Consider the following 42,406-nt stretch of genomic DNA (forward strand, 5'->3'; position numbering starts at 1 on the left):
CGTCGACCCCGACGACGGGACCGGCGAATCCCGGGAGGGCGGCGGGCTCTCGGAGCAACAGATCCGCGACCATCTCTTCACTTTCCTGTTCGCCGGCCACGAGACCACCGCGCTCACGCTCTCATACGCCGTGATGCTGCTCGCGAACGACGCCGAGCGACAGGCTCGACTCCACGCGGAACTCGACGAAGTCCTGGGCGACGGGACCGAGGGCAGCGCGGCCGACGCCGAGCGGCCGGGCGCGACCGACCTGTTCGAACTCGACTACCTGGACAGGGTCGTCGACGAGGCGTTGCGCCTCTACCCGCCGGCGTACACGGTGTTCCGCGAGCCCACCCGCGACGTGGAACTCGGCGGCTACCGGATCCCCGAGGGGTCGACCGTCTCGATGCCCCAGTGGGTCGTCCAGCGCGACGAGCGGTGGTACGACGACCCCGACGCGTTCCGCCCGGAGCGGTGGACTGACTCCTTCCGCGAGGAGTTGCCCGACTACGCCTACTTCCCGTTCGGCGGCGGCCCGCGCCACTGCATCGGCATGCGCTTCGCGCTCATGGAGGCGAAACTCGTGTTGGCGACGCTGGCCGCGCGGTTCGCCTTCGACCCGGTCAGCGAACCGCCGCTGGACCTGTCGATGCAGATCACGCTCCAGCCACAGCAGCCGATCGAAGTCGGTCTGCGAACGCGGTAGCTCGGGGCCGAGAGAGCGTGCGGTCGCCGCCAGGCTCGGGACGCAGTGCTCACAGACCGAGGATCAACGGGACGAGCAACACGCCCATCAGCGACGCCCGTCGAGCGCCGAATCTGACGGGCACCAGCCCGACGACGGTCGACGCCCCGAAGACCGCGACGCCGAGCGGTCCGGTCAGTACGGCGATCACGACCGCGACGAGACACAGCACGCTCACGGACAGCCGCGCGTAGTCGGCCCGCCCGACCAGTCGCAGATAGCCGTCGCCGAGGGTCACCACGAGCGCGAAGCCACAGGCCGCGGCGACGAGGACGCTCCCGAGCAACAGCGGCAGATCGAGCGGCACGCCCGCGTCGCTCATCGCGACCATGACGCCGGTCCGGGGCGTCCCGAGCGCGATCAGCGCCAGCAGAGCGAACACCGTGTTCGCGGTGTTCACGCCGCTGGTCGTCACGATAAATCCGCGGGCGCCGTCCGCGCTGCGCTCCGGGCGCCCCCCGCCACCGCCCGGGACGGCGAGCAACGCCACCGTCGCCGCGATGGCGCTCGACACGCCCGGGACGTACCCGACCACCGCGCCCGACAGCGTCCCCGCGAGCGCGAACCCGGCCACCGACCGTCGGGATGCGGCCACGCTCGCGTCGTCCTGGGGCGGCACGCCCTCGCCGGTCAGCGCGTCCAGCAGGACCGGCGCGCCGAACAGCCCGGTGAAGATGGGCGCGAGCATGCCGCCCGAATCCACGACTCCGCCCGGTGGCAGATCCAGCGCGACCGCGCCCAGCGCGCCGCTCGCCGCGACCGACAGCGCGGCGCCCACTCGTCCGACGGTCGTCGACTCCGTGGCGACGAGGAGGACGACGACGCCGCCCAAAAGGATCGACAGGTTCGCCCGCAGCGTCGGGTAGACCGTGGTCATCGCACGGGTCATCGGGACCGCAAGCGGCACCGCGAACGCGACGGCCCCGGCGCTCCCGAGCGCGGACAGCCGGAGCGCCTCGCGACCCCGACCGGCGAGGACCAGTCGATGCCCGGGCAGCGCCGAGCTGGCCATCGCCGGGTCCGGGACCCCGAGCGCGAGCGCCGGCACCACGTCGAGGAAGGTGTGGACGACCCCGGCGGCCAGCATCGCCGCGCCGACGTACCTGACGGGACCCGGGATCGAGGGCGCGACGCCGGCGAGCAACAGCGCGAACGTGTTGGCGTGGATCCCCGGGGTCAGCCCGCTGACGGTCCCGAGCGCGACGCCGCCGCCCACGAACCCGCAGAACAACAGCGTCGCGTCCGTATCGACGGCGAGTCCGAGCCCCAGTGGGTCCATCGCGCCGAAGTGGTCCCGCGATGGCGGATAAACTCTGGGAGACCGCGTCCCTCGGGCGCCGCCTGTCGCGGTGAACCGCGCGCGACCACCGCTCGCGCTGTTCCGAGCGTCGACGACGTTCGGGACCGGACGGCTTCGTGGCCGTCGCCGGCACCACGCTTACGGCCGCACGAGCCCACCCGAAGCCATGGTCGACGACCACCGCGGGAACGCAGTCAGGGACCGCATCGAGAACGACGAGGTCGCGCTGGGCGTCCTCGACAACACGTACAGCCCGACGCTCGTCGAGTTCTACGGCGAGCTCGGCGTCGACTTCGTCTGGCTCGACTTCGAACACGGCGGGCCGAGCCCGTGGGACGCGACCGCGATGGAGGACCTGTTGCGGGCCGCCGAGGGCACGGGGACGGAAGTCCTCGCGCGCGTGCCGACCACCGAGCCCGCGCTCGTCCGGAAGGCCCTGGACGCGGGCGTCCGGAACCTCTTCCTCTCGCGGGTCGGCGGCGTCGAGGAAGTCGAGCGGACGGCCCGGGCGGCCCGCTTCGAGTACGACGGCGAACCGGGCGACCGCGGGCTGGCGAACCCGCGCGCACGTCGGTGGGGCCAGGCCGACGACTACGTCGCGACCGAGGACGAGGAGGTCTTGTTCGGTGTGACGATCGAGAACCGCGAGGCCGTCGAGGCGGTCGACGATATCGTCGCTGTCCCCGAGTTGGACTTCGTCTTCGCCGGGCCGCTCGACCTGTCCGTGTCGCTGGGCCACCCCGGCGAACTCGACCACCCCGAGGTCCGAGAGGGGATCGAGCGGATCCGCTCGACCGCGGTCGAGTCGGACGTGGCGCTGGGCGGGCTCGGCTTCGGGACGGACGACGTGAACGAGAAGGCCGCGAACGGCTACCAGCTGCTCCACGTGGGGAGCACGACCGGTGCGGTGAAGGCGGCGGTCGACGGGTGGCTCGGCGGGTTCGAGGGACGGGAGGCGTGAGCGAAGCGAACGCCTCCGGACGAGCGAGCGGGCGACATCGTCGCCCGCGAGCAGCGAGGACCGGACGGAGTGAGCGTCTCCGGACGAACACGGCGACTGAGGGCGGTCGTCGGGGCCGTCCGGTCAGTCCGCCCGGTAGGCGTCGTCGAACGCGCGGGCGGCGTCGAGCAGGTCGCTGTCGCCGGCGACCCGGTACTGCGGCTCGCTCTCGTCGTCGCTCTCGTCGTCGGCGCGGACGAGGGCGCCCAGGTCGACGAACTCGTCGAGCAGGCCGTCGAGGTACAGCGTCTTCAGCGGGACGCCCGACCGCTCGGACAGGTCCGAGCGCGTGTACGCTCGCTCGGCGTTGAGTTCGGTGAGCGTCCCGAGGAGGTCCGCGGCGCCGTCGCTCGCAGCGACGAACGCCCAGCCGCCGTCGGGGGGCCCGTCCGACGGGTCCGTGTCGAGCATGGCGGCGTCTATGAGAGAGATGCGGATAAAACCGCCCGTCTCGGGTGCGATTGCGGCGGAGAGGTGTCGTCTCCGAGGCCAGTGGGCGGTGGTGTGCGAGCGCCTGCCGCGATTGAGAAACCCTTTTGGTCGCAGTGGGCCGGAAGGTAGGTATGAGCGACCGCGAGGAGATACTGGCGTTGCTCCGCGAGAACGCGCGGTACTCGACCGAAGACCTGGCTCGACAGACCGGCCTCGACGCCGGGGAAGTCGAGGCCGTCGTCGAGGACCTCGAGAGCGAGGGCGTGATCAAGGGCTACCAGGCCGTCGTCGACTGGGACAAAGTCGAGCCCGAGCGCGTGCGCGCCGCGGTCGAGCTGAACGTCACGCTCGACCGCGAGACGGGCTACGACGACATCGCCGAGCGCCTCGCGAAGTTCCCCGAGGTACAGGGGCTGCGGCTCGTGAGCGGCGACTACGACTTCGCCATGGAGGTCGAGGGCGACTCGATGAGCCAGGTGTCGCGGTTCATCAGCGAGAAGGTCGCGCCCGTCCCGGAGATCACCCAGACGGTGACCCACTACATCATGGAGAGCTACAAGGAGCGGGGCGTCGAGTTCGGGGACGGCCACGACGACGACCGGCTGTCGATCTCGCCATGACGTTCGAGCCGACCGACACCGTCGCGTCGGTCCCGCCGTCGGGCATCCGCAAGTTCTTCGAACTCGCCGAGGAGTACGACGACATCATCTCGCTGGGGGTCGGCGAGCCCGACTTCGCGCCGCCGTGGGCCGCCCGCGACGCCGCCATCGCCTCCCTGGAGCGCGGCCAGACCTCCTACACCGCCAACCGCGGGATGCGCGAGCTGCGCGACCGGATCGCCGCCGACACCGAGCGCCGGTACGGCCTCGACTACGACCCCGACGAGGAGATCCTCGTCACCTCCGGGGCCAGCGAGGCCGTCGACCTGGCCTTCCGGGCGTTCCTCGACGAGGACGACTCCGTCGCGATCGCCCAGCCCTGTTACGTCTCCTACGTCCCGAGCGCCCGCTTCGCCGGGGCGGATGTGGTCGACGTGCCCACGCGCGCGGCCGACGAGTTCAAACTCACACGGGAGGTCCTGGAGTCGTCGGGCGCCGCCGACGCCGAGGCGCTGGTCATGTGCTACCCGAACAATCCGACGGGCGCGACGATGACCCGCGAGGAACTGCGGCCGGTCGCCGAGTTCGCCCGCGAGCACGATCTGTTGGTGTTCTCGGACGAGATCTACGCCGAGCTGTCCTACGAACACGACCACGCCTCGATCGCGACGCTCCCGGGCATGCGCGAGCGGACGATCGTCTTCAACGGCTTCTCGAAGGCCTACGCGATGACCGGCCTGCGGCTGGGCTACGCGCTGGCGCCGCCGGAAGCGACGGCGGCGATGAACCGCATCCACCAGTACACGATGCTGTCGGCGCCGACGACGGCGCAGTACGCGGCCGTCGAGGCGCTTGACTCCTGCGGCGACGAAGTCCGAGAGATGCGCGCCCAGTACGACCGGCGACGGAACTTCGTCCTCTCCCGATTCGAGGAGATGGGCGTCGACTGCTTCCCGGCGGCGGGCGCGTTCTACGCCTTCCCCGAGTGCCCCTGGGACGACAGCGACGCCTTCGCCGAAGCGCTGCTGGAGGAACAGCGCGTGGCGGTCGTCCCCGGCGACGTCTTCGGCGCCGGCGGCGAGGGCCACCTCCGCGTCTCCTACGCGACGAGCCTCGGTGACCTCAAGGAAGCGATGGCCAGAATAGAATCATTTATACAATAACATATTTTCGGAACAGGTAACCCGATCCGGGCGGTAGACGGTCCTTACCGACTCCGAACGGGGGTATGGGTGGATTATCGTTCGCAGTAGGCCAGGCGTAAAGTTTTTTCCGTCTTACTAGCAGTTAGCCTGTAATGGCAATTGATGGCACGGGGGGCAACGAGTCTGACCAGGTCGCGACGGGGGGCGAGCGGCTCTCGGGGGACGGCGCGACCGTGGGCGAATACACGTGGAACGACCTGCGCCGGGACGTACACACGGGCGGGCGCTTCGACCGCAGCGAGTACCTCGGATTCGACCCGCTCGACGTCGAGGACCGCCTGCAGTCGGGTGCGAGCGCCGCCAAGACACTCGAACAGGCCTGGGGGGAGCGCATCGAGGCCGAGCGGTCGTTCGTCGTCAAGGACCGCTACACCTGGGAGCATTTCAAACAGGAGTACTACTACGACGAGGACGGCGAGATCCCTCGGGACAGCAACGGCGAGAAGGTACCGTTCGAACCCGAGGACCACCTCGGGTTCGACCCCGAGGAGACCGAGGACCGACTGAGTCAGGGCGGGGGGGCTGCCGAACGGCTCGCGTCGGTCGTCGACGAGCGCACTATCGACGTCAACCCCGACCTCGACGAGGACGCGTTCTTCTCGACAGTCGACGACCACTCGACGGTCGTCAACCGCTACGACCTGGAGAAGGCGGTGCCGCTGGAGAAGAAGGCCCACTTCGTCGAGGTCGAGCGCTACTGGGTGAACAAACCGTACGCCTGCGTGATCATCTTCCACTCGCGCAAGGAGAACGAGAAGAAGTACTACGCCATCGAGCCCTACCAGAACGACATCGAGTCCCAGCTGGTCAGCTTCCTCTCGGGCAAGCTCAAGTCGGCGATCAAATACTCCGAGGACGAGGTCGTCGTCGAGGGGTCCGACGCCGACCGCGCCGGCGTTATCCAGCGCGAGACCGAGCGCCTGCTCGAACGGTACGACCTGTACACGCCCGGCCAACAGGGCGACCTGGGGATGATGGACCAGCTCAAGGGGGCGCTGGGCATGGAGATCGAAGTCGAGACTCAGGGGGGCGAACTCGACGGCATCGAGGCCCGACCCGAGCCGGCGGTCGTCGGCGACGACCCGAAGGCGCTCAACGAGTACCAGGTCGAGAAGCTCCTCTACCGATTGAAACGGGACTTCATCGGCTACGCGCGCATCGACCCGATCAAACACGACATCAACGTCGAGGACATCTCCTGCGACGGCTACAACTCCCGGGTGTTCGTCTACCACACCGAGTACGAGAACATCATCACGAACGTCGAACACGGGAAACAGGAGCTCGACGACTTCGTCGTCAAACTCGCACAGCGCTCCGGGAAGGGGATCAGCAAGCGCCAGCCCCAGGTCGACGCCACCCTCCCCGACGGCTCGCGCTCGCAGCTGACGCTGGGCGAAGAAGTGTCGGACCACGGGACCAACTACACTATCCGTCAGTTCAAGGACGTACCGTTCACGCCGGTGGACCTCATCAACTGGAACACGTTCTCGCTCGACGAGATGGCCTTCCTCTGGCTCTGTATCGAGAACAACAAGTCGATGATCTTCGCCGGCGGGACGGCGTCGGGGAAGACCACCTCGCTGAACGCCATCTCGCTTTTCATCCCGAGCAACGCCAAGATCGTCTCCATCGAGGACACGCGCGAGGTCGAACTCCCCCAGCGTAACTGGGTCGCCAGCGTCACCCGTCCCTCCTTCGGCGAGGACGACAAAGGTGACGTCGACGAGTTCGACCTCCTCGAAGCGGCACTCCGACAGCGTCCCGATTACATCGTGATGGGCGAGGTCCGTGGTGAGGAAGGTCGGGACCTCTTCCAGGTCATGTCGACCGGCCACACCGCCTACTCGACGTTCCACGCCGACACGGTCGGCGAGGTCATCAAGCGCTTCACGACCGACCCGATCAACGTCTCGAAGACGCTGTTCACGGCGCTAGACCTGGTCTCCATCCAGACCCAGACGCGGGTCGACGGCAACAAGGTCCGCCGGAACAAGAACCTCACCGAGATCAACGAGTACTCGGCGGAACACGACGAGATCAACGTCCGCGACGTGTACGAGTGGCAGGCCGAAACCGACGAGTTCCTCCAGATGGGCAACTCCAACACGCTGGAGGAGCTGAAGTTCGACCGCGGCTGGACCCAGGAACGGCTCGACGAGGAGCTGTTCATGCGAAAGGTCGTCCTGGCTTACCTCATCGAGCAGAACCTCAACACTTACACGGAGGTCGCGGCGGCCGTCCAGGCCTTCATCAACGACCCGGACACGATCATGGCGCTCGTCGCCGAGGACAAACTCGAGCGGTCGCTGGAGGACCTGCGGGACATGGAGTCGGTCAAGATCAACATCGACCCCGAGAAAGAGGAGATGGTCCCGCGGCCGGACCCGCCGGCGGAGATGCTGGACGAGGCCGAGGACATCCTCGAGAACGCGCAACCGCTGTTCCAGCGCTTCCGCGACAAGGAGACCTCGGACATCGTCAACGCCCTGACGGGCTCGGGCGTCGACGAGGAGGAGACCGACATCACGCCGATCGAGAGCGAGGCGGAGGCCAACATCACGCCGATCGAGAGCGAGGATGACGACGACGACGATATCGACTTCAGCGAGTTCGTCCCCGCGGCCGGTGCGGAGGCTGACGAGGCATGAGCCTCGGGCGCTCGTCCCAGCAACTCGGCGGGTCGAACACGGTCGGCGACACGTTCTATCCCCTCTATCAGGCGCTGTTCGACGAGGAGGGCGACTTCGTCTCGGGCATCGAGGCCAAGCTCGCCGAGGCTCGGATGGGCGACAACGTCGAGATGTACATCTCGCGGGCGCTCGCGGTCGGAACCCTCGCCGCGCTGACCCTCTGGCTGCTCGGCATGCTACTGGGGTTCCTCCTCGTCCAGCTGCTCGGCCTCGGCGAGGGGCCGCTCCTCGGCCTGCGAATCCCCGACGCCATCGAACCGGTCTTGCTGGCGCTGAAGGTACCGGCGATCGTGTTCGTCTCCGGGATCGTCTTCGGCGCCGTCGGCTTCGGCATCGGCTTCGGCTCGCTGCTGTCGATCCCCTACTTCCGGTCGAACTCGCGCAAACGCGAGATCAACGTCCTCCTCTCCGACTCGGTCGCGTTCATGTACGCCCTCTCGGTGGGTGGGCTGAACCAGCTGGAGATCCTGCAGGCGATGGCCCAGGCCGACGACACCTACGGCGAGGTGGCCAAGGAGTTCCAGTCGATCGTCCTCGAGACGGAGTACTTCGACACCGACTACCGGACGGCGATCCGCAACCAGTCGATCGAGACGCCCAGCGAGGAGCTGAGCCAGTTCCTCACGGACATGCTGTCGATCGTCGACTCCGGCGGTGACATGACCTCGTTCCTCGAGGACCAGAAGGACAAGCACATGCGGACGGCCAAACAGGAGCAGAAGAAGATGTTGGACACGCTGGAGCTGTTCGGCGAGATGTACATGACCCTCTCGCTGTTCCCGCTCCTGCTCATCATCATCACCGTCATCATGAGCATGATGTCCTCGGGGTCGAAGATGGACCTGATGGTGGGGACGGTCTACGGGCTCATCCCGCTGACGGGGGTCGGTTTCCTCGTGCTCACCTCCACCGTGACCCAGGACTCCATCGGCGACGGCTACCTCCACGCCGACCGCGGCGGCAAGACCTACTCGGAGGCCGACGACGGGCTGTTGAGCCTCGGCCTCGTCGAGGGCTACACCGGGAGCTACGGCGTCTTCGACCGTATCAAGAGCCGCGAGGGGACCTATCGCGCCACCCAGATCCTCAGCCAGCCCCACATCTTCTTCCGAAACAATCCGCTGTACGTGCTCGGGCTCACGATCCCGATCACGATCGCCTTCTTCGCCGTCGTGGTCATCTTCCACATGGCACCGATGACGATCTCCGAACTCGTGGTCCCCCAGGGCGGGGACGTGCCCGACGGGCTCAACGACCCGACGAAGCGCTGGGTGTACCCCGTCATCACGGGGACGTTCATGTGGGTGTACGTCCCGATCTACCTCAACCTCCTCCCGCTGGGGATCTTCTACGAGTGGAACCTCCGGACCCGCCGCAGCGTCGTCGGCAACCTCTCGGAGAACCTCCGCAAGCTCGCCAGCGCGAACGACACCGGGATGACGTTGCTGGAGTCGATCCGGGTCGTCGCCGACACCTCCTCGGGGCGGATGGCCGACGAGCTGGAGACGATGCACGCCAAGGTCAACTACGGCACCAGCCTCAAGGACGCGCTCCGGGAGTTCAACAACCGCTATCACATCCCCCGGCTCGCCCGGACGGTCAAGCTCATCAGCGAGGCTCAAGAGGCCTCCAGCCAGATCCAGGACGTGCTCTCGACGGCCGCACAGGCCTCCGAGAACCAGGACGACATCGACCTCGAACGCAAGTCCCGCGCCCGGATGCAGATGGTCATCATCATCATGACCTACCTCACGCTGCTGGGCGTGATGGCGCTGCTGAAGGTGCGGTTCCTGACCGTCATGGCCGATCTCGCGACCCAGACGACCTCCAGCGGGTCTTCGGGTGCCGCGCCCGGCGGCAGCTTCAGCGGCGTCAACACGCAGATCCTCTCGGTGCTGTTCTTCCACGCCGTCGTCCTCCAGGCGCTGCTGTCGTCGTTCATCGCCGGCTACATCCGCGACGTGAGCCTGCTGTCGGGCGTCAAGTTCGCCGTCGTCCTCCCGACGATCGCGCTGATCGTCTGGTACGTCGTGACGCTGATGTCCTGATTCGGATCTCCTGATTCGAACCGTTTTTCGATTCGGCCGCTCGTAGCGACCGACTCGTTCGGCAACGACGGAGCGGCGACACTCCGGTCCCGTGAAGATCGGTCGGGCTTCCCCACCCGGTCCCGCGTCCGTCGGACACCGTCCACGTCGACGGTCAGTCGCTCGTGGTCGGCGTCGAGCCGTCGAGTTCGTCGGTGGCCGTGGCGGTGCCGTCCGGCGTCGCAGGTCCGGCGGCGGTCGCGGTCGGCTCGGGCGTCGCGTCGGGGTCGACGGGAGTCGGCGTCGACCGCCGGGTGACGTTGCCGACCCAGTCGGGCGGGGTCACCGTCGACTCGCCGAGGCGACTGTAGTCGTAGCGTACCGAGACGTGCGAGCTGTCGCCGTCGACGACGCGGTCGTACTCGGCCGCCAGCGACCGGACGAACCCCTCTGTGGTCACGTAGGCGGTGGCGCTGAAGTCGCTGATCGTCGCCTCGGCGGGCCCGACTCCCCGCGGAGAGGGGCCGCCGGCCGCGTGGAGTCGGTAGTAGGTCCGGCCGCGTCGGTCGACCGTCGACACCGCGACCGTCCGTCGGTCGAGGAACTGCCGGATCGACACGGTCGCGAAGACGTAGTCCGAGGACCGCCCGGGTAGTCTGAGCAGGTCGTACCGGGTCCGGCCGCCCTCGGCCACCCGCAGGAACCCGCCGGTCGCGTTGACGTACAGCGAGACGTTCCGTCTGGGGTCCCCCTGGGACTGCCAGAGAGAGAACGTCTCGGGCCCGACGACGACTCGCCGGAGGAACCCCTCGCCGGGTTCGTCGGAGTCCTCTCTGACCGACCAAGTGTAGGTCCGATTCGCCAGGTAATCGGTGTGAGCGCGCGTAAGCGTCTCGACGTCGACCGTTCCGTTGGCGTTCACACCCGGCGGCCACTCGCCGGCGACCGTCGGCGCGGGCGTCGAGCGGTCGGTGACGGGCACGGGCGTCACAGTGTCCGTCGACGGGGCTCCGGGCCCGTCACCGCCGAACGACACCGCGCTACACCCGGCTACCAGGACGACGACCGCGACGGCCGCGAAACCCCAGCGCATCATTCGTCCTACGGGCCTGTGACACAATACGCCTTCGACGGGAGATACGAGGGCTAAAGCCGGTCCGACCCGTATCGCCGTCGAACCATGGCCGACGACCTCAACCTGCGGGTGTACAGGCGCGCGCCCGACCGCTACATGCTGTGGTCGACGCGGGTCTCGGACGCGCTGCTGGACGACCTGACCCGCGAGGAACTCGTCGAGTGGTACCTTCACAAGCGACCGGACGGCACGCGCGCCGAGATCGAGGCGCTCGTCGACGCCGCCGACGAACGCACCGCCGCCGACGGCACCGAAACCTACGAGGAATCGCCCGATTGGCTGGCCGGGAACTGAGCCGACGCCTCCGAACGCGAGTCGGCGGATAGCGGCGCCGTGCTGGGCGGTCCGAGCGTCCGCGCGTCTCCGGCGCGCGAGAGACTCTCCGCCGGAGACAGTGATATGGACTCGCCGGAAGTGAGCAGACGCTTCGATTCTGCGACGTTCGGCGCTGACTGAGTGCGAGCGTAGCGAAGAACGAAGGAAGTGGACTCGCCGGGAACGGTGTATACGTGACCACAGATCGCGGAAGGTCCTACTTGGATTGTTCTCTCGACACGCGCGAGAAAGCGCCGGAAGACGATCTGACCCGCGGCGACTCCCCCGCCGACATCTCCACAACGGAGAACGGGGTGTAGCCCGGGGTGCGTCGGTCAGCGCGATGGATGACGAGAGAAGACGAGGGGGTCTTGGAAATCCTGCGAAACGACGGATGGGCCACGCCGTCGATCGCGAGAAGCGTTCAAATCAATATCGGAGGGACACGTGCAGGACCGCCTCGAATTTTTGCGCTACGCCGGCCTCGTCTACTGCGTCCACGGAGACATGTTCAAGCTCTCCAGCGAGGGGCTGATGTACCTACGCGGAGATCTCGACACGAGTCGCCTTCGGACGCTGTCGGTCGACCGGTGTCTCAGACAGTAGTTTTTTGTTTCGGTAGAAGAAGGAGTTAGCCATTCAAAATGGACCGTAGGCACTTCTTAACGGCGGGCGTACTTCTCGTAGCCGGATGTTCGAGCGACGATGGCAACAGTGGCGACGGCGGAGACAGTGACATTCAGGACTCCGATGGGGACGGTGTCATCGACTCGGAGGACTACGCGCCGAACGACCCCGACGTGCAAGAGAAGTCTGATATCCAGGACGGCGGCTCAACGCCGACGGCGACGCCAACGGAGGAACCGGACGCCCTCGACTCGGTCGACGATATCGAGTTCCCGAGCGACACGCCCACGCCTGAACCCGACAACGACGATCTGGATATAGATCTAGACGACCTGACCGACATGCCGGAGCACGTCGAACACAGTGACACGCACACCGTTCAGGGCCCCGGATACTACCAGATCCCGGTAGAGTTCGACCGGGAGTTCTCGATGGAGTGGACGGTTACGAACCAGAAGTCCGGGGACTACGACTTCGACGTGTTCCTCATGGCCGAGGACGAATACCAGGACTATCTCGACTATATCAACGACGAGGATTCCCGCCGGCCGGAGTACTACGTGGACGGGACCGCTCAGGGAATCGAGGCATCCGCGAGCCGCTCACTGACGCTCTCAGGCGGGACGTACCGACTCATCATCGACAATACAGACTACGGCGACGCGGGAGACTTTGGAGCAGAAGCCGAGCGGCGAGTGAGAGTCGAGATCTCGGCCGGGACCACGTAACCGCTCACTCCTCGCTGACGGAAAACTCGTGACTGTACTCGACGGGCAGCTCGGGCTGGCCGAGGATCTCCGCGATCTCTTCCGGCGTCACGCTCCCCTTCTCCGTAGCACGCTGCACGAGCGTCTCGACGGCGCCGGTCGGGACCCCGGCCAGTAGCCCCGACAGTCGCAGTCGGCGACGAGCGTGCGGCCGGTGAGCGCCCACGTGACTCGATGCGCTTCGTCGCCGTCGGAGAGCCACACCATGCGCTCGCCGACGTTCACGGGGCCGCCTCGGTCGGTCTCTCGCTGCGCTCGCTGCCAGCTCGTCGACAGCGTCCACTTCGGCGGGAAGGTGACCCCGGTTCCGGGTTCGAGGCGCTCCGGAAAGTCGACCGAGCCGCCGGTCTCCGCTCGGCTCACGGCCGACACCTCCCGTCTTCGAGCGCGCTACACTGCTGGTGGTCGTGGTCGATGGGAAGCCCGCAGTACTCGCAGATCGGCCGCCAGTCCCTCGCGCGATCGCCGGACGGCGGCGGGCCGCGTTCGGGATCCGATTGAATCCTATCTCGCGGGGGCACTTCCTCGAAGACGGAAACGTCGATACTCGACGCTTCCGGGCTTGAGTCGACAGTTTCCGAAAAACGGTCACGGCGGCGGTCTGTGGATGGACTCGCCGGGATTTGAACCCGGGGCCTTCCCCGTGCCAGGGGGATGATCTACCACTGATCTACGAGCCCGCACGCAAATACCGGTAGCCGGGTCTGTTTCATAAACCCATCGAAGCGTCGAAGCTCCGTCAGCGACTACCACGCGAATGGTGTCAACCCGCCAACCGCGAGAGTATCAAATCGTGTAACGACGGGCCAACGGCTATAATGGGGAGTCTCGTTGTCGCCGATAGACACGGACGAGTCCGGGCGTCGTAGGGGGGCGGCGGCGACGCCCGTGGCCGTCGTCGGAGACACACGATGTCAGCATCCGGAGACAGCGACCGCTCTGCGGCAACAGGCGGGCGCGCAGAGCGAGTCAGACGTGGCGAGCGAGCACAGCGACGGCGCGGACAGACGACGCTCGACTTCGCCATCGGGATGAGTCTGTTCCTGTTGACGCTGACGGTCGTCTTCCTGTTCGTCCCGGGGATGATCGACCCGTTCACGGGCGGCGCGCAGGGTGAGACGCCGGCGGCCGACCGGATCGCGGACGACCTGGTCGAAAGCCGGCTGGGCGACCCGAGCGAGCCGTACGCGTTGGACTCCGAATGCACGCGGCGGTTCTTCGAGAGCGGAGCGGCGCCGGCCTGCGGGTTCGCGGGCGGCCCGCTTCAGGAGCGGGTCGGGCTGCTCGACCGAACGCCGATCAACGTGACGATCCGCGGGAACGTGAGCGGGTCGAGCGAGCCGGCGGTGCTCTGCTGGGACAGTAGTGCGGAGTCGGTGGTCGAGGCGAGCGCCTGTAATCCGGGGGGTTCGGACACGCGTCTCAGCCGCGGGTCAAACCCCGCGGGCAGCGGCGGGAAGACGGTCAGTGCGCGGCGAGTCGCGCTGCTGGACGGCCGCGACGTGACTGTCGAGGTGGTGCTGTGGTGAGTCGCGGGCCGCCGGCTGCGGGTCGGTCCCGCGGCGGAGGCGGCGCTCGGGGCGGTCGCGGACAGGCGCACGCGCTTGAGGGGGTCGTCGCGAGTCTCGTCCTGCTCTCGGCGGTCGTCTTCGCGCTCCAGATGACCGCGGTAACGCCGCTATCGGCGAGCACGTCCAGCCAGCACCTGGAGAACCAGCAGCGGGAATCCGCCCGGGGAATCCTGGGCGCTGCCGCCGCCAACGGCTCGCTCGAACCGGCCGTGCTGTACTGGAGCGGGACGGCCGAACGCTTCCACGGCGCGAGCGACCAGGGGTACTACACGAGCGGCGCGCCGGAGACCGCCTTCGGTCGGATGCTCGGGCGGTCGTTCGACCGGGGCGGGGTCGCGTACAACGTCCGGCTATCGTTCGCCGACGGCTCCGGGGGACAGGAGGAGATTGCGATGGTGTATCAGGGAGAACCGAGCGACAACGCCGTCAGCGCGACCCGGACGGTCGTCCTGCTCGACGACGCGCAGCTGCTGGACGCCGGTGGCGAGCCACGGGGCGAGACGGTCCGCGAGTCGAGCCGGTTCTACGCGCCGGACGCCGACAGCGGGAGCGTCTACAACGTGATCAGGGTGGAGGTGGTCGTGTGGCGGATCTGAGGCGGACCGGTCATCGCGCGACCGACCGCGGCCAGATGATACTGCTGGCGGGGTTCGCGATGGCGGTCACGCTGCTGGTGCTGGCGGTCGTGATCAACTCCGCGATCGCAACGGAAAACCTCGGCACCCGGAGCGACATCGGGAGCACCTCGGGCGCGGTGACCTACCAGGGGGCCGTCGAGCGCGGGGCGCTGGAGGCGTTCCGGTACGCGAACGAGGTCAACGGGAGCGACGACCACGACGAATTGGCGGCGAACGTCACGACGGCGGTCGAGGCCGTCAGCGCGCTCTCGGCCCGTCAGCAGGTCACTCGCGGCTACGTGCCGAACGCGAGCGTCGTCGACACCGTCGAGGGGACGGCGATCCGCGACGACACCGGCGAGTTCACGGGGCCGAACGACGACTCGAACTGGACCGTCGCGAACTCGGTCTCGGGCGTCCGCGAGTTCTCGCTCTACGTCGACCGGTGGAACAGCACCAGCCCCCACGAGTTCCGGGTCGTCGCCTCGGACCCGTCGACGTGGTATCTGAACGTCTCCTACGACGGCAGCGAGTACGAGGTCGGGGTCACCGACTCGGGCGCCTACCAGTCGTGCTACAGCGGCCCGAGCGGGAACTTCTGGGTGAACGTCTCGGCCGGGACGGTCGCGGGCAGTCCGTGCCCGGCGCTCGATATGGGCTCGCTCGGGAGCTACGACCTGGCGTTCGAGAACGGCTCGGCCGTCGAGGAGGGCCGCTACTCGCTGGTGGTCAACCGGTCGGCGGCGTCGCGCTACGACACGGACCCCGGCGAGCCGCGGGGCGAGACGGTGCTGTACTCGGCGACGGTCGACCTCCGGTACCGCGGGCCCGACCTCTCCTACCGGACGTCGCTCCGGATCGCTCCGGGTGAGTCGGATGCGTAGCGCCGCGGGGCCGCGGGGACGCGGTCGCGGGCAGTCGACGACGCTACAGTACACGCTGACGCTAGCGGTCGCGACGCTGGTCGTGACGGGGCTGTTCGTCGCGGCGGGCGACCTCGTGACGAGCGAGCGCGAACAGGTCATCAGGACCGAGCTGGAGGTCGTCGGTCAGCAGCTCGCCGGGGAGCTGACCGCCGCGGACCGACTCGTCCGGTCGAGCGAGGGGACGGAGGCGCTGGCGATCAACGCCTCGCTCCCGCCGGAGGTCACCGGCGCCGGGTACACCGTCGCGATCAGCGACGACGGGACCGACCAGTGGGTGAACTTGACGACGGCGTCGCCCGATGTCTCGGTGTCCGTCCGGGTCGATACGGGGACGGACCTCGCCGACGCGTCGGTCCAGGGGGGCGACCTGTCGATCGTGTACGACGGCAGCGCCCTGGAGGTGCGGTCGTGATCCCGCCCGCAGCCAGTCGGCGGGCTTCGAACTCGACCGGCGACGGCGGAGCGAGGGACGGCGACCGGGCCATCAGCGACGTGGTCGGGTTCGTGCTGGTGTTCGCGCTGATCGTCTCGGTCGTGGCCGTCGTCTCACTGGCGGGGCTGGGGTCGCTACAGTCGGCGCGCGACGCGGGCCAGACCGACAACGCAGAGCGAGCGATGGGGATCCTCGCGGACAACGCGGCGGACGTGTACCAGCGCGGGGCGCCGAGCCGGGCGACGGAGATCAGTCTCGACGACGCGGGGATGCACCTCGGCGAGCCGGTGACGGTTCGGGTCGCCGACGCCGAGGGGTCGGTCTCGTTCGACGAGTCGTTCTCGATACGGCCGCTCGTCTACCGGGGGCCCGACGGCACCGAGCTGGTGTACTCGATGGGGGCGCTGTTCCGGGTGCAGGACCGCGGCGGGGTGGTCGTCCGCGAATGGCCGGGACGCGTGACCGGCGACCGCGTCGCGATGCCGGTCGTGAACACGAGTTCCGCGACCGGCGGCGCGCAGTCGCTCGCGAGTTCGACCGTCCTGGTCAGGACGGTGGCGACGAACCGATCGGTCGTGGCGGAAGTGACCGGCTTCGAAGAGAAGTGGACGGTACGGATCGACTCGCCACGCCGGGAGCTGTGGTTCCGGACGCTGGACCGCCGAACGGGTGTCGACTGCGACCTGCCCACCGGCGACGACCACGTCGTCTGCACGATGACCGGCGAGCCCTCGGCACTGTACCTCACGGAGACGCGGATCGAAGTCTCGATCGACCGATGATGGGGCGGACGGTCTCGACCGGCAGGTGGCGCTGTGAGAGCGTCCCGTCGAACCCGCGCTATCGAAGGTAGTGCCGGAACCCACCTCCCGGGAGAGGACCAGAGCGTCGCTCAGCGACTCGTGACGTTGACGCGGTTGACCGAGACGTGCAGGTAGGAGATGGTCGGAACGGAGCTTTTCGAGAACACGTTCGATTTCAGGAGTCGCTCGTCGAAGTAGATGTCCTGGCCCCCAGTGGTCGTGCCGTCGCCGGTGACGACGGCGCCGTAGACGTTGGTCCCGCCCCCGAGGTCGACCGTCGATTCGGAGTAGACGACGCCGTAGAATCCGTTGGACGCCTGGACATCCGTGTCGTGGACCGTGCTGCCGGCGTACAGCCAGAACTGGTCGCCGCGGCCCTCGTTCTCCCCGTCGACGGTCTCGACCGAGGAACCACCGCTGATATCCACGTCTTCGGTCACGTACACGTGGACGCGGTTCGACCCTTCGATGTCGACGTCGATACTGTTCCAGTCGAGGTCGCCGTCGACGACGAGGTGGATGTCGCCGCCGGTCGTGTCGAACGTAAGCGACGGGCCGCCGCCGTAGTACAGGTCGCCGTCGTAGTAGTACGCGCCGGCGGTCAGTTCGTCGTCGACGCCGTTGCCGCCGTCGAAGTCGTCGAACGCGGCGGTGTCGTTGTCGTTCTCGTCGGCGTACTTGCTGACGGCCTGGTCGACGTGGCCCTTCGGGTCGGGCAGCGTCGTGTCGCGTTCGACGGTCACCGAGGGGACTATCACCGCCGAGGGCGCGGCTGCGCCCTCGATGATCGTCCCGCCGTTGTCGTTGGCGACGTCGACCGTCCCGCCGGCGGTCATGCTCCCGGAGGAACCGAGCACGGTGCCGCTGCCCATCGCGTCGATATCCCCGCCGACGTGGATATCGCCATCGTAGCTGTTCCCGCTCCCGGAGTCGACGAGGTCGCCCTCGGCCCTGATCTCGCAGGCGTCACAGATCGTGATGCCGCCGTTGTTGACGTACACGCTCCCGCCGGAGACGATGTCGCCGTCGAACCCGTTCTCGATGGACACGTCTCCGGCAGCGATGACGGTGCTGTCGACGTTGTCCTCCAAGACGACGCTCCCGTTCACGACGATGTCGCCGCCGACGCTCAGGCTGCCGGTCGATTCGAAGTCACCGCCGACTCTGAGGTCGCCACCGATGTCGAGGTCGCCGCTCGATTCGAAGTCGTCTTGTACGGTGAGGTCGCCACCGATGGTCGGGCCGCCGCTGGACTCGAAGTCGCCGGCGATCTCGACGTTCCCGTTCGCGTCCACGCCGCCGTGGGCGTCCAGGCTCTCCCCGACGTAGAGGTCGCCGTTCACCTCGGCGCCGCCGCGGAGATCGCTGCCGTCGGTCGTGTACACGTCACCGTTCGCGCGCTCCCGGTAGCTGCCGATGCCCACTCCCCCCTCGTTCTTGTCGGTTCGCGAGTCGTAGCTGTAGACGCCCACGCCGCCGCCGATGCCGCCGTTGCCCGTGGTGGTGAAGGCGTTGTCGACGGTCACGTCGCTGGGGACGAGCAGCGTCGCTGTCGCGGTCCCGGCGTCGTGGTCGTAGTCGACGCTTCCGGTGGTGCGCTGGCTGAAGTACCGGCCCCACGCCTCGTAGTACTCGCTGCTGACGGTGACTTTCACCTTGCCGTTACGGAGCGGGTTCGTCAGCGCCGGGTCGCCCGCGTCGGGGTCCGGGAAGCGCGTGGCGGTCGACCCGTTTTTCGCGATGCGGGCGGTCCCGGACAGTCCCGGGTCGCCAGTCACGGACACCAGCGGGTGCGTGAGCGTCGCGTTGCGGTAGTGGAACTCCGGCGGCGAGACCATCACCGCGCCCGACTCCGTCCGCTTCCAGACGCCGCCGCCCTGGTAGGCCAGCGTGGTGTCACCGGTCTCGTAGACGACGGCGCCCAGCGTGACGTTCATGATCTTCGACGTCCCGCCGCCGGCGGCGTTCTCGACGGTGAGGTTCATCCAGCCGGCGTCCTCCGCGACGGCGTACTCGCCGCCGCCGGCGGGCAAGTCGACGCCCTGATAGCTCGTTCCCCCGAGCGCGACCATTGCCGTCTTCGAATCGAACTGCGTGAGTACTTTCTCCGCCCGGCTCGTGTCCAGTTGCTGGTTCGTATCGTCCAGCGCCGTCGCGCCGACCGTCAGCACCACGGCGGTTCCCCCGACGACGATAGCGAACAGCAACACGATCCCCAGCACGGTACTCACCGCGCGCGCGTCCTGACTCATCGATCTCTGCACGGCCTACCGCGTCCCGGTCAATAAACGCGCGCCTTCGTTTATCACGATTGAAACCGAATCGGCCACCGACCGTCAGAAGGGCGTATTTGGGCGCTCTCGTGGCCCGAAAAGTAAGATTCAATTTTTGATAGCGTTGGGTTCTCGGCAAGATTCGTCGAACGACCGCTGGGTCGGCCGGGTCCGATGGAAACTGTTTAGTGTCGCAAAGGGGACTCTCCGGTGGGAACGCACGACCGCAAATCTGACTCGCTGTGCGCTTGCACAGCTCGGGATTGCGGCCGTGTCCGCGTCGATCGGGCTTCGCATCGCGAAGCGCGCGGCGCACACACGCACGAGGCGATCGAGAGACCGCCCGACAGCGGCTCGTCGCGTTCCAATCTAACAATGGCACGAATGCACACCCGCCGTCGCGGCTCGTCCAGTTCGGACAAGCCGGCGGCAGACGAACCCCCGGAGTGGAGCGACGTAGACGAAGACGCCATCGAAGAGCGCGTCGTCGAGCTGGCCGAGCAGGGCCACAGCCCCAGCCAGATCGGCCTGAAGCTGCGCGACGAGGGCGTCAACGGGACCCCGGTCCCGGACGTCTCCCTCGCCACCGACAAGAAGATCACCGAGATCCTCGAAGAGAACGACGCCGACCCCGAGCTGCCCGAGGACCTGCGCAACCTCTTCGAGCGGGCCGTCCGCCTGCACGAGCACATGGACGAGAACCCGACCGACCACCAGAACAAGCGCGCGCTCCAGAACACCGAGTCGAAGATCCGCCGCCTGGTCGACTACTACCGCGGCGACGAACTCGACGAGGAGTTCGCCTACAGCTACGACGAAGTCGCCGAGCTCCTCGAATAGATGTCGGCCACCGCCCGCTCCGAGGACGCCCCCGCCGCCGGCGAGATCGCCGCACGGCTCCGCGAGGCCGGCTTCGTCCGGCTCGTCGGCGCCGCGACCGGCGACGCGCTGGCCGCCAGCGGCGTCCTCGCGCGGGCGCTCGCCGACCGCGACCGACCGTTCCAGGTCTCGGTCGCCGACCTCCCCGCCGACACCGAGCGGTCGACCGACGCCGACCTGACCGTCGCCGTCGGGCGGAGCGACCCCGTCGCCGACTGCTCGGTCCCCGGCACCGCCGAGCCGGCCAGCGAGACGGCCTTCGCCGTCGCGCGCGAACTCGGCGCCGACCCCGACGCCGCGCTCGCGCTCGCCGGCTGCGTCGCCGACGGCCGTGAGCCCGCAGGAGCGGTCGCCGAGGCCGCCGAGGCCGCGGGGATCGAACGCCGCCCCGGCGTGGCGATACCGACGACCGATCTGGTCGACGGGCTCGCCCACTCGACGCTCGTTCACGGGCCGTTCTCGGGTGACTCCGAGGCGGTCGCCGCGGCGCTCGCCGCCGCGGGCTTCGTCGTCGGTGACCCCGAGGCGAGCGACCCCCGCCTCGACGCGACGGGCCTCGACGAACAGGCCCACCGCCGCGCGGCCTCGCTGGTCGCGCTGCGGAGCGTCGGCGAGGACTCGGTCCCGCCGCGAGGCGGGCACGCCGTCGAGCGGGCGCTGCGCCCGTTCGTCGGTGGTCCCTTCGAGACGGTCGGCGGCTACGCCGACGTGCTCGACGCCGTCGCCCGGGAGCGCCCGGGGACCGGCGTCGCGCTCGCGCTCGGACACGACGTGGGCGAGGCCGCGCTCGACGCGTGGCGTGCCCACGCGCGACGCGCTCACGACGCGGTCGCCGACGCGACGACCGGCCGGTACGACGGGCTGTTCGTCGCACGCGCCGAGACGGACGCCGCGCCGGTCGCCACGCTGGCGTGGCTCGTCCACGCCTTCCGCTCGCCCGAGCCGGTGACCCTCGCGGTCACCGACGGGGCGGCGGCGGCCGTCGCCGACGACCGGACCCTCGAATCGGTGCTCTCGACGGCCGCCGCGGGCGTCGACGGCCACGCGGCGGCGACCGGGACGACCGGTCGCGCCCGCTTCGACGTGGAGACGGGCGCGTTCATCACCGCGTTCAGGGAGGCGCTATGAGGCGCGCGACGATCACGACGACCCACGGCGACGACGCCGCGGAACGCGTCGCGGCCGCGCTCGCTCCCGACAACACCGCCGAGATGGCGACGCGGGTCGAGGGCGATGCGGTCGTGACGACGGTCGAACGCGAGGAGACGAGCGGCCTGCGGTCGACGGTCGACGACTACGTCGTCAACTGCCGGGTCGCGGACCGGCTCGGCGGGGACGGGAGTACAGATTCGACGAACGACACACAAGACACAGACACCAACACATGAGCGAACGATCAGTTTCACGACGCAAGCAAGAGAAGCGGTGGTACACCCTGATAGCGCCCGAGCAGTTCGACCGGGAGGAGCTGGGTGAGACCGTCGCGGACGAACCGGACAAGGTGCTCGGCCGCACCATCGAGACCACGCTGGGCGACCTCCGCAACGAGGCCAGCGAGAACAACACCAAGCTGACCTTCAAGGTCAACGAGGTCGCGTCGGACTCGGCGTACACCGAGTTCATCAAACACGAGCTGACGCGGGACTACCTGCGCTCGCTCGTCCGCCGCGGCTCCTCGAAGATCGAGGCCTACATCACGGTGCTGACCGAGGACGACTACCGCGTCCAGATCCAGCCCGTCGCGCTCACCACCAAGAGCGCCGACGAGAGCCAGGAGAAGGCCATCCGCCGCCAGATGATCGACATCGTCGAGGAGAACGCCCGCGAGCGCACCTACGCCGAAATCGTCGACAGCATCGTCGAGGGGCGCCTCTCCTCGGCGATCTACAACGAGGCCAAGACGATCTACCCGCTGCGCCGCGTGGAGATCCAGAAGCTGACCCTCGAGGCCCGCCCCGAGGAAGTCGCCGCCGAGGAGGAGACCTCCGTCGACGTCGAGGAAGACGAGGTCGCCGTCGACGAATCCGCCGACTGACAGCGCGCACGATTTTCGATTTCTTTCGCCGACCGACCGCCGCCAGCTACGCGTCGGTCGCGTCCTCGGTGACGACCACGTTCCCGACCATCCCGCTGGCTTCGTGGGGGACGCAGAAGTACGCGTGCGTGCCGACGGTCTCGAAGGTGCGTTCGTAGGTCTCGTCCTCGTAGATCGCGCCCTCGTTGCCGCCCAGCCAGCCGTCCTCGGCGGCGGCCTGGGAGTCGGAGTCGCCGGACGACCAGAACGCGGCCTCGTCGGGGAGCTCGTCCTCGTAGGCGGTGACGGTGTGGGCGTGGGTGCTGGTGTTCTTCCAGCGGACGGTGGTCCCGGGCGCCACCTCGACCCGCACCGGGTCGAACTTCCGGGTGGTCATCCCCACGTCGTAGTTCCCGGTGTCGCCGCTTGTCTGCCCGCAGCCGGCCAGCCCGACCGCGACGGCGACGCCGCCCAGACTCCCGAGGAACGCCCGTCTGTCCATATCTCGGTCTCGGAACTCCGGGCAAATAGAGGGCTCGGTCTCGACCCGTCGCGGGGCGTCGCGATCGACGCGCGGCCTCACCCGACGGTGCTCGGTCGGTGTCGCCCGGTCACTCGATCTCTAACTGACCGCTCCCACTGTCGCCCCCGCTGCTGTTCTCGTCCCATTCGAGTTCGAACTCGATACTCAGCTCATCGGGTCCGCCGGGGGGCCCCTCGCGTTCGGCTTTGACCTCGAACGTCGGTCGGGCCGGCGGATCCATCGTCACGGAGTCGGAACCGGCTCTGAGCGTGATCGCGTCGCCCTGTTCGAGCTTCGCAGCGACGCTGCGAAGGTACGATGCGATGTCTTTCCGGGTCTGGTCGCTCTCCGACTCGAACAGCACTTCTTCGGGCATACAGGAACGATACGCCGTCTGCACCGATAAGTGATCCTCCGCACCGAGCATCCGCGCACCGCGCCGCGGAGACCACCGGGTGAAGGGACGGCGACCCAATGTCTTTGGTCGCGCAGTGGGTAGGATCGGGTATGCAGCCCAAGCCCGACTGGTCGCTCCGGGTTCGCATGCTCGCAGCGATGGCCGGGATGGCCGTCCTCTACGCCGCGTTCGTCGGCGTCGCCGCGTGGTGGGCGACCGACGCCCTCGGGAGTTCCGGCCTGTTCCTCGTCGTCGGCGTCGCGGGCGTGCTCGTCGCCCTCCAGTACAAGTACGCGCCCGACGCCGCGCTCAGGGCGCTCGGCGCGGACCGAGTCTCGCGAGCCGAATACCCGGACCTCCACGCACGCGTGAGTCGCCTCGCCAGCCAGGCCGGCGTGCCCGAGCCCGACGTGGCCGTCTCGCCCCAGGCCCAGCCCAACGCCTTCGCGACCGCGAAGGGGCGTGACGACGCCGTCGTCGCGGTCACCGAGGGGCTGCTCGATACGCTCCAGGGCGACGAACTCGACGCCGTGCTAGCCCACGAGATCGCCCACGTCAAACACCGCGACGCGCTGGTCATGTCGGTCGTGACGTTCCTGGTGACGGTGGCCGCGATGGTCGTGCGGAACTTCTGGTGGTTCGGCGACGGCGGCGGCGACGGCGGGGGCGGGGGCGACGGCGGGATGCCCTGGCTCTGGGCGTTCGTCGCCGTCTCGGCGGTCGCGTGGCTCGGCGGCTACCTCGTCTCGCGGGCGATCTCCCGGCACCGCGAGTACGCCGCCGACCGCGGCGCCGCCGTCATCACCGGCAAGCCCGCGGCGATGGCCGCCGCCATCGAGACGATCACCGCCGAGATGGCCGCGACGCCCGAACGGGACCTGCGCGACCACGCCGACCTGAACGCGCTATTTATCGTCCCCGCCGACGCCAAATCGCGGCTCGTACGGGCGATGGAGACCCATCCTGACCCCGAGAAGCGTGTCGAGCGGCTGTCGGAGTTGGCCGGCGAGTTCGAGGGGCGCTGACCGGGGCGGCCCGCGGGCGAGCGGTCGGACGCTCCGAGTCGCGGAATGGAAACGCCTTTGGCCCGGACAGTCGCATTTCGGGGTATGAGCAACGGGGACGACGAAGCGGCCGACGAGGAGGCCGCGAACGAGGAAGCCGACGCGGGCGAGGCCGAGGAGACGGCGCTGTCGGCCGACACGCTCGACCAGCGCCTCGACGACGCCGAGGAGGCCCTCGACGCCGCGGAGACCGAGGCCGACCTCGACGACGTCGAGGAGGACCTGAACGAGATCGAGGCCGACGTCGAGGCCGCGGACCTGCCCGAGCCGGACGAGGACGACGAGGACGCAGAGGACCCGGCGGCGGAGCTGGAAGACCGCGTCGCCGACCTGCGCGACCAGCTCGAGGACCAGCGCGGTCCCTACGCCGACGACGTGGTCGCCGCCCTCGAAGAGGCGCAGTCGACGATCACCGACACCCGCTGGACGGAGGACGGCCGACCCGACGTGGTCGCGGCCGTCGACTCGTTCCTGAAGACCGTCGAGTCGGAGATCGACACCGCCATCTCGGCCGAGAGCGGGGACAGCGAGGACCTGGGCGACGCCGTCGACCAGGTCGCGCAGGTCGTCGAGGGCAGCGCCCTCGACCCCGACGAGGACGAGGAGACGATCGCCGCGCTCCTGGAAGCGGCCGAGACCCTGCAGGACGATCTCGAGGCCGCCGAGGAGTGGGACGACCTGACCGTTCGCCAGCAGCTCGACGCAGAGGGGTTCTACGACGTGCTCGAGTCGGAGAACCGCAAGGACTTCCCCGCCGAGTGGAACGCGGTGAAGGTCTACGAGGAGCTCGGCGAGGTCGAACCCATCGTGAAGGCCCTGGAGACGTTCGATTCGGACTTCATGGAGGAGAACGTCCTCGACACGCTCTGGCGGATGGGGCCCGAGGAGGCCTACGACGCCGTCCACCAGCGCGCCCAGAAGCGCAACAAGCGGCCCGTCCAGATCCTCGGGAAGATCGCCAACGACGACGCCACCGAGACGCTCCACGACTTCATCGACGGCGACGGCGACGCCGCCCTCCAGAAGGTCACCCTGCGCGCGCTCGGCGAGATCGGCAGCGAGGAGTCGGTCCAGCCGGTCGCCCAGCGGCTCGACGCTGACAACTACGAGATCCGGAGCGCCGCGGCCCGCTCGCTCGGCCTGCTCGGCGACACCCGCGCCATCGAACCGCTCGCCGATATCCTCGACGGCGACGAAGCAAACGAAGTGCGAGCCAGCGCCGCCTGGGCGCTCAACCGGATCGGCACCCGGCGCGCGCTCGACGTGCTCGAAGGCTACACCGACGACCGCGCCTACCTCGTTCAGGCCGAAGCAGAGAAGGCTATCTGAGTTCGCTCTCCGCTCTCTGTTCGGCACCGTCCCGACCGACCGTGGATTCAAGCGTTCGCCGCGCCGAGTCGGGAGTATGGTTCGCCGGAGCGTCCTGTTCTCGCCGGGTGACCGGCCCGAGCTGTTGCGGAAGGCACCGACGACCGGCGCCGATACCGTCGTCTTCGACCTCGAAGACGCGGTCGCACCGGGACGGAGAGCCGAGGCCGGGGCGACCGTGGCGCGAGTGTTGGCCGACCTCGACGCCGACTGCGAGGTGTGCGTTCGCGTCCGCCCGCCGGGATGGGGGGCGGCCGACGATCTACAGGCGGTGCTGGGCGGCGACGCCCGGTCCGGACTCGACGCGCTCGTCCTCCCGAAGGCCGAGTCGGCGGACGACGTGACCGATCTGGCGGGTCTGGCCGCCGAGCGCGACGCCGACCGGCCGATTCTCGCACTCGTCGAGACCGCCGCGGGCGTCCTGCACGCCGAGGAGATCGCCGCTGTCGACGTGACCGACGCGCTGATATTCGGCGCCGAGGACCTGGCGGCCGACATCGGGGCGACCCGGAGCGAAGCGGGAACGGAAGTCCTTCACGCGCGCGAGCACGTCGTCCTCGCGGCGGCCGCGGCGGGGGTCGACGCCGTCGACACGCTCTACACCGACTTCGAGGACGAGGGCGGCCTGCGGGACGACACGGAGTTCGCCCGCGAACTCGGTTACGACGGCAAGCTGGCGATCCATCCCTCACAGGTCGGGCCGATCAACGAGACGTTCACACCGGACCCCGAGCGTGTCGAGTGGGCCGAGCGGGTGCTGGCGGCGAAATCGGATGCCGACGCCGACGACCGGGGTGTCTTCGCCGTCGACGGCGAGATGGTCGACGCGCCGCTGGTCGCCCAGGCCGAGCGAGTGCTGGAGCGCGCGCGAGCGGCCGACGCCCGCGAGTGACCGCCTGCTCCCCTCGTGGGAACTGTCCGGCCGCCCTCGGTCGCGGACTTCGGACACCGGACATATCCGTCCGCTCTCGGTCGAATCGGCCGTCCGTCCCGACCGGCGGTCGTCCGAATCCTTTTCCCCGCGCTGATCCATATAAAAGGCATGTCCGAGGAAATAAATCCCTTCGAGAGTCTTCGGGAGCAGGTCGACGACGCCGCCGCCCACCTCGATGTCCGACCCGGGACGCTCGAACGACTCAAACGCCCCGAGCGCGTTCTGGAGACGAACCTCTCGGTCGAACTGGACGACGGTTCGATCGAGATGTTCCGCGCGTACCGCTCGCAGTTCAACGGCGCCCGAGGGCCCTACAAGGGCGGCATCCGCTATCACCCGGGCGTCTCACGCGACGAGGTCAAGGCGCTGTCGGGCTGGATGGCCTACAAGTGCGCCGTGGTCGACATCCCCTACGGCGGCGGCAAGGGCGGGATCGTCGTCGACCCCGACGACTACTCCGAGGCCGAACTCGAACGGCTGACGCGCGCGTTCGCGACGGAGCTGCGGCCCATTATCGGTGAGAACAGGGATATCCCGGCGCCCGACGTGAACACGGGTCGCCGGGAGATGAACTGGATCAAGGACACCTACGAGACGCTGGAGAACACGACGGAACCGGGCGTTATCACCGGGAAAGCGCCCGAGAGCGGCGGGTCGGCGGGCCGCGTCGAGGCGACCGGCCGGTCGGTGATGTTGACCGCTCGGGAGGCGTTCGACTACCTCGAAAAGGAGATCGAGGGCGCGACCGTCGCCGTTCAGGGCTACGGCAACGCGGGCTCGATCGCCGCGAAGCTCCTGGAGGACCGAGGCGCCAGCGTCGTCGCCGTCTCGGACTCCTCGGGGGCGGCGTACGACCCCGACGGCCTCGACGCGCAGGCGGTCAAAGAACGCAAAGACGAGACCGGCGACGTGGTCGACTACGACGCGCCCGAGACGCTCTCGAACGAGGAGTTGCTGACGCTGGACGTGGATCTCCTGGTCCCGGCGGCGCTGGAGAACGCCATCGACGCCGACCTCGCCGCGGACGTGCGAGCGGACGTCATCGTCGAGGCCGCGAACGGGCCGCTGACGCCCGACGCCGACGACGTGCTCACCGAGCGTGACGTGTCCGTCTTCCCCGATATCCTCGCCAACGCCGGCGGCGTCACGGTCTCCTATTTCGAGTGGGTGCAGAACCGCCAGCGCTTCTACTGGTCCGAACAGCGCGTCAACGACGAACTGGAGACGGTCATCGTCGACGCGTTCGACCGGCTGACGACGACCTTCGAGGATCGGGACCTGCCGAACTTCCGGACGGCCGCATACGTCGTCGCCATCGATCGCGTGCTGCGCGCGAGCGAGCAGGGCGGCGTCTGGCCCTGAACCGGTCGGTCACTCCGTCAGTTGGCGCCAGACCCTACTCGTTAGACACGCCGGTTATAGGGCGCGAGCCCCAACCGTAGGCTATGCCGGTTTACGAGCGCGAGGTCGTCGTCGACGCGCCGTTCGAGGACGTGTGGGATTTTCACTCGGGAGCGTCGGGGCTCGAAGCGTTGACCCCCGACTGGATGAACCTCCGGATCGAGTCGTCGGTCGGCCCCGACGGCGAACCCGACCCGGACGTGCTGGAGGCCGGGTCGAAGGTCGAGTCCACCGTCGCACCGTTCGGCGTCGCGCCGCGCCAGCGCTGGGTCTCGGCCATCGTCGCCCGCGAGGAGGGGGACGGCCAGGCCTTCTTCCGCGACGAGATGGAACAGGGGCCGTTCCCGGAGTGGGTCCACACCCACTCCTTCGAGGCCGTCGACGGCGGGACCCGCGTCCACGACCACGTCGAGTACGAACTGCCCGTCGTCCGGGGGCTGTTCGGCCCGCTCGGCTGGGTCGGCTTCGAGCCGATGTTCCGGTATCGCCACCGGAAGACGAAGGAACTGCTGGAGTAGTCACCGGTCTGAATCGTTTCCGGAGATTCACTCCGGGTAGGCCAACGATTTTCACGCTGCCCGTACAGTGTTCACGCATGACAGACGTAGCTGTCGTCGGCGGGGGTCCCGCCGGCCTGAGCGCCGCACTGTTCACCGCGAAGAACGGCCTCGACACGGTCGTCTTCGACACGGACAAGACGTGGATGCACAAGGCCCACCTGTTCAACTACCTCGGCATCGAGAGCGAGGACGGGACCGCGTTCGTGGAGGACGCCCGCGAGCAGGTCGAGAGCTTCGGCGTCGAACGCCGCCAGGGCGCGGAGGTCCAGACCGTCGAGCCCGACGGCGACCAGTTCCGCGTCGTCACCGAGGACGACGACCTGGCCGCCGACTACCTCGTACTCGCGACGGGCGCCAACCGGGGCCTCGCCGAGGAGTTGGGCTGCGAGTTCACCGACGAGGACATCGTCGACGTGGACGTGACCATGGAGACGTCCGTCGAGGACGCCTACGCCACCGGCGCGATGGTCCGTGCCGAGGAGTGGCAGGCCGTGATTTCGGCGGGGGACGGCGCCGCCGCGGCGCTGAACGTTCTCACCAAGGAGAAGGGCGAGCACTTCCACGACTTCGACGTGCCCGCCGACGCGGAGTGAGGGTCTGGGGTCGCAGAGTCCTCGGTCGTTCTCGACGTGTTGATCCGATCGCGGGTGACAGCGGTCCCTGGCGGATTGAAAGCCCTCGCCGCGCTCGCTCTGGGTTGGAGTGTCCGCAGGGAACAGTAGGCGCTGAAAGCCCTCGCCGCGCTCACGGTCGCTGACCGGGATATTCTCGGGTGCTTCGCACCCTCGAATAGTGCCCGTTCAGTCGACTCCGTTCGCTTCGCTCACCGCGAGCACGCCTCGCCCTTTCAATCCGCCAGGGACCGCGACAGCTCCGCTCAGCACCACCGACAGCCACACACCTCCCCAGCCGATTCGCTCGCTCCCGTCGGTCGCTCAATCATCCACTGTCAGAGCACGCTCTGACAAACCTTCGTTCACACGTTCACGAAGACCTCGCACGGTGCTGTCGCGACACGAGAGTCGCGACAGCGCGCGCCAGGGTGTCGGTTCCATACCGTCTAATCGCGGGTCACACCTCCCCTGGTCACCGCAAGACGAAAGGGGTCGCTGCCGAAAGGGTCGCCAATGGCCGGCGAGACGCTCTCGAAGCGGCTCGAAGCGCGCGTGTCGCCGGCGGCGGCGCTGGTCGTGGCCATCCTCGCGGTGTCGACGAGCGCCATCCTGATCCGGTGGAGCGGTGCGCCGCCGACGGTGGCGGCGTTCTACAGGGTCCTCTTTACCGTCGGACTGCTCGCGCCGCTGGCCGCCTCGCGACACGGCGAGGACCTGCGGTCGCTGGGTCGGGGAGACGCGCTGGCGGCGGGGGCGACGGGCGTCGCGCTGGCGGTCCACTTCGCGGCGTGGTTCCAGTCGGTCGAGTGGACGAGCGTCGCCGCCTCGGTGACGCTCGTGCAGGCCCAGCCGCTCTTCGTCGCCGTCGGCGCCGCCCTCCTGCTCGACGAACGGCTGACGCTCCCGAAGGTCGCGGGAATGGTGGTCGCGGTCGTCGGCGCGGGGATCATGTCGGTCGGCGAGTTCCTCGCGGGGACCGCGGTCGGCCCGTACCCGCTGGCGGGCAACGCACTGGCCGTCGTGGGCGCGGTGATGATGGCCGTCTACGTCCTCGCCGGGCGGTCGCTGCGCGCCCGGGTGGCGCTCGTTCCCTACGTCACCGTCGTCTACGCCGCCTGTACGGTCGTTCTCGGCGCCGTCGTCCTCGCGCAGGGGAACCCGCTCGCGGGCTACGCCGCCAGGGAGTGGCTGCTCTTCCTCGCGATGGCCGTCGGTCCCGGACTCTTCGGCCACACGGTGATCAACTGGGCGCTCGAACACGTCGAGTCGTCGGTCGTCAGCGTCTCGCTGCTGGGCGAACCCGTCGGGAGCACGGTGCTCGCGCTGCTGTTGCTCACGGAAGTGCCGGGCCGGTGGACCGTGGCGGGCGGCGCGGTCGTCCTCGGCGGCATCTACCTGACAGCTCGGGCGCGCGAGGAGTGACCGGCGGCCGCAGTCGGCGCACGCTCAGGCCGCGTGTTTCTCGATCTCGCCTTTGACGGCGGCGCCGTCGAAGTCGTGTTCGGGGCGGATGTTGACGAAGTCGAGGAACTCCCGTGCGGCCATCAGCGCGTCGGGGTCGTGGACCTCCAGCGAGGCGGCGACGGCGTCGCGGGCGCCGATCAGGGGTTCGAGCGCGCCCAGCGCGCAGGCGGTGTCGTAGGCGCGGGCGTCCTCGATGGCCTTCTCGTCGACCTTCGTCGCGTCGATAAAGTACAGTTCGCCGCCGGAGACGAGGACGTTCTCCCGCTGGAGGTCACCGTGGGCGAGGTTGTTGTCGTGCATCCGATCCAGGTTCTCGAACAGCTCGACGGCGTGATCCCGCACCTCGTCGGGCGGCAGGTCGTCCAGCGACCGGAAGTCCGGCAGGTATTCCAGCACCATCACGGCCACGTCGTCGTACTCGAAGGCCTCCTTCGGTTCGGGGGCGCTGACACCGATCTCCCGCATCCGCTCGTTGGCCTCCAGTTCGTGTTCGGCCATCTCGATCGGCGTGTCGAACCGCTCGAAGAACCCCTCGGTTCCCGAGGAGAAGGCGCCGAGATTGCGCCCCGCGGTCAACAGGGCGTGGACCAGCGAGTTCTGTTCGGTGACGACCTTGACGAACAGCTCGTCGTTGACGACGCAGGGCGTCGACAGCCAGTTGTCGGCCTCGAGAAAGACGACTCTGGCCGTCTCCAGGTCGTAGCGGTCCATCACCTCGCGGACTGCCCCTTCGAGCGTCGGCCAGGGGACCGTCCCCCGGAGAAATCGCCGGAACGCCATCTGTCCGTCGAGTCACGTCCCACGGGTTTATTCGTTCGGTCCCAGCGTCGGTCGGGGTTCGCCGAACGGATGGCTCAGTTATTTCCGGGGCCTGGCCCAACGGTCGGGCATGGGACGAACGCTGCTGGGGATCGACCTCGACGAGTCGCCCGTCGGTGGACTCATCGAGGGGCTCCTCTCCGAGGAGGACCTGGAGAAGCTCACCGACGGCGGCCGCGAGCCGGGCGACGAGCCCCCCGCGGGCGACGACGAACCGCCCCGGAAGGCCGACGAGTCGGCCGGCGACGCGACCGACGACGACGCGACGGCGGTCGGGACCGACCTGGTCGACGACGCGGTCGGGTCCGACGGCGCCGACGGCTCCGGGTCGTCCGAGGCCGAGTCGATCCCCGTCGGGACGGGCGGTGACGCCGGTAACGCACCGTGGGACACGCCGAGCCCGGAGGGGCCGGAGCCGGTCCCCTCGCCGGGCGCGGAGCATGTCGACGACGAGGACGGCGGCTGGAGGGAGAACCTCCGACCGATCCTCCTGAAGGCGGCCGCCGCGCTGGTCGTCCTCGCCGTCGTCGCGTTCGTGGCGTATCGCTACCTGGGCAAGGCCACGTCCGTCGCGAGCGACAAGCTCGGGAGCGACGAGGAAGATGCCGACTCGCCACCGACCACCGGCGCGGCCGAGGCCGACGCCCCCGAGGCGCGCCGCCGTGCGAAGTCGCCCGAGCGCGACGACCGCGAGGAGTTCGGCGACCGGGCCGTCGACGAGACCGTCGGCCACGCCGAGCGGGCGGCGGCGAGAGACGAGCCCGGAGCGGCCGCCGAGGACGGCGAAGCGGACCGCGAGGCCGACGACGGCGACGGGGAGCCCGACAGCGTCGGGCGTCCGACCGCCGACTCGGACGTGGGCGCGCTGGTCGGGCTGGCCGCGCTCGCGCTGGTCGCCGCGCTGGTCCGGAAGTTCGGCGAGGGCCGCGAGTACGACCCGCTCGTCGACGGACCTGCCGACGACGGCGACGATGAGTGAGGGCGGGGGGAGCGATCGAGGCGGGCCGTCCGACGCCGCTGTCGAGCCGCTCGGCGGCCTCGCCGACCGCGAGGGGTGGCGCGTCGACGGGGCGGCCGCTCGCGTCCACTACGAGGGCGAGGGCGACCGCTACAGCGTCGAATACTACTCCCCGAGCGACTGCGTGGTCTACTGGAAGGTCCCGCCCGAGGCTGGCGGCGAGACGGCGGTGCCGGTGGGTCGCGAAACGGTGCCGACGCCGTTGCGCGAGCGGATCCGGATCGACCTCGACGAGGCGGGTATCGACCCCGAGATCGAGCGGCGGTCGCTGTAGCGGCGGCGTCCGCGCGCCTGCGGCGAGCGGTTCCGTGTCGATTGTGTCGGCGGTTCCGAGGCGCACACTTCGCAGTTCGTTAGGCTAAAGCGCGCCCGTCCGGAACCGGGAGGCATGGAGTTTCACGAGGCGGCGGACTTTCTCTTCGATCTGCGACGGTTCGCGCCGCGGCCGGGCCTGGACCCGACACGGGAGCTGCTCGGCCACCTCGGCGACCCCCACGAGCGACTCGATTGCGTCCAGGTCGCGGGGTCGAACGGCAAGGGCAGCACCGCCCGGATGGTCGAGCGGGCGCTGCGCGAGACCGGCCTCTCGGTCGGGCTGTACACCTCGCCCCACCTCGACGACGTGCGCGAGCGGGTCCGCGTCGACGGCCGCCCGATGACCGAGTCGGCGGTGACCGAGTTCGTCGAATCGTTCCGCGAGTACGCCACCGAGCGGGCGACCGACGGCGATTCGCCGACGTTCTTCGAGGCGCTCACCGCGATGGCGCTGTGGGAGTTCGACCGACAGGACGTGGACGTGGCCGTCCTCGAAGTCGGTATCGGCGGGACGCTCGACGCAACCAGCGTCGTCGACCCGATCGCCAGCGCGGTCACCGCGGTCACACTGGAACACACCGATCTGCTCGGCGACACCGTGGCAGAGATCGCCCGCGACAAGTCGGGCGTCGCGCCCGCCGACGCGCCGCTCGTGACCGCGACGACCGGCGACGCGCTGGGGGCGATCCGCGAAGAGGTCGACGACGTGGTGACCGTCGCCGACGCCGACTGGAACGACCCCGAGGATCCCGATATCGTCGTCGAGTACGGCGGTCGCGAGGGGCTGGAGGGCGCGGTCACGGTCGAAGGCGTCGCCGAGAACTGGACCGTCGACACGCACCTGCCGCTGCTGGGCGCCCACCAGGCTCGCAACGCGGGCGTCGCGGCGGCGCTCGTCCGGCAGGTCGCGGCTCGGCTGGACGCCGATGCGGCGACCGAACCCGTCGAGCGCGGGTTCCGCAACGCCCACTGGCCGGGGCGGTTCGAGGTGATGGACCGCGAGCCGCTGGTCGTCCTCGACGGCGCACACAACCCCGGCGGCTGCGAGACCACTGCCGACGTGCTGGACACCTTCGACTACGACGAGGCCCACCTCGTCGTCGGCGCGATGACCGACAAGGACCACCGCGGGATCGCCGCGGCGTTCGCCGACGCCGGCCTCGGTCGCGTCGTCGCCTGTCGGCCCGACCACGACCGCGCCGAATCGGCCGAAGTGGTCGCACGGGCCTTCGAAACCGAGACCGACGCCGACGTGACGACGCACGAACCGGTCGCCGGCGCGCTCGATCGGGCGCTCGACGCGGCCGGGCCCGACGACGCCGTCGTCGTCTCGGGGTCGCTGTACGCCGTCGCCGAGGCGCGCACCCGCTGGTCCCGGCCGACCGTCCCGCTCGACGTGGACTCGGTGGCCGACGCCGAAGGGGCCCTCCGGCGCGCGCACGTCGCGGGCGACGACGCGAGCGCGGCCGCGGGCGACGCCGTTCACCGCGTCCTGCGAACTCGCCTCCGCCCGCGCCGGGCCCGTCGACTCCAGTCCGAGCTGCGAGCGCTGGGCGGCGAGGTCGCGCTGTCGGCGCTGGCCGACCAGGACCAGGAGCGGGTCGACGCCGTGGCGATGGGGACTCGCACCCAGTTCGAGCGCCTCGCCGACGCGCTCGCCGACCGCGAGGACGACCTCGCGCCGCTTGCCGGGGAGATCAGGAGCGGTATCGACGCCTCACCGTCGCCGAACGCGGCGACGCCGACGCCCGACGCCGACCGGTCGGCCGCCGACCGCGACTACCCGTGGGCCGACGGCACCGCCGTGATGGGCATCCTCAACATCACGCCGGATAGCTTCCACGACGGCGGCGAGTACAACAGCGTCGCCGACGCCCGCCAGCGCGCCGAGCGGATGGTCGAGGCGGGCGTCGAGATCCTCGACATCGGCGGCGAGTCGACGCGGCCCGGCGGCGAGGTCGTCCCCGCCGAGGAGGAGATCGACCGCGTCGTTCCGGTCATCGAGGCGATCGCTGACATCGACGCGATGATCTCCATCGACACGCGCAAGGCATCGGTCGCGCGAGCGGCCATCGACGCCGGCGCCGACCTGCTCAACGACGTCTCCGGGCTGGAAGACCCGGAGATGCGACTGGTCGCCGCCGACCACGACGTGCCCGTCGTCGTCATGCACAGCATCGAGGCGCCGGTCGACCCGACCACCGAGGTAGAGTACGACGACGTGGTCGACGACGTGGTCGACTACCTCGCCGAGCGCGTCCTCCTGGCGGAGAAAGCCGGACTGGACCGCTCGCAGATCCTCGTCGACCCCGGACTGGGCTTCGGCAAGTCGGCCGCCGAGAGCTTCGAACTCCTCGGTCGGCTGGACGAACTCGCGGCGCTGGGCTGTCCGATACTCGTGGGTCACTCCCGCAAGTCGATGTTCGAACTCACCGAGGGCGGCCGCGAGGGCGCGCTCGACGAGACGGTCGCCGGCACGGCGCTGGCCGCCGAGCGCGGCGCCGACGTGATCAGAGTTCACGACGCCCACGAGAACGTCGCCGCCGTCCGCGTCGCCCAGGCCGCCGCCGACCCCGACCGGTTCGACGGGGAGTGAACCGTCCGCCGTCGTCCCGCGGTGTGGGGCCGACTGACTGCGCGCCGGTAGCCTTTTCCGCTCTCTCTCTCTCGGCTGGCTACACATGAACGACGAGTCGCCGAGCGAGCCGCGGGACCTCGACGAGTGGGCGAGCGCCGTCATGTCCGGGTACGACGGCGTCGCCGAGGCGTACGACGACGACCGCGACCCCGCTCACGAGGCGACCCTCGTCGAGTCGCTGGCAGCCGATCTCCCGGACGGCGCCCGCGTCCTCGACGCCGGCTGCGGCGGTGGCCGGGCGGTCCTGGAGACGCTCGCCGGGGAGTTCGAGACGGTAGGCGTCGACCTCTCGGGCGAACAGTTGACGCTGGCTCGCGACCGCGCGCCCGCGGCGTCGCTCGCCCGTGGGGACCTGACGCGACTCCCCGTCGCCGACGACGCCGTCGACGCGGTGACGGCGCTGCACTCGGTCATCCACGTCCCGCGCGAGCACCACGAGCGGGCGTTCGCGGAGTTCGCCCGCGTCCTCCGGCCCGGCGGGCGCCTGTTGCTCACGACCGGCGTCGGCGAGTGGGAGGGGGAAAACGACGACTGGCTCGACAGCGGCGCGGCGATGCAGTGGAGCTTCCACGGTCGCGAGCGGAGCATCGAACTGCTCGAATCGGTCGGCTTCGACGTGACCGAGGAGGCCGTCCGCGACGACGAACTCGGCGGCGGCGAGTGGCTGTTCGTCCGCGCCCGGCTGCGGGCGTGAGCGCGAACGGCGTTCCCGGCGACGCTCGTTGGCGCGGCTCCGCTCAGTTCAGCGTCGGTCGGTCGATCGGTTCGAAACGGTGCCCACAGCGCGGGCATTCGACGATGCGTCCGCCGGTCTCGACGGTCTCGAACGAGCGCGACAGACCGGTCTTCCCGCAGTCGGGACAGCGGCGGAGCAACGGCGGGATCATCGGTGGTCAGCCCCGATACGTGTTCGAGCGGCAAGGGTGCGTCGGCGGAACGGCTTTGTGGCGACGCGACCCAGCGGAACGCGTGAGCGGGATCGTGTTCTTCCGGACCGAGGACGAGGCGCGCGTCGTCGAGTTCTACCGCGAGCGGGTCGGCGCCGAGACGTGGATCGAACAGGACGGCTGTACGATCCTCCGCCACGGAGCGTTCAAATTCGGCTTCTGCGGCCGCGAGGAGACCGACGACTGCGGAACGCTGACCTTCTACTACGACGACCGCGAGCGCGTCGACGAGCTGTACGAGCGCTTCGAGGACCGGGCGCGGGGGCCGCCCGAGACGAGCGAGCGGTACGAGATATACCGATTCTTCGCCGACGACCCGGACGGTCGCACCGTCGAGTTCCAGACGTTCCTGCACCCGCTGCCGGACGAGGAGTAGACCGGAGACGGGACCGCGACGGGGCTACAACAGCCCGTGTTCGGACTGGAGATCCCGATAGGTCTGCAGATACCGTTCGAGGACGGCGTCGTGGTCGTACCCGTCGTAGTCCTCGTCGACGGTGAGCCGCTCGAACTCGCCGGCGTCGACGATGGCGTCGGCGATCTGCTGGGGGTCGGTCGCCCGGAAGCTCCGCTCGACCTCCTCGATGAGCTCGTGGGCGCTGGACTCGGCCTGGTACTCGACGATGCCGACGCAGCCGCAGGCCAGCGCCCACAGCAGCTCGGTCGCGAAGTACTCCCGATAGGCCGTCTGCACGAACGCGTGGGCGCCTTTGTAGTAGGCCACCCGCTCGGCGCGGTCGCAGGCGCCGACGAAGGTGACCCGGTCGTCGATGCGCAGGTCCCGGACCTGCCGTTCGTAGCCCTCGCGTGCGGGGCCGTCGCCGACGATGGTCGCCGACCAGTCGCGGTCGCGCAGCTCGGCGAGGCCCAGCAGGAAACTCTCCAGGTTGGCGCTCTCGTCGAGCGGGTGGGCGTAGACCACGTCGATCTCCTCGGCGGGGTCGGTCCCCCTGACCGTCTCCATGTCGACGCTCTCGGGGACGACCTGGGTGGTGTCGGCGGTCGCGCCGCGCTCGCGGACGCGCGTACGGACCATCTCTGAGGGCGTGTCGATCATGTCCGGGAGCGTGGCGACGCGGTCGGCGAACCGCGAGTCGTCGACCGACTCGTCGCCGAACCACTCGACGACGAGCGGCGCCCGGGCGAGCGTCCCGCCGAGGCTCGCGGCGAGGACGCCCACCGGCGGCTCGGGTCGGGCGTGGACGATATCGGGGTCGTAGATGGCGAGCAGGGCGGGCAGGCGGACGGCGAAAGAGGTGAGCGTCGGCGAGATGGTGACGCCGCGGTAGGTGACGCCGTCGCGCTCGACGGTCTCGTCGGTCCCTTCCCAGAACTGCGTGCAGAAGACGGTCACGTCGTGGCCGCGGGCGGCGAGGTTGCGTGCGACGCGTTCGAACCGGCGGGCGCCTTCGGTGTCGCGATAGTGAGTCGTCTCCATCGAGACGAACGCGACGCGCATACCGCCGACGACGAGGTGGGATGTCAAAAATCCCCGTCATCCCACCGAAGACCGGTAAGGCGACCGTACCGCGGCGGCCGAGCGGGAGCGGCGCTGGAGTACGTCGCACCTACCACGCAGGAACGCTTATGACTCGATACGAGCATCCGGCCCGTAGTGAACCGACGGGCGTTCCTCGGAGGCGCCGGCGTGGCGCTGTCGCTGGGAGTGGCCGGCCGCCGCGCCGCGAGCCCGCCGGACCCGGTCGTCGTCCGCGTCTGGTTCAGCGAGTCCGCGGCCACGCAGCACGCGCTCGCCGACAGGGTCGAGGGGTACCTCGGCGCGGCGCTCGACGGGGCGCTCGAAGCCGTCGAGATCGACGTCGCGCCGTCGACGGTCGCGTTGCCCCACGAGGGCGGGAAAGAATCGCTCGGCGTCGACTGGCCCGTGACGGTCGCCGAGGGAGCGGTCGGGATGGCCGATATCGACCCCGTCGGTGACGTGAACCTGCTCGTCACCGACGGCGACCCGCGGCGCCAGCCCGCCGGGTACGCCCGGCCGCGCATCGCCGCCGCGACCGGCGGCGCCTACATCGCCCGGATGGCGCCCGCCGCGGAGACGCCGCCGGTCGTCCCCTACTCGATCCCGGCCGCGGCGACGCAGCTGCTCCTCCACGAGGTCGGCCACGCGCTCGGGGCCACCCACAGCCACGGGACGGCGCGCCGGGAGGGCGACGCGCTCGTCGCGAGCCCGATGGTCGGGAGCTACCTCTGGGCTCCCGAGCGCGTCCGCGAGCGACAGCTCGGCGACGAGAGCGCCTGCGGCGGCGCCTACCCGGACGCCGACGACGCCTCGGAGCGGCGACTCGGGCTCCGCTACACCGACTGCGCCGCTGGCGCGCTGGAGTGATCAAAAGTGTCCGATCGGTCGTTGACCGGGGGCGTTAGCTCGCGGCGTCCGTGTCGGTCTCCGTCTCCTCACCGAGGATGCCCGTGTCCGCGTCGGTCTCGGTCTCGTTACCGCCCATGACGCCGCCCTCGTCCGTCGCGGTGCCTTCGTCACCGGCGAGGCCCTCGGCGGTCGAAGTTTCGTCCGGGAACCCGCCCTCGGTCTCGGTTTCGGCACCCATCGCGTCGTCTCCTTCCGTCTCGGTGTCAATCATGTCGTCTTCCTCCGTCTCGGTGTCCATCATGTCGTTCTCTTCTGTCTCGGTGTCCATCATGTCGTCTTCCTCCGTCTCGGTCTCGTCGCCGATGACGGGGGTGTCTTCGCCGTCCGCACCGTCTTCGCCGATGGCTGCTGTGTCGGTTCCGGCGCCGGGGCCGGGGCCGCCGCAGCCGGCGAGGGCGACCAGGGCGACGATACAGACTGTCGCGAGTGCGCGGTACATGCGTTTTCCCGAAGGGGAGTCCGGCGTTTCGTTATTGGCGGGCATTCGAGGGAGGGACGCAACGTTTCCCCCGTTGTATCCGTCCCGCCGGCGTCAAACGTCCACTTACTGCCGGAGTCCCTCACGCCTACCCCGGCGGCCGCTCGTCGCGCTCGCCGCCGGTCGCGGGTCGGCCCCGCTCACACGCCCGGAAGTACTTTCTCCGTCCCGCCGCTTGCCCGGGGTATGTACGACCTCGACCGGTATCTCAACGTCAGGAGCGCCTACGGCGCCTCGTTCGCTCCCGACGGAACGCTCTCGTTCCTGCTCGACGCCACGGGCACGCCCCAGCTCTGGACGCTCGACGAGCCGCGGGAGTGGCCCGTCCAGCGCACCTTCTTCGAGGACCGGGTCACCTTCGCCTCGTGGTCGCCCGAGCGGCGGGAGCTCGCCTTCGGCATGGACGAGGGCGGCGACGAGCGCGCCCAGCTCTACCGCCTCGACGCCGACGACGGGACGATCTCGAACCTCACCGCCCGCCCCGACGCCAAACACCGCTGGGGCGGCTGGTCCCACGACGGCGATCGCTTCGCCTTCGCGTCGAATCGCCGCGACGAGTCGGTCTTCGACGTGTACGTGCAGGGCCGGACCGAGACCGGCGACGACGCGACCCTCCTCCACGAGGGCGATGGCTGGCTCTCGGTCGGCGGCTGGGCGCCCGCCGACGACCGCCTGCTCGTCTCGCAGGCCCACTGGAACTTCGACCAGGACCTGTACGTCCTCGACGCCGAGTCGGGCCGACGGCGCCACCTCACGCCCCACGACGGCGACGTTCGCTTCACGAGCGCCCAGTGGAGCCCCGACGGCGACGCCCTCTACCTGACTACCGACTACGAGTCCGACACGAAGTACCTCGCCCGGCTCGACCTCGGTACCATCGGCGAGGACCCCGACGAGTCCGACCTGGCGACGGCGCTCGACACCGTCGCCGACGGTGGCGAGTGGAACGTCGGGGGCGTGGCGCTCGACGACGAGACCGGTCGACTCGTCTACTCCCGGAACGTCGACGGCTACACCGACCTCACCGTGGGCGAACTCGCCGGCCCGACGGCGATCGACGAGTTCCCCGCGCCGGACCTGCCGGGCGGCATCGCCGGCGGCGTCGCCTTCGACGAGGACGCCGAGCGGTTCGCGCTCTCGGCGACCGGCCGCACCGAGAACACGAACGTCTACGTCGTCGAGGCCGAGACGGGGGCGTTCGAGCGCTGGACGGACGCCTCGACCGCCGGCATCCCGAGGTCGTCGTTCGTCGAGCCCGAACTCGTCCGGTACCCCACGTTCGACGATCGGTCGATCCCCGGCTACTTCTCGCTGCCCGACGACTGGGAGGCCGGCGAAACCCCCGTGATCGTCGACATCCACGGCGGCCCGGAGAGCCAGCGGCGCCCCTCCTTCGCGGGGCTGACCCAGTACTTCCTGTCGCGCGGGTACGCCGTCTTCGAGCCGAACGTCCGCGGGTCGACGGGCTACGGCCGCGAGTACACCCACCTCGACGACGTGGACAAGCGGATGGACTCGGTGGCCGATATCGAGGCGGCCGTCGAGTGGCTGACCGACCACGACGCGATCGACCCCGACCGCGTGGTCGCGATGGGCGGGTCCTACGGCGGGTTCATGGTGCTGGCCGCGCTGACGGAGTATCCCGACCTGTGGGCCGCCGGCGTCGACGTGGTCGGCATCGCCAACTTCGTCACCTTCCTGGAGAACACCGGCTCGTGGCGCCGCGAGCTGCGCGAAGCCGAGTACGGGTCGCTGGAGGAGGACCGGGCGTTCCTCGAATCGGTCTCGCCGATCAACAACGTCGAGTCGATCGCGGCGCCGCTGTTCGTCCTCCACGGCGCCAACGACCCGCGCGTCCCGCTCGGCGAGGCCGAGCAGATCGCCGAGGAGGCCGCCGCGCAGGGCGTCCCCGTCGAGAAGCTCGTCTTCGACGACGAGGGCCACGGCATCACCAAACGCGAGAACCGGATCGAGGCCTACACGGCCGTCGTCGACTTCCTCGACGAACACGTCTGAGAGGGGAGGTAACGATGACCGACAACGACCTCGCCGAACGCTCCCGGGAGCGCGTCGCGGACTGGCTGGCCGCCCTGCGCGAGCGCTACGACGGCTTCGAGCGCGTCGAGAAGCGCTGGGAACTCGCGCCCGACGCCTACGAGCGCGACCGCGAGCGGATCGCCGCGGGCGCGAACGGCGGTGGTGGGATCTGGGTCACGAACGACGACGGCGAGGTGTTGCTCGTCCGCAACGAGGGCGACGAGGGGTGGGCCGACCCCGGCGGCAAGCGCGAGGCCGGCGAGTCCTTCGAGGCGGCCGCGCGCCGCGAGGTGCGCGAGGAGACGGCTGTCCGGGCGACGATCACGGGGCTTCGCGAGGCGCACGTCCTCGAACTCGTCGACGAGACCGATCCCCGTCGGCCGTCGCTCGCAAGTCTCATCGCGATCTTCGACGGCGAGTACGCGGGCGGCGACCCGCGCCCGCGGGAGGGCGAGATCGCCGCGGCCGAGTGGGTCGTGTCGCCGCCAGAGGCGGTGCTGTATCCCGAGGTCGCAGACCGCCCGTATCCGGCGAGTGAGTGACCGGTACGGACGAGTGAGCGACCGGTACCCGCCAGCGAGCGACAGCTACCCGCAACCGAACGGGGGGTACCGGAGAGCGCGTCTCGCCTACCGGGGGACGAGCGATCGGTTCCCGGGATCGAGGCGTGGGTCTCGGTGAGCGACTCGGTCGAAACCCGCGACCGTCCGGTCCCCGACCGACACGCGAGCGGATCGCAAGGTCTGAACGAAGGGACGGGTTTATGCCGGTGCCAGCGCAGATGCGGACGATGTCCGTCGCCGAGGTCTCCCGGGACAGGGTGGAGGAGCGACTCGTCGCGCTGGAGGACGAGTACAGCGGGTTCCCGATCAACCAGACGACGCTCACCGTCCCCAGCGACGCCTACGAGCGGGCCGGCGAGCGCTGCGAGCGCGGCATCGTCGACGCGTACGTCCAGCTGTACAACGACAGCGACGACGTGCTGCTGGTCGAGCGCGACGGCGAGTGGGTCGTCCCCCACGGCGAACCGGCGACGACCGAGCGCGTCGTTCCCGGGACCGAGGCCGTGACGGTCCGTTCCCGTCTTCCCGTAGTAC

The 42,406-nt window shown here is 69.4% G+C and carries 43 protein-coding genes, 1 tRNA gene and 1 pseudogene (1 of these 45 only partly in view); 34 read left to right on the forward strand and 11 right to left on the reverse strand.

Annotated features, from left to right (window positions below; genetic code table 11):
• Window positions 1–688 carry the 3' portion of a cytochrome P450 gene (locus C475_RS16540; RefSeq protein ID WP_006885008.1) on the forward strand. The gene continues 767 nt to the left of window position 1, outside the view, so the window shows 688 of its 1,455 coding nt (coding positions 768–1,455); the start codon falls outside the window, past its left edge; it ends in the stop codon at window positions 686–688.
• Between the two features lie 49 nt (window positions 689–737).
• Here the strand turns inward: C475_RS16540 and C475_RS16545 are convergent, their stop codons facing one another.
• The gene (locus C475_RS16545; RefSeq protein ID WP_006885009.1) at window positions 738–2,006 is read right to left on the reverse strand and encodes a tripartite tricarboxylate transporter permease; all 1,269 of its coding nucleotides are present in this window, start codon (window positions 2,004–2,006) and stop codon (window positions 738–740) included.
• A gap of 187 nt (window positions 2,007–2,193) precedes the next feature.
• Here C475_RS16545 and C475_RS16550 point away from each other — a divergent pair, with 187 nt between their 5' ends.
• Entirely contained in the window at window positions 2,194–2,988 is a 795-nt protein-coding gene (locus tag C475_RS16550; protein ID WP_006885010.1) for an HpcH/HpaI aldolase family protein, read from the forward strand.
• Between the two features lie 123 nt (window positions 2,989–3,111).
• Here C475_RS16550 and C475_RS16555 read toward each other — a convergent pair whose 3' ends face one another.
• The gene (locus tag C475_RS16555) at window positions 3,112–3,438 is read right to left on the reverse strand and encodes a hypothetical protein (protein ID WP_006885011.1); all 327 of its coding nucleotides are present in this window, start codon (window positions 3,436–3,438) and stop codon (window positions 3,112–3,114) included.
• Window positions 3,439–3,590: 152 nt separating this feature from the next.
• Between C475_RS16555 and C475_RS16560 the strand changes: the two genes are divergently transcribed.
• The 4 genes from C475_RS16560 (at window position 3,591) to C475_RS16575 (ending at window position 10,004) form a co-directional block, all read left to right on the forward strand.
• On the forward strand, window positions 3,591–4,079 hold the full coding sequence (locus C475_RS16560) for an Lrp/AsnC family transcriptional regulator (RefSeq protein ID WP_006885012.1): 489 nt from the start codon (window positions 3,591–3,593) through the stop codon (window positions 4,077–4,079).
• Window positions 4,076–5,221 (forward strand): pyridoxal phosphate-dependent aminotransferase, encoded by a 1,146-nt coding sequence (locus tag C475_RS16565; protein WP_006885013.1) that lies wholly within the window; start codon window positions 4,076–4,078, stop codon window positions 5,219–5,221. The genes C475_RS16560 and C475_RS16565 overlap by 4 nt, the downstream gene beginning before the upstream one ends.
• Window positions 5,222–5,355: 134 nt before the next feature.
• Complete coding sequence (locus C475_RS16570) at window positions 5,356–7,914, forward strand: type II/IV secretion system ATPase subunit (RefSeq protein ID WP_006885014.1); 2,559 nt, start codon at window positions 5,356–5,358, stop codon at window positions 7,912–7,914.
• Window positions 7,911–10,004: a type II secretion system F family protein gene (locus C475_RS16575; protein ID WP_006885015.1), complete on the forward strand. Its 2,094-nt coding sequence runs from the start codon at window positions 7,911–7,913 to the stop codon at window positions 10,002–10,004. The genes C475_RS16570 and C475_RS16575 overlap by 4 nt, the downstream gene beginning before the upstream one ends.
• Window positions 10,005–10,158: 154 nt before the next feature.
• Here C475_RS16575 and C475_RS16580 read toward each other — a convergent pair whose 3' ends face one another.
• Window positions 10,159–11,076: a hypothetical protein gene (locus tag C475_RS16580; RefSeq protein ID WP_006885016.1), complete on the reverse strand. Its 918-nt coding sequence runs from the start codon at window positions 11,074–11,076 to the stop codon at window positions 10,159–10,161.
• 87 nt (window positions 11,077–11,163) lie between these two features.
• Between C475_RS16580 and C475_RS16585 the strand changes: the two genes are divergently transcribed.
• The 3 genes from C475_RS16585 to C475_RS24450 all read left to right on the forward strand — a co-directional run bounded on the left by C475_RS16585 (window position 11,164) and on the right by C475_RS24450 (window position 12,788).
• The gene (locus C475_RS16585; protein WP_006885017.1) at window positions 11,164–11,412 is read left to right on the forward strand and encodes a hypothetical protein; all 249 of its coding nucleotides are present in this window, start codon (window positions 11,164–11,166) and stop codon (window positions 11,410–11,412) included.
• Window positions 11,413–11,880: 468 nt separating this feature from the next.
• Window positions 11,881–12,039, forward strand: coding sequence for a hypothetical protein (locus C475_RS23985; protein WP_161625208.1), 159 nt, complete (start codon window positions 11,881–11,883; stop codon window positions 12,037–12,039).
• A gap of 38 nt (window positions 12,040–12,077) precedes the next feature.
• Entirely contained in the window at window positions 12,078–12,788 is a 711-nt protein-coding gene (locus tag C475_RS24450) for a hypothetical protein (RefSeq protein ID WP_006885018.1), read from the forward strand.
• 4 nt (window positions 12,789–12,792) lie between these two features.
• Here C475_RS24450 and C475_RS24455 read toward each other — a convergent pair whose 3' ends face one another.
• Together C475_RS24455 and C475_RS16600 are read right to left on the reverse strand one after the other, a co-directional pair.
• On the reverse strand, window positions 12,793–13,029 hold the full coding sequence (locus C475_RS24455) for a hypothetical protein (RefSeq protein WP_204366180.1): 237 nt from the start codon (window positions 13,027–13,029) through the stop codon (window positions 12,793–12,795).
• A 406-nt stretch (window positions 13,030–13,435) separates the two neighbouring features.
• A tRNA-Ala gene (locus C475_RS16600) sits at window positions 13,436–13,507 on the reverse strand.
• Window positions 13,508–13,738: 231 nt separating this feature from the next.
• Here C475_RS16600 and C475_RS16605 point away from each other — a divergent pair.
• From C475_RS16605 to C475_RS16625, 5 genes are read left to right on the forward strand one after another with little or no spacing between them, the layout of a single operon-like run.
• Window positions 13,739–14,356 (forward strand): DUF7287 family protein, encoded by a 618-nt coding sequence (locus C475_RS16605; protein WP_235728471.1) that lies wholly within the window; start codon window positions 13,739–13,741, stop codon window positions 14,354–14,356.
• Entirely contained in the window at window positions 14,353–14,994 is a 642-nt protein-coding gene (locus C475_RS16610) for a DUF7288 family protein (protein ID WP_082223349.1), read from the forward strand. The genes C475_RS16605 and C475_RS16610 overlap by 4 nt, the downstream gene beginning before the upstream one ends.
• Window positions 14,982–15,899 carry a DUF7261 family protein gene (locus C475_RS16615; RefSeq protein ID WP_049930799.1) on the forward strand — a complete coding sequence of 306 codons (918 nt, stop codon included), beginning with the start codon at window positions 14,982–14,984 and terminating at the stop codon, window positions 15,897–15,899. The genes C475_RS16610 and C475_RS16615 overlap by 13 nt, the downstream gene beginning before the upstream one ends.
• A complete protein-coding gene (locus tag C475_RS23990) occupies window positions 15,892–16,353 on the forward strand; it encodes a DUF7266 family protein (protein WP_006885023.1) in 462 nt (153 codons plus the stop codon). Before C475_RS16615 ends, C475_RS23990 begins: the two co-directional genes overlap by 8 nt.
• Window positions 16,350–17,156, forward strand: a complete 807-nt coding sequence (locus C475_RS16625; protein ID WP_006885024.1) for a DUF7289 family protein — start codon at window positions 16,350–16,352, stop codon at window positions 17,154–17,156. The genes C475_RS23990 and C475_RS16625 overlap by 4 nt, the downstream gene beginning before the upstream one ends.
• A 110-nt stretch (window positions 17,157–17,266) precedes the next feature.
• Here C475_RS16625 and C475_RS16630 read toward each other — a convergent pair whose 3' ends face one another.
• Window positions 17,267–19,429 (reverse strand): DUF7289 family protein, encoded by a 2,163-nt coding sequence (locus tag C475_RS16630; RefSeq protein ID WP_006885025.1) that lies wholly within the window; start codon window positions 19,427–19,429, stop codon window positions 17,267–17,269.
• Window positions 19,430–19,825: 396 nt separating this feature from the next.
• On the opposite strand from C475_RS16630, the gene C475_RS16635 reads away from it, so the two are divergent.
• Genes C475_RS16635 through C475_RS16650 form a run of 4 tightly spaced genes read left to right on the forward strand, consistent with a single transcriptional unit; the run spans window position 19,826 to window position 22,364 of the window.
• Entirely contained in the window at window positions 19,826–20,290 is a 465-nt protein-coding gene (locus C475_RS16635) for a 30S ribosomal protein S15 (RefSeq protein WP_006885026.1), read from the forward strand.
• Window positions 20,291–21,457 (forward strand): hypothetical protein, encoded by a 1,167-nt coding sequence (locus C475_RS16640; RefSeq protein WP_006885027.1) that lies wholly within the window; start codon window positions 20,291–20,293, stop codon window positions 21,455–21,457.
• Window positions 21,454–21,717 carry a KEOPS complex subunit Pcc1 gene (locus C475_RS16645; RefSeq protein WP_006885028.1) on the forward strand — a complete coding sequence of 88 codons (264 nt, stop codon included), beginning with the start codon at window positions 21,454–21,456 and terminating at the stop codon, window positions 21,715–21,717. Before C475_RS16640 ends, C475_RS16645 begins: the two co-directional genes overlap by 4 nt.
• The gene (locus tag C475_RS16650) at window positions 21,714–22,364 is read left to right on the forward strand and encodes a 30S ribosomal protein S3ae (protein ID WP_006885029.1); all 651 of its coding nucleotides are present in this window, start codon (window positions 21,714–21,716) and stop codon (window positions 22,362–22,364) included. Before C475_RS16645 ends, C475_RS16650 begins: the two co-directional genes overlap by 4 nt.
• Window positions 22,365–22,410: 46 nt before the next feature.
• On the opposite strand, the gene C475_RS16655 is transcribed toward C475_RS16650, so the two are convergent.
• Window positions 22,411–22,845 (reverse strand): plastocyanin/azurin family copper-binding protein, encoded by a 435-nt coding sequence (locus C475_RS16655; RefSeq protein ID WP_006885030.1) that lies wholly within the window; start codon window positions 22,843–22,845, stop codon window positions 22,411–22,413.
• Between the two features lie 109 nt (window positions 22,846–22,954).
• Window positions 22,955–23,242, reverse strand: a complete 288-nt coding sequence (locus tag C475_RS16660) for an amphi-Trp domain-containing protein (protein WP_006885031.1) — start codon at window positions 23,240–23,242, stop codon at window positions 22,955–22,957.
• A 131-nt stretch (window positions 23,243–23,373) separates the two neighbouring features.
• Here C475_RS16660 and C475_RS16665 point away from each other — a divergent pair, with 131 nt between their 5' ends.
• The 7 genes from C475_RS16665 to C475_RS16695 all read left to right on the forward strand — a co-directional run bounded on the left by C475_RS16665 (window position 23,374) and on the right by C475_RS16695 (window position 30,626).
• Window positions 23,374–24,288, forward strand: a complete 915-nt coding sequence (locus C475_RS16665) for a M48 family metalloprotease (protein ID WP_006885032.1) — start codon at window positions 23,374–23,376, stop codon at window positions 24,286–24,288.
• Between the two features lie 84 nt (window positions 24,289–24,372).
• Window positions 24,373–25,656 carry a HEAT repeat domain-containing protein gene (locus C475_RS16670; RefSeq protein ID WP_006885033.1) on the forward strand — a complete coding sequence of 428 codons (1,284 nt, stop codon included), beginning with the start codon at window positions 24,373–24,375 and terminating at the stop codon, window positions 25,654–25,656.
• A 76-nt stretch (window positions 25,657–25,732) separates the two neighbouring features.
• Window positions 25,733–26,587, forward strand: coding sequence for an HpcH/HpaI aldolase/citrate lyase family protein (locus tag C475_RS16675; protein WP_006885034.1), 855 nt, complete (start codon window positions 25,733–25,735; stop codon window positions 26,585–26,587).
• 150 nt (window positions 26,588–26,737) lie between these two features.
• On the forward strand, window positions 26,738–27,991 hold the full coding sequence (locus tag C475_RS16680) for a Glu/Leu/Phe/Val family dehydrogenase (RefSeq protein ID WP_006885035.1): 1,254 nt from the start codon (window positions 26,738–26,740) through the stop codon (window positions 27,989–27,991).
• Between the two features lie 83 nt (window positions 27,992–28,074).
• Window positions 28,075–28,548, forward strand: coding sequence for an SRPBCC family protein (locus C475_RS16685; RefSeq protein WP_006885036.1), 474 nt, complete (start codon window positions 28,075–28,077; stop codon window positions 28,546–28,548).
• Between the two features lie 77 nt (window positions 28,549–28,625).
• Window positions 28,626–29,183 carry an NAD(P)/FAD-dependent oxidoreductase gene (locus C475_RS16690; protein WP_006885037.1) on the forward strand — a complete coding sequence of 186 codons (558 nt, stop codon included), beginning with the start codon at window positions 28,626–28,628 and terminating at the stop codon, window positions 29,181–29,183.
• Between the two features lie 534 nt (window positions 29,184–29,717).
• Window positions 29,718–30,626 carry a DMT family transporter gene (locus tag C475_RS16695; RefSeq protein ID WP_006885038.1) on the forward strand — a complete coding sequence of 303 codons (909 nt, stop codon included), beginning with the start codon at window positions 29,718–29,720 and terminating at the stop codon, window positions 30,624–30,626.
• Between the two features lie 24 nt (window positions 30,627–30,650).
• On the opposite strand, the gene C475_RS16700 is transcribed toward C475_RS16695, so the two are convergent.
• Window positions 30,651–31,448 carry an RIO1 family regulatory kinase/ATPase domain-containing protein gene (locus tag C475_RS16700; RefSeq protein WP_006885039.1) on the reverse strand — a complete coding sequence of 266 codons (798 nt, stop codon included), beginning with the start codon at window positions 31,446–31,448 and terminating at the stop codon, window positions 30,651–30,653.
• Between the two features lie 109 nt (window positions 31,449–31,557).
• Between C475_RS16700 and C475_RS16705 the strand changes: the two genes are divergently transcribed.
• The 5 genes from C475_RS16705 to C475_RS16725 all read left to right on the forward strand — a co-directional run bounded on the left by C475_RS16705 (window position 31,558) and on the right by C475_RS16725 (window position 36,781).
• Window positions 31,558–32,466: a hypothetical protein gene (locus C475_RS16705; RefSeq protein ID WP_006885040.1), complete on the forward strand. Its 909-nt coding sequence runs from the start codon at window positions 31,558–31,560 to the stop codon at window positions 32,464–32,466.
• On the forward strand, window positions 32,459–32,779 hold the full coding sequence (locus tag C475_RS16710; RefSeq protein WP_006885041.1) for a DUF7538 family protein: 321 nt from the start codon (window positions 32,459–32,461) through the stop codon (window positions 32,777–32,779). Before C475_RS16705 ends, C475_RS16710 begins: the two co-directional genes overlap by 8 nt.
• Before the next feature lie 114 nt (window positions 32,780–32,893).
• On the forward strand, window positions 32,894–35,416 hold the full coding sequence (folP, locus tag C475_RS16715; RefSeq protein ID WP_006885042.1) for a dihydropteroate synthase: 2,523 nt from the start codon (window positions 32,894–32,896) through the stop codon (window positions 35,414–35,416).
• A gap of 85 nt (window positions 35,417–35,501) precedes the next feature.
• Complete coding sequence (locus C475_RS16720) at window positions 35,502–36,152, forward strand: class I SAM-dependent methyltransferase (RefSeq protein WP_006885043.1); 651 nt, start codon at window positions 35,502–35,504, stop codon at window positions 36,150–36,152.
• A gap of 275 nt (window positions 36,153–36,427) precedes the next feature.
• Complete coding sequence (locus C475_RS16725) at window positions 36,428–36,781, forward strand: VOC family protein (RefSeq protein WP_006885045.1); 354 nt, start codon at window positions 36,428–36,430, stop codon at window positions 36,779–36,781.
• 24 nt (window positions 36,782–36,805) lie between these two features.
• Here C475_RS16725 and C475_RS16730 read toward each other — a convergent pair whose 3' ends face one another.
• Entirely contained in the window at window positions 36,806–37,864 is a 1,059-nt protein-coding gene (locus C475_RS16730) for a glycosyltransferase (protein ID WP_006885046.1), read from the reverse strand.
• Between the two features lie 156 nt (window positions 37,865–38,020).
• Here C475_RS16730 and C475_RS16735 point away from each other — a divergent pair, with 156 nt between their 5' ends.
• Entirely contained in the window at window positions 38,021–38,752 is a 732-nt protein-coding gene (locus C475_RS16735; RefSeq protein ID WP_006885047.1) for a zinc metalloprotease, read from the forward strand.
• A gap of 34 nt (window positions 38,753–38,786) precedes the next feature.
• Here C475_RS16735 and C475_RS16740 read toward each other — a convergent pair whose 3' ends face one another.
• Window positions 38,787–39,233, reverse strand: coding sequence for a hypothetical protein (locus C475_RS16740; RefSeq protein WP_006885048.1), 447 nt, complete (start codon window positions 39,231–39,233; stop codon window positions 38,787–38,789).
• Between the two features lie 225 nt (window positions 39,234–39,458).
• Here C475_RS16740 and C475_RS16745 point away from each other — a divergent pair, with 225 nt between their 5' ends.
• From C475_RS16745 to C475_RS16755, 3 genes and pseudogenes are all read left to right on the forward strand, one after another.
• Window positions 39,459–41,288 (forward strand): S9 family peptidase, encoded by a 1,830-nt coding sequence (locus C475_RS16745; protein WP_006885049.1) that lies wholly within the window; start codon window positions 39,459–39,461, stop codon window positions 41,286–41,288.
• Between the two features lie 14 nt (window positions 41,289–41,302).
• A complete protein-coding gene (locus C475_RS16750; RefSeq protein ID WP_006885050.1) occupies window positions 41,303–41,851 on the forward strand; it encodes an NUDIX hydrolase in 549 nt (182 codons plus the stop codon).
• 248 nt (window positions 41,852–42,099) lie between these two features.
• Window positions 42,100–42,406, forward strand: a pseudogene (locus C475_RS16755) (hypothetical protein); the annotation flags it as partial.

Origin of the sequence: Halosimplex carlsbadense 2-9-1 (assembly GCF_000337455.1) — an archaeon.
GTDB classification, from domain to species: Archaea; Halobacteriota; Halobacteria; order Halobacteriales; family Haloarculaceae; genus Halosimplex; species Halosimplex carlsbadense.

Bases quoted from the DNA above. Each gene is read 5' to 3' on its own strand.
- C475_RS16700 (WP_006885039.1), bottom strand. From the start codon at position 31,448: ATGGCGTTCCGGCGATTTCTCCGGGGGACGGTCCCCTGGCCGACGCTC.
- folP (WP_006885042.1), top strand. From the start codon at position 32,894: ATGGAGTTTCACGAGGCGGCGGACTTTCTCTTCGATCTGCGACGGTTC.
- C475_RS16575 (WP_006885015.1), top strand. From the start codon at position 7,911: ATGAGCCTCGGGCGCTCGTCCCAGCAACTCGGCGGGTCGAACACGGTC.
- C475_RS16750 (WP_006885050.1), top strand. From the start codon at position 41,303: ATGACCGACAACGACCTCGCCGAACGCTCCCGGGAGCGCGTCGCGGAC.
- C475_RS16580 (WP_006885016.1), bottom strand. From the start codon at position 11,076: ATGCGCTGGGGTTTCGCGGCCGTCGCGGTCGTCGTCCTGGTAGCCGGG.
- C475_RS16665 (WP_006885032.1), top strand. From the start codon at position 23,374: ATGCAGCCCAAGCCCGACTGGTCGCTCCGGGTTCGCATGCTCGCAGCG.
- C475_RS16660 (WP_006885031.1), bottom strand. From the start codon at position 23,242: ATGCCCGAAGAAGTGCTGTTCGAGTCGGAGAGCGACCAGACCCGGAAA.
- C475_RS16695 (WP_006885038.1), top strand. From the start codon at position 29,718: ATGGCCGGCGAGACGCTCTCGAAGCGGCTCGAAGCGCGCGTGTCGCCG.
- C475_RS24450 (WP_006885018.1), top strand. From the start codon at position 12,078: ATGGACCGTAGGCACTTCTTAACGGCGGGCGTACTTCTCGTAGCCGGA.
- C475_RS16740 (WP_006885048.1), bottom strand. From the start codon at position 39,233: ATGTACCGCGCACTCGCGACAGTCTGTATCGTCGCCCTGGTCGCCCTC.
- C475_RS16630 (WP_006885025.1), bottom strand. From the start codon at position 19,429: ATGAGTCAGGACGCGCGCGCGGTGAGTACCGTGCTGGGGATCGTGTTG.
- C475_RS16555 (WP_006885011.1), bottom strand. From the start codon at position 3,438: ATGCTCGACACGGACCCGTCGGACGGGCCCCCCGACGGCGGCTGGGCG.
- C475_RS16685 (WP_006885036.1), top strand. From the start codon at position 28,075: ATGCCGGTTTACGAGCGCGAGGTCGTCGTCGACGCGCCGTTCGAGGAC.
- C475_RS16710 (WP_006885041.1), top strand. From the start codon at position 32,459: ATGAGTGAGGGCGGGGGGAGCGATCGAGGCGGGCCGTCCGACGCCGCT.
- C475_RS16690 (WP_006885037.1), top strand. From the start codon at position 28,626: ATGACAGACGTAGCTGTCGTCGGCGGGGGTCCCGCCGGCCTGAGCGCC.
- C475_RS23990 (WP_006885023.1), top strand. From the start codon at position 15,892: ATGCGTAGCGCCGCGGGGCCGCGGGGACGCGGTCGCGGGCAGTCGACG.
- C475_RS16655 (WP_006885030.1), bottom strand. From the start codon at position 22,845: ATGGACAGACGGGCGTTCCTCGGGAGTCTGGGCGGCGTCGCCGTCGCG.
- C475_RS16560 (WP_006885012.1), top strand. From the start codon at position 3,591: ATGAGCGACCGCGAGGAGATACTGGCGTTGCTCCGCGAGAACGCGCGG.
- C475_RS16745 (WP_006885049.1), top strand. From the start codon at position 39,459: ATGTACGACCTCGACCGGTATCTCAACGTCAGGAGCGCCTACGGCGCC.
- C475_RS16545 (WP_006885009.1), bottom strand. From the start codon at position 2,006: ATGGACCCACTGGGGCTCGGACTCGCCGTCGATACGGACGCGACGCTG.
- C475_RS16570 (WP_006885014.1), top strand. From the start codon at position 5,356: ATGGCAATTGATGGCACGGGGGGCAACGAGTCTGACCAGGTCGCGACG.
- C475_RS16730 (WP_006885046.1), bottom strand. From the start codon at position 37,864: ATGCGCGTCGCGTTCGTCTCGATGGAGACGACTCACTATCGCGACACC.
- C475_RS16565 (WP_006885013.1), top strand. From the start codon at position 4,076: ATGACGTTCGAGCCGACCGACACCGTCGCGTCGGTCCCGCCGTCGGGC.
- C475_RS16650 (WP_006885029.1), top strand. From the start codon at position 21,714: ATGAGCGAACGATCAGTTTCACGACGCAAGCAAGAGAAGCGGTGGTAC.
- C475_RS16635 (WP_006885026.1), top strand. From the start codon at position 19,826: ATGGCACGAATGCACACCCGCCGTCGCGGCTCGTCCAGTTCGGACAAG.
- C475_RS16585 (WP_006885017.1), top strand. From the start codon at position 11,164: ATGGCCGACGACCTCAACCTGCGGGTGTACAGGCGCGCGCCCGACCGC.
- C475_RS16670 (WP_006885033.1), top strand. From the start codon at position 24,373: ATGAGCAACGGGGACGACGAAGCGGCCGACGAGGAGGCCGCGAACGAG.
- C475_RS16550 (WP_006885010.1), top strand. From the start codon at position 2,194: ATGGTCGACGACCACCGCGGGAACGCAGTCAGGGACCGCATCGAGAAC.
- C475_RS16640 (WP_006885027.1), top strand. From the start codon at position 20,291: ATGTCGGCCACCGCCCGCTCCGAGGACGCCCCCGCCGCCGGCGAGATC.
- C475_RS16605 (WP_235728471.1), top strand. From the start codon at position 13,739: ATGTCAGCATCCGGAGACAGCGACCGCTCTGCGGCAACAGGCGGGCGC.
- C475_RS16645 (WP_006885028.1), top strand. From the start codon at position 21,454: ATGAGGCGCGCGACGATCACGACGACCCACGGCGACGACGCCGCGGAA.
- C475_RS16675 (WP_006885034.1), top strand. From the start codon at position 25,733: ATGGTTCGCCGGAGCGTCCTGTTCTCGCCGGGTGACCGGCCCGAGCTG.
- C475_RS16720 (WP_006885043.1), top strand. From the start codon at position 35,502: ATGAACGACGAGTCGCCGAGCGAGCCGCGGGACCTCGACGAGTGGGCG.
- C475_RS16705 (WP_006885040.1), top strand. From the start codon at position 31,558: ATGGGACGAACGCTGCTGGGGATCGACCTCGACGAGTCGCCCGTCGGT.
- C475_RS16680 (WP_006885035.1), top strand. From the start codon at position 26,738: ATGTCCGAGGAAATAAATCCCTTCGAGAGTCTTCGGGAGCAGGTCGAC.